Annotated in this window: 60 protein-coding genes and 1 tRNA gene (1 of these 61 only partly in view); 4 read left to right on the forward strand and 57 right to left on the reverse strand. The window is 69.0% G+C overall.

The window, feature by feature from the left end; all coding sequences use genetic code 11:
- From B1H55_RS07295 to rplN, 20 genes are all read right to left on the reverse strand, one after another.
- The coding region (locus tag B1H55_RS07295; protein ID WP_080461663.1) for an Ig-like domain-containing protein at positions 1 to 1072 on the reverse strand (1072 nt) is incomplete at its 3' end.
- A gap of 255 nt (positions 1073 to 1327) precedes the next feature.
- On the reverse strand, positions 1328 to 2071 hold the full coding sequence (gene rplQ, locus B1H55_RS07300; RefSeq protein WP_077240473.1) for a 50S ribosomal protein L17, sunset domain variant: 744 nt from the start codon (positions 2069 to 2071) through the stop codon (positions 1328 to 1330).
- 31 nt (positions 2072 to 2102) lie between these two features.
- Positions 2103 to 3101 (reverse strand): DNA-directed RNA polymerase subunit alpha, encoded by a 999-nt coding sequence (locus B1H55_RS07305; RefSeq protein ID WP_073451430.1) that lies wholly within the window; start codon positions 3099 to 3101, stop codon positions 2103 to 2105.
- 163 nt (positions 3102 to 3264) lie between these two features.
- Positions 3265 to 3666, reverse strand: coding sequence for a 30S ribosomal protein S11 (rpsK, locus tag B1H55_RS07310; RefSeq protein ID WP_017177296.1), 402 nt, complete (start codon positions 3664 to 3666; stop codon positions 3265 to 3267).
- 67 nt (positions 3667 to 3733) lie between these two features.
- A complete protein-coding gene (gene rpsM, locus B1H55_RS07315) occupies positions 3734 to 4108 on the reverse strand; it encodes a 30S ribosomal protein S13 (protein WP_073451431.1) in 375 nt (124 codons plus the stop codon).
- A gap of 175 nt (positions 4109 to 4283) precedes the next feature.
- Complete coding sequence (gene rpmJ, locus B1H55_RS07320; RefSeq protein WP_005987264.1) at positions 4284 to 4397, reverse strand: 50S ribosomal protein L36; 114 nt, start codon at positions 4395 to 4397, stop codon at positions 4284 to 4286.
- 33 nt (positions 4398 to 4430) lie between these two features.
- Positions 4431 to 4652, reverse strand: a complete 222-nt coding sequence (gene infA, locus B1H55_RS07325) for a translation initiation factor IF-1 (protein WP_017177298.1) — start codon at positions 4650 to 4652, stop codon at positions 4431 to 4433.
- 201 nt (positions 4653 to 4853) lie between these two features.
- The gene (gene map / locus B1H55_RS07330; RefSeq protein ID WP_077240474.1) at positions 4854 to 5759 is read right to left on the reverse strand and encodes a type I methionyl aminopeptidase; all 906 of its coding nucleotides are present in this window, start codon (positions 5757 to 5759) and stop codon (positions 4854 to 4856) included.
- 68 nt (positions 5760 to 5827) lie between these two features.
- Positions 5828 to 6412, reverse strand: a complete 585-nt coding sequence (locus B1H55_RS07335) for an adenylate kinase (protein WP_231952789.1) — start codon at positions 6410 to 6412, stop codon at positions 5828 to 5830.
- Positions 6409 to 7698 carry a preprotein translocase subunit SecY gene (secY, locus tag B1H55_RS07340; protein ID WP_073451434.1) on the reverse strand — a complete coding sequence of 430 codons (1290 nt, stop codon included), beginning with the start codon at positions 7696 to 7698 and terminating at the stop codon, positions 6409 to 6411. The genes B1H55_RS07335 and secY overlap by 4 nt, the downstream gene beginning before the upstream one ends.
- A 371-nt stretch (positions 7699 to 8069) precedes the next feature.
- Positions 8070 to 8597, reverse strand: coding sequence for a 50S ribosomal protein L15 (gene rplO, locus B1H55_RS07345; RefSeq protein ID WP_080461664.1), 528 nt, complete (start codon positions 8595 to 8597; stop codon positions 8070 to 8072).
- Position 8598: 1 nt separating this feature from the next.
- A complete protein-coding gene (gene rpmD, locus B1H55_RS07350) occupies positions 8599 to 8802 on the reverse strand; it encodes a 50S ribosomal protein L30 (RefSeq protein ID WP_017177303.1) in 204 nt (67 codons plus the stop codon).
- Positions 8802 to 9506: a 30S ribosomal protein S5 gene (rpsE, locus tag B1H55_RS07355; RefSeq protein WP_073451436.1), complete on the reverse strand. Its 705-nt coding sequence runs from the start codon at positions 9504 to 9506 to the stop codon at positions 8802 to 8804. The genes rpmD and rpsE overlap by 1 nt, the downstream gene beginning before the upstream one ends.
- A gap of 34 nt (positions 9507 to 9540) precedes the next feature.
- A complete protein-coding gene (gene rplR / locus B1H55_RS07360) occupies positions 9541 to 9915 on the reverse strand; it encodes a 50S ribosomal protein L18 (protein ID WP_073451591.1) in 375 nt (124 codons plus the stop codon).
- Positions 9916 to 9917: 2 nt separating this feature from the next.
- Complete coding sequence (gene rplF, locus B1H55_RS07365; protein ID WP_073451437.1) at positions 9918 to 10457, reverse strand: 50S ribosomal protein L6; 540 nt, start codon at positions 10455 to 10457, stop codon at positions 9918 to 9920.
- Positions 10458 to 10479: 22 nt separating this feature from the next.
- Positions 10480 to 10878: a 30S ribosomal protein S8 gene (gene rpsH / locus B1H55_RS07370; protein WP_017177307.1), complete on the reverse strand. Its 399-nt coding sequence runs from the start codon at positions 10876 to 10878 to the stop codon at positions 10480 to 10482.
- Positions 10879 to 10936: 58 nt separating this feature from the next.
- The gene (locus tag B1H55_RS07375) at positions 10937 to 11122 is read right to left on the reverse strand and encodes a type Z 30S ribosomal protein S14 (RefSeq protein WP_017177308.1); all 186 of its coding nucleotides are present in this window, start codon (positions 11120 to 11122) and stop codon (positions 10937 to 10939) included.
- Position 11123: 1 nt separating this feature from the next.
- Complete coding sequence (gene rplE / locus B1H55_RS07380) at positions 11124 to 11681, reverse strand: 50S ribosomal protein L5 (protein ID WP_073451438.1); 558 nt, start codon at positions 11679 to 11681, stop codon at positions 11124 to 11126.
- Positions 11681 to 12025: a 50S ribosomal protein L24 gene (gene rplX, locus B1H55_RS07385; protein ID WP_073451439.1), complete on the reverse strand. Its 345-nt coding sequence runs from the start codon at positions 12023 to 12025 to the stop codon at positions 11681 to 11683. The genes rplE and rplX overlap by 1 nt, the downstream gene beginning before the upstream one ends.
- Positions 12026 to 12027: 2 nt before the next feature.
- The gene (gene rplN / locus B1H55_RS07390; RefSeq protein ID WP_073451440.1) at positions 12028 to 12399 is read right to left on the reverse strand and encodes a 50S ribosomal protein L14; all 372 of its coding nucleotides are present in this window, start codon (positions 12397 to 12399) and stop codon (positions 12028 to 12030) included.
- Between the two features lie 361 nt (positions 12400 to 12760).
- On the opposite strand from rplN, the gene B1H55_RS07395 reads away from it, so the two are divergent.
- Entirely contained in the window at positions 12761 to 13864 is a 1104-nt protein-coding gene (locus B1H55_RS07395) for a hypothetical protein (RefSeq protein ID WP_077240476.1), read from the forward strand.
- A 178-nt stretch (positions 13865 to 14042) separates the two neighbouring features.
- Here the strand turns inward: B1H55_RS07395 and rpsQ are convergent, their stop codons facing one another.
- The 24 genes from rpsQ to rpoB all read right to left on the reverse strand — a co-directional run bounded on the left by rpsQ (position 14043) and on the right by rpoB (position 43018).
- A complete protein-coding gene (rpsQ, locus tag B1H55_RS07400) occupies positions 14043 to 14330 on the reverse strand; it encodes a 30S ribosomal protein S17 (RefSeq protein WP_017177313.1) in 288 nt (95 codons plus the stop codon).
- Complete coding sequence (rpmC, locus tag B1H55_RS07405; RefSeq protein ID WP_017177314.1) at positions 14327 to 14572, reverse strand: 50S ribosomal protein L29; 246 nt, start codon at positions 14570 to 14572, stop codon at positions 14327 to 14329. Before rpmC ends, rpsQ begins: the two co-directional genes overlap by 4 nt.
- Positions 14572 to 14991: a 50S ribosomal protein L16 gene (rplP, locus tag B1H55_RS07410; RefSeq protein ID WP_017177315.1), complete on the reverse strand. Its 420-nt coding sequence runs from the start codon at positions 14989 to 14991 to the stop codon at positions 14572 to 14574. Before rplP ends, rpmC begins: the two co-directional genes overlap by 1 nt.
- Before the next feature lie 3 nt (positions 14992 to 14994).
- Positions 14995 to 15807 (reverse strand): 30S ribosomal protein S3, encoded by an 813-nt coding sequence (gene rpsC / locus B1H55_RS07415; protein ID WP_017177316.1) that lies wholly within the window; start codon positions 15805 to 15807, stop codon positions 14995 to 14997.
- On the reverse strand, positions 15807 to 16184 hold the full coding sequence (rplV, locus tag B1H55_RS07420) for a 50S ribosomal protein L22 (protein ID WP_073451442.1): 378 nt from the start codon (positions 16182 to 16184) through the stop codon (positions 15807 to 15809). Before rplV ends, rpsC begins: the two co-directional genes overlap by 1 nt.
- Positions 16185 to 16214: 30 nt before the next feature.
- Positions 16215 to 16493 (reverse strand): 30S ribosomal protein S19, encoded by a 279-nt coding sequence (gene rpsS, locus B1H55_RS07425; protein WP_009748893.1) that lies wholly within the window; start codon positions 16491 to 16493, stop codon positions 16215 to 16217.
- 12 nt (positions 16494 to 16505) lie between these two features.
- Positions 16506 to 17342, reverse strand: coding sequence for a 50S ribosomal protein L2 (rplB, locus tag B1H55_RS07430; protein ID WP_073451443.1), 837 nt, complete (start codon positions 17340 to 17342; stop codon positions 16506 to 16508).
- Between the two features lie 27 nt (positions 17343 to 17369).
- Positions 17370 to 17675, reverse strand: a complete 306-nt coding sequence (gene rplW, locus B1H55_RS07435) for a 50S ribosomal protein L23 (protein WP_073451444.1) — start codon at positions 17673 to 17675, stop codon at positions 17370 to 17372.
- Entirely contained in the window at positions 17672 to 18322 is a 651-nt protein-coding gene (gene rplD / locus B1H55_RS07440) for a 50S ribosomal protein L4 (RefSeq protein ID WP_073451445.1), read from the reverse strand. The genes rplW and rplD overlap by 4 nt, the downstream gene beginning before the upstream one ends.
- A gap of 4 nt (positions 18323 to 18326) precedes the next feature.
- Entirely contained in the window at positions 18327 to 18995 is a 669-nt protein-coding gene (gene rplC / locus B1H55_RS07445) for a 50S ribosomal protein L3 (RefSeq protein ID WP_077240477.1), read from the reverse strand.
- Between the two features lie 11 nt (positions 18996 to 19006).
- Positions 19007 to 19315 (reverse strand): 30S ribosomal protein S10, encoded by a 309-nt coding sequence (gene rpsJ, locus B1H55_RS07450; protein ID WP_003786051.1) that lies wholly within the window; start codon positions 19313 to 19315, stop codon positions 19007 to 19009.
- 405 nt (positions 19316 to 19720) lie between these two features.
- Positions 19721 to 21268, reverse strand: a complete 1548-nt coding sequence (locus tag B1H55_RS07455) for a hypothetical protein (protein WP_073451447.1) — start codon at positions 21266 to 21268, stop codon at positions 19721 to 19723.
- A gap of 130 nt (positions 21269 to 21398) precedes the next feature.
- The gene (locus tag B1H55_RS07460; protein WP_073451448.1) at positions 21399 to 23090 is read right to left on the reverse strand and encodes an alpha/beta hydrolase; all 1692 of its coding nucleotides are present in this window, start codon (positions 23088 to 23090) and stop codon (positions 21399 to 21401) included.
- 199 nt (positions 23091 to 23289) lie between these two features.
- Positions 23290 to 24480, reverse strand: a complete 1191-nt coding sequence (tuf, locus tag B1H55_RS07465; protein ID WP_073451449.1) for an elongation factor Tu — start codon at positions 24478 to 24480, stop codon at positions 23290 to 23292.
- Positions 24481 to 24687: 207 nt separating this feature from the next.
- Positions 24688 to 26823 carry an elongation factor G gene (fusA, locus tag B1H55_RS07470; RefSeq protein ID WP_077240480.1) on the reverse strand — a complete coding sequence of 712 codons (2136 nt, stop codon included), beginning with the start codon at positions 26821 to 26823 and terminating at the stop codon, positions 24688 to 24690.
- 140 nt (positions 26824 to 26963) lie between these two features.
- Positions 26964 to 27434, reverse strand: coding sequence for a 30S ribosomal protein S7 (rpsG, locus tag B1H55_RS07475; RefSeq protein WP_006548368.1), 471 nt, complete (start codon positions 27432 to 27434; stop codon positions 26964 to 26966).
- The gene (gene rpsL / locus B1H55_RS07480; protein WP_017177329.1) at positions 27434 to 27808 is read right to left on the reverse strand and encodes a 30S ribosomal protein S12; all 375 of its coding nucleotides are present in this window, start codon (positions 27806 to 27808) and stop codon (positions 27434 to 27436) included. Before rpsL ends, rpsG begins: the two co-directional genes overlap by 1 nt.
- 499 nt (positions 27809 to 28307) lie before the next feature.
- Positions 28308 to 29207: a serine/threonine-protein kinase gene (locus B1H55_RS07485; protein ID WP_073451451.1), complete on the reverse strand. Its 900-nt coding sequence runs from the start codon at positions 29205 to 29207 to the stop codon at positions 28308 to 28310.
- 7 nt (positions 29208 to 29214) lie between these two features.
- Positions 29215 to 31065, reverse strand: coding sequence for an FHA domain-containing protein (locus tag B1H55_RS07490; RefSeq protein ID WP_073451452.1), 1851 nt, complete (start codon positions 31063 to 31065; stop codon positions 29215 to 29217).
- Positions 31062 to 31946 (reverse strand): PP2C family protein-serine/threonine phosphatase, encoded by an 885-nt coding sequence (locus tag B1H55_RS07495; RefSeq protein ID WP_073451453.1) that lies wholly within the window; start codon positions 31944 to 31946, stop codon positions 31062 to 31064. Before B1H55_RS07495 ends, B1H55_RS07490 begins: the two co-directional genes overlap by 4 nt.
- A 1-nt stretch (position 31947) precedes the next feature.
- Positions 31948 to 33885 carry an FHA domain-containing protein gene (locus B1H55_RS07500; RefSeq protein ID WP_158083327.1) on the reverse strand — a complete coding sequence of 646 codons (1938 nt, stop codon included), beginning with the start codon at positions 33883 to 33885 and terminating at the stop codon, positions 31948 to 31950.
- A 299-nt stretch (positions 33886 to 34184) separates the two neighbouring features.
- On the reverse strand, positions 34185 to 35150 hold the full coding sequence (locus tag B1H55_RS07505; RefSeq protein WP_073451455.1) for an AAA family ATPase: 966 nt from the start codon (positions 35148 to 35150) through the stop codon (positions 34185 to 34187).
- A 370-nt stretch (positions 35151 to 35520) separates the two neighbouring features.
- Complete coding sequence (locus B1H55_RS07510; protein ID WP_073451456.1) at positions 35521 to 39477, reverse strand: DNA-directed RNA polymerase subunit beta'; 3957 nt, start codon at positions 39475 to 39477, stop codon at positions 35521 to 35523.
- 19 nt (positions 39478 to 39496) lie between these two features.
- Positions 39497 to 43018: a DNA-directed RNA polymerase subunit beta gene (gene rpoB, locus B1H55_RS07515; RefSeq protein ID WP_073451457.1), complete on the reverse strand. Its 3522-nt coding sequence runs from the start codon at positions 43016 to 43018 to the stop codon at positions 39497 to 39499.
- A gap of 603 nt (positions 43019 to 43621) precedes the next feature.
- On the opposite strand from rpoB, the gene B1H55_RS07520 reads away from it, so the two are divergent.
- On the forward strand, positions 43622 to 44692 hold the full coding sequence (locus B1H55_RS07520) for a hypothetical protein (RefSeq protein WP_073451458.1): 1071 nt from the start codon (positions 43622 to 43624) through the stop codon (positions 44690 to 44692).
- Here the strand turns inward: B1H55_RS07520 and B1H55_RS07525 are convergent.
- Positions 44683 to 45051 (reverse strand): DUF192 domain-containing protein, encoded by a 369-nt coding sequence (locus B1H55_RS07525; protein ID WP_073451459.1) that lies wholly within the window; start codon positions 45049 to 45051, stop codon positions 44683 to 44685. The two genes, B1H55_RS07520 and B1H55_RS07525, sit on opposite strands and share 10 nt — an antisense overlap.
- A gap of 942 nt (positions 45052 to 45993) precedes the next feature.
- On the opposite strand from B1H55_RS07525, the gene B1H55_RS07530 reads away from it, so the two are divergent.
- Complete coding sequence (locus tag B1H55_RS07530; protein ID WP_476920307.1) at positions 45994 to 46320, forward strand: integrase core domain-containing protein; 327 nt, start codon at positions 45994 to 45996, stop codon at positions 46318 to 46320.
- On the opposite strand, the gene B1H55_RS12845 is transcribed toward B1H55_RS07530, so the two are convergent.
- The 12 genes from B1H55_RS12845 to B1H55_RS07575 all read right to left on the reverse strand — a co-directional run bounded on the left by B1H55_RS12845 (position 46315) and on the right by B1H55_RS07575 (position 54527).
- Positions 46315 to 47124 carry a prepilin peptidase gene (locus B1H55_RS12845; RefSeq protein ID WP_077240483.1) on the reverse strand — a complete coding sequence of 270 codons (810 nt, stop codon included), beginning with the start codon at positions 47122 to 47124 and terminating at the stop codon, positions 46315 to 46317. The two genes, B1H55_RS07530 and B1H55_RS12845, sit on opposite strands and share 6 nt — an antisense overlap.
- Before the next feature lie 227 nt (positions 47125 to 47351).
- Entirely contained in the window at positions 47352 to 47591 is a 240-nt protein-coding gene (locus B1H55_RS12850) for a DUF192 domain-containing protein (RefSeq protein ID WP_231952787.1), read from the reverse strand.
- Between the two features lie 80 nt (positions 47592 to 47671).
- Positions 47672 to 48082 (reverse strand): hypothetical protein, encoded by a 411-nt coding sequence (locus B1H55_RS12320; RefSeq protein WP_143163814.1) that lies wholly within the window; start codon positions 48080 to 48082, stop codon positions 47672 to 47674.
- Positions 48083 to 48837: 755 nt separating this feature from the next.
- Positions 48838 to 49362, reverse strand: a complete 525-nt coding sequence (locus tag B1H55_RS12325) for a hypothetical protein (protein ID WP_143221376.1) — start codon at positions 49360 to 49362, stop codon at positions 48838 to 48840.
- A gap of 289 nt (positions 49363 to 49651) precedes the next feature.
- A complete protein-coding gene (locus B1H55_RS12330) occupies positions 49652 to 50281 on the reverse strand; it encodes a hypothetical protein (protein WP_143163816.1) in 630 nt (209 codons plus the stop codon).
- A 293-nt stretch (positions 50282 to 50574) separates the two neighbouring features.
- Positions 50575 to 50967 (reverse strand): 50S ribosomal protein L7/L12, encoded by a 393-nt coding sequence (gene rplL / locus B1H55_RS07545; RefSeq protein WP_073451464.1) that lies wholly within the window; start codon positions 50965 to 50967, stop codon positions 50575 to 50577.
- Positions 50968 to 51036: 69 nt separating this feature from the next.
- Positions 51037 to 51558: a 50S ribosomal protein L10 gene (gene rplJ, locus B1H55_RS07550; protein ID WP_073451465.1), complete on the reverse strand. Its 522-nt coding sequence runs from the start codon at positions 51556 to 51558 to the stop codon at positions 51037 to 51039.
- Between the two features lie 350 nt (positions 51559 to 51908).
- The gene (gene rplA, locus B1H55_RS07555; protein ID WP_073451466.1) at positions 51909 to 52598 is read right to left on the reverse strand and encodes a 50S ribosomal protein L1; all 690 of its coding nucleotides are present in this window, start codon (positions 52596 to 52598) and stop codon (positions 51909 to 51911) included.
- Between the two features lie 77 nt (positions 52599 to 52675).
- Entirely contained in the window at positions 52676 to 53107 is a 432-nt protein-coding gene (rplK, locus tag B1H55_RS07560) for a 50S ribosomal protein L11 (protein ID WP_073451467.1), read from the reverse strand.
- Between the two features lie 234 nt (positions 53108 to 53341).
- Entirely contained in the window at positions 53342 to 54061 is a 720-nt protein-coding gene (gene nusG / locus B1H55_RS07565) for a transcription termination/antitermination protein NusG (protein ID WP_073451468.1), read from the reverse strand.
- Between the two features lie 61 nt (positions 54062 to 54122).
- Positions 54123 to 54353 (reverse strand): preprotein translocase subunit SecE, encoded by a 231-nt coding sequence (gene secE, locus B1H55_RS07570; RefSeq protein WP_073451469.1) that lies wholly within the window; start codon positions 54351 to 54353, stop codon positions 54123 to 54125.
- Between the two features lie 101 nt (positions 54354 to 54454).
- Positions 54455 to 54527 (reverse strand) — tRNA-Trp (locus B1H55_RS07575).
- 248 nt (positions 54528 to 54775) lie between these two features.
- On the opposite strand from B1H55_RS07575, the gene B1H55_RS07580 reads away from it, so the two are divergent.
- Positions 54776 to 55215: the beginning of a DUF4862 family protein gene (locus tag B1H55_RS07580; protein WP_080461666.1), read on the forward strand. 610 nt of this gene lie beyond the right edge of the window; 440 of the gene's 1050 nt are visible here — the first part of the coding sequence; the start codon lies at positions 54776 to 54778; its stop codon lies off the right edge, out of view.

The raw sequence follows: 55215 nt of genomic DNA on the forward strand, positions 1-55215 counted from the left end.
ACGGCGTGGCCGACGGCGTCACGGTCTCCGGGGCGGAGGGGGTCGCGGTCGGCGGGGTGTTGCTGTTGTTCGGCGTGGTCGCCGTGGGGGTCGGCGTCGGGGTGGCGTTCTTGCCGCCCGGCGCGTTACCGGAGCCGGCCTCGGTGGCGGTGATGCCGTTGCGAGAATAGGTCTGGTCGTTCACCGTGGCGGTGTTGGCCTGGGCGGCCTTCGTGGGCTCCGTCGTGGTGTAGAAGCGGACGCGGCACACCGAGTCGGCGGAGGGGGCGTCGAACTCGATCTGCTCCCGGGGCCAGCCGGGGGCGACCTTCACGTTGGCCACGCCCTGGCCCTCCTGCCAGGAGCCGGTGGTGCACAGGACGGAGTCGGCGACGTAGTTGGCGCCCGGGTCCTTGACGACCCAGTGGGTGTTCTTGGCGCCGCCGGTGTTCTGGGCGCGCACCTCCCACATGAAGACGTACTTGCCCTGCTCGTTGATGCCGTTGAACCAGCCGGACTTGAAGGGGTTGGCCTCGGGGTAGTTGGGCTTCACGCCGTCGCAGCCGGTGTCGCAGGTGCCGTCGCCGTCGGAGTCGCCGAACACGATGGGCGCGGTCGTCGGGCCCACCTGGACGGTGCTCTGCTTGAGGCCGATGCCCTTGTTGTTGATCTGGGCCTGCGCGGTGAGGGTGCCGTCGGTGAGCTTGTCCCACTTCTCGGCGCCGGAGGTCAGGGTGCAGGTCATGTCCTGCGAGCCGACGGTGAAGGTGCAGTTGCCGACGTCGGAGCCGTCCTGGTCGAGGAGGTTGAAGGCGAGCGAGCCGTACCACTCCATGCCCTCGCCGAGCTTGACGGTGAAGGAGTCCCCGGCCTTGGGGGCAGTGGCCTCCCACTTGGCCTGGAGGCTCACCTTGTCCCAGGCCTCGACGGCGACGCCGTTGACCGGGCGCTGACGTGCCTCGGAGGTGACCTTGACGTCGGTCACCTTGATGTTGTCGGAATCGGCGGCCTGAGCCTGTGTGCTCACGGCGGCGGGAACGAAGGCGCCTGCGGCGACGAGCGCGCCGGCGGCCAGAGCGGAAGACCGTCTCATGACTCTCCTCATGCGAATAAGGGACTGTGTTGGCTGATCTGGGCATACCGCGCCCGAGGCGCGGTCACACACCCAAACTAACGGATTCAGAGGCAGATGTCTCGCCTCCATCACGGATTAACTGGCAGATCACATCTCTGTCACAGGGTCCGGTGCTAGCGCAGGTCAGCGAGATTCCGCCAAATAACGGAGGGCTGGGAGCCTCGCGGCTCCCAGCCCTCCGTCAGGATGCGACGTGAATCACAGTACTGTGTGTCAGGCGTCGACCTTCTGCGCGGCGGCGCCACCGGCGGGGGCGAAGCCGGCGGCCTCGGCCTCCTCCACGGTGGCGAACCAGACCTCGGCGACCGTGGCGTCGTACCAGCGCGAGCCGGGGACGTGGTACTTCATCGAGTCCTCGTTGCCCTTGATGCGGTGCTCATCGTCGGGGGCGTCGGCGGAGCCCTCGTCGAGGCGGACGGCGCCGGCGAACGCGACCTTCTCAGTCTTCTCGGTCTTCGCGGCGGACCCGGCCTCGGCCTCCTTGGCGGGGGCCTCGGCGGCTTTGTCGCCCTTGGCCTCGGCGACGGCGTCCTGCGCGGCCTTCTTCGCGGCGGACTTGGCGGTCTTGACCGCGTCCTCGACGACGGCCTTCTTGGCCACCGGCTCGAGCACGAGGGAGATGACGGCCATGGGGGCGTTGTCGCCCTTGCGGGGGGCGGTCTTGATGATGCGGGTGTAGCCGCCGTCGCGGCCCTCCATCTTCGGGGCGATCTCCTCGAAGAGGCGGTACACGGCGTACTTGTCCGTGATCTTCTTCATCACGGTGCGGCGGGCGTGCAGGTCGCCGCGCTTGCCCTTGGTGATGAGCTTCTCGGCGTAGGGGCGCAGCCGACGGGCGCGGGCCTCCGTCGTCGTGATGGACTCGTGGATGAAGAGCTGCCGGGCGAGGTTGGCCAGCAGGTGGCGCTCGTGCTGGGCGGAGCCGCCCAGGCGGGGTCCCTTGGTGGGGCGAGGCATTGTTGTCTCCTAGTGTTTGACGAGGCGGTGCTCAGGCCTGCTCGTCGCTGAAGGTGGGGTTGGTGTAGTCGTCCTCGGCGAGGTAGTCCAGGGGGGAGCCCTTGAGGGACAGGCCCAGCTCGGCGAGCTTGTCCTTGATCTCGGAGATCGACTTGGCACCGAAGTTGCGGATGTCGAGCAGGTCCGCTTCACTGCGCGAGACGAGCTCGCCGACGGTGTGGATGCCCTCGCGCTTGAGGGCGTTGGAGGAGCGGGCCTGGAGGTCCAACTCGTCGATCATGAGGGCGAGATCCTGCTGAAGGGCCTGATCCATGGGCGAGGGGCCGACCTCGATGCCCTCGGCCTCGACGTTGAGCTCCCGGGCCAGGCCGAAGAGCTCGACGAGGGTCTTGCCCGCCGAGGCGAGCGCGTCGCGGGGCGTGATCGAGGCCTTCGTCTCGACGTCGACGATGAGGCGGTCGAAGTCGGTGCGCTGCTCGACGCGCGTGGCCTCCACGGCGTAGGAGACCTTCTTGACCGGCGAGTAGATGGAATCGACCGGGATCCGGGAGATCTCCGCGTTCGGGTCCTTGTTCTGGGTGGCCGAGACGTAGCCGCGACCGCGCTCCACGGTCAGCTCGATCTCCAGCTTGCCCTTCTCGTTGAGGGTCGCGATGACCAGCTCGGGATTGTGGATCTCGACGCCGGCGGGCGGGGTGATGTCACCGGCGGTGACGGCGCCCGGGCCGGACTTGCGCAGGTACATGACGACCGGCTCGTCGTTCTCACTGGAGAGGACGATCTCCTTGATGTTGAGGATGATCTGGGCGACATCCTCCTTGACCCCGGCGATCGTGCGGAACTCGTGGGGGACCCCGTCGATGCGCACACTGGTCACTGCGGCGCCCGGGATGGACGACAGCAGGGTGCGGCGCAGGGAGTTGCCCAGGGTGTAGCCGAATCCGGGCTCGAGGGGCTCGATGATGAACCGCGCCCGGCGGTTCTCCTCGACGACCTCCTCCGTGAGGGTGGGACGCTGTGCGATGAGCACTGTCGGTTTCCTTTCGTCGCGGCGCCCGCTATATGACGCCGTTCCCATGGGTCTCGCCGCGCGGCCTCGAAGCGCCCTGCGGCGGCGGCCCCGACCGGTGCGGGGCCCGTGGCGGCTCGACGGCGCCCATCACCGAGGCGGGGCGCCGTCGAACCGCCTGGAATCAGACGCGGCGGCGCTTCGGGGGGCGGCAGCCGTTGTGGGCCTGGGGGGTGACGTCCGTGATGGAGCCGACCTCGAGGCCGGCGGCCTGGAGGGAGCGGATCGCGGTCTCGCGGCCGGAGCCGGGGCCCTTGACGAAGACGTCGACCTTCTTCATGCCGTGCTCCTGGGCGCGGCGCGCGGCGGCCTCGGCGGCCAACTGGGCGGCGTAGGGGGTGGACTTGCGGGAGCCCTTGAAGCCGACCTGGCCGGAGGAGGCCCAGGCGATGACGGCGCCCGCCGGGTCCGTGAGGGACACGATGGTGTTGTTGAAGGTGGACTTGATGTAGGCGTTGCCGTGGGTGACGTTCTTCCGGTCCTTACGACGCGGCTTGCGCACGGCGGTGCGGGTCTTCGGAGGCATTCTTCCTTCTTCTTCTCAAGATCGGGTTGCGCGGCGGGCGTCGGCGCCCGGGCCGCGGGTCAACTGCTTACTTGGCCTTCTTCTTGCCGGCCACGGTGCGCTTGGGGCCCTTGCGGGTGCGCGCGTTGGTCTTGGTGCGCTGGCCGTGCACCGGGAGGTGACGACGGTGGCGCAGACCCTGGTAGCAGCCGATCTCGACCTTGCGACGGATGTCGGCCTGGACCTCGCGGCGAAGATCGCCCTCCACCTGGTAACTCGAGTCGATGTGGCTGCGCAGAGCCACGAGCTCGTCCTCGGTGAGGTCCTTGACGCGGGTGTCGGGGTTGACGCCCGTTGCCTTGAGGGTCTCGTCCGCGCGGGTGCGGCCGATCCCGAAGATGTAGGTGAGCGCCACCTCGACCCGCTTCTCGCGGGGGAGGTCGACGCCGGAAATGCGTGCCACGGTAGTGGTTCTCCTGTGTGCTCCCGGAGGTCGTCACCCACCTCCCCCGCCCCTCGTGGGCGGCCCCGGCCTCCAGGAACCGGGGGTTGCGCGGCGCCGGCCCGTGGGGCCCGGCGCCGATCGCTGGGGTGGGTGCTGATGGTGGCCACGGATCGTGTGGCCGGTGCGCGGGGCCTCAGCCCTGGCGCTGCTTGTGCCGCGGGTTCTCGCAGATGACCATGACACGGCCGTGGCGACGGATCACCTTGCAGTTGTCACAGATCTTCTTGACGCTCGGCTTGACCTTCATGATTGTCCTCCGCCGGCCCGAGGGGCCGACTTGTCACTTGTACCGATAGACGATGCGGCCGCGCTGGAGGTCGTAGGGACTCATCTCCACGACGACGCGGTCCTCGGGGAGGATGCGGATGTAGTGCTGCCGCATCTTGCCGGAGATGTGCGCGAGCACGACGTGCCCGTTGCTCAACTCCACCCGGAACATCGCGTTCGGAAGGGCCTCGACGACCGATCCCTCGACCTCGATGACGCCGTCCTTCTTAGCCATGCTCCTCCGTCGGTTCTCTCGCTCGAGTTCTCCGGCGACGACGCCGCCGGTCAGGCACGCGCGCTCCGGCCCGGCCGGAAGGGACGGGTCGACAGCGGTGGGCGCACCGAGGGCCAACGATACGGCACCTCGATACCGCGCCACCACGCGGGAAGGCGCTCCCGGTCGGTGTTTCCGGACACATCGGCGCCCCGGCGGCGCTCAGCCGCGCTCGGGCAGCGGCCGGGGCTCGATGCCGAAGGGGGCCAGGCCCTCCGCCCCGCCGTCGGGGGCCGTGAGCACCCAGACTCCCCCGGGGACGATCGCGACGGTGTGCTCCCACTGGGCGGCGCGTGAGCCGTCCTGGGTGACGACGGTCCAGCCGTCGTCGAGCTCGCGCACCTCGGGGCCGCCTGAGGTGAGCATCGGCTCGATGGCCAGCACCATGCCGGGGCGCAGGCGCGGCCCCTTGCGCTTGATCGAGTAGTTGAGGACGTCGGGGGCCTGATGCATGGCGGTGCCGATGCCGTGGCCCACGTACTCCTGGAGGATGCCGAGCCGGGCCTCGGGGATGCCCTGGTCGGCGGCCCCGGCCAGGGCCCGGTCCACCGTCGCCTCGACGGCGTCGCCGATGGCGTTGAGCCGCGCGGCGCGCCCGCTGGTCAGGCCGGCGGCGGCACGGGCGACGGCGGCGACAGCCTCCCACAGGGCCTGTCGCGTGGTGGTGTCCAGGAGGCGGTCGGACGCCGAGGCGTACTCCCCGCCGACCACGGTGGTGAAGGCGGCGTCGCCGTGCCACTGCTCGCCGTCGTCGATGATGTAGGCGCCGCAGTCGAAGGTGACGAGGTCCCCCTCCTCCAGGACGCGCGGCCCGGGGATGCCGTGGACGACCTCGTCATTGACGGAGACGCACACGGTGGCCGGGTAGTCGTAGTAGCCCAGGAAGTTCGAATGAGCCCCGACGGCCTCGATGGTGGCGGCGCACACGGCGTCGAGCTCGGCTGTCGCCACCCCCGGGCGGACCGCCTCTCGCAGGGCGGCGTGGATATCGGCGACGACGAGGCCGGCCCGTCGCATGAGCCGGACCTGGTCCGGGGTCTTGATCTCGATCTGCTCGCGCGCCAGCACCGCGCGCCCCCTCTCTCAACGGCAGTGGCGCGGGACCGGCCGGTCCCGCGCCACTGAGGACTGCTCGGTCAGGCCTTGACGCCCGCGGAGGCGAGCGCCGTCATGATGCGCTCGGTGACCTCGTCGACGTCGCCGATGCCATCGACGCGCACGAGGAGGCCCTTGGCCTCGTAGAGGGCGGCCAGCGGCTCGGTCTGCTCGGCGTAGACCTCGAGGCGGCGCCTGATGACAGGCTCGGTGTCGTCGGCGCGGTTCTGCTCGGTGGCGCGCTTGAGGAGCCGCTCGACGACGACCTCGGCGTCGGCGGTGATCTCCAGGACGATGTCGAGGGCGAGTCCCTTGGCGGCGAGCATGGAGTCGAGCTCGTGGACCTGGGCCTCGGTGCGCGGGTAGCCATCGAGGAGGAAGCCGGAGGCGGCGTCGTCGGCGGCGATGCGGTCGGCGACCATGGCGTTGGTGACGGAGTCCGGGACGTACTCGCCCTTGTCCATGTACTCCTTGGCCCTGAGGCCGAGCTCGGTGGCGCCGGCCACGTTGGCGCGGAAGATGTCACCGGTGGAGATGGCGGGGATGGACAGGCGCTCGCTGATGCGGGCCGCCTGGGTGCCCTTGCCGGCCCCGGGAGGGCCGAGAAGGACCATGCGTGCGCTCATGAGAGGAACCCTTCGTAGTGTCGCTGCTGGAGCTGGGAGTTGATCTCCTTGACGGTCTGGAGGCCGACTCCCACCATGATGAGGATAGTCGTGCCGCCGAAGGGCAGGGACTCCGCCAGCCCCAGCTCGATGACCGCGAGGGTCGGTACCAGTGCGAGGACCACGAGGTAGATCGAGCCGACGACGGTCACCCGGTTGATGACGTAGGAGAGGTACTTGACCGTGGGCTCGCCCGCGCGAATGCCGGGGATGAAGCCGCCGTACTTCTTCATGTTGTCCGCGATCTCCTCGGCGTTGAAGGTGATCGCCGTGTAGAAGAAGGTGAAGAAGAGGATGAGCAGGCCGTAGGCGGCGAGGTAGATCGTGTCCGTCTGACGCAGGTTCTGGCCCACCCAGGCCGCCCAGGAGCTTTTCGGGGAGAACTGGGAGACGAGCTGGGGCATGGCCAGGATCGAGGAGGCGAAGATGACGGGGATGACGTTCGCCGTGTTGATCTTGATGGGGATGTAGGTGGTGGACCCGCCGTACTGGCGCCTCCCGATCATCCTCTTGGCGTACTGCACCGGGATGCGCCGGGTGCCCTGCTCCACGAAGACGACGGCGATCGTGGCCACGAGGATGACGGCGATGACGATGGCGAACTTCGAGACGCCGCCGCTGCCGGTGAGGATCGAGCCGAGGTTCTGCGGGAAGCGCGCGACGATCGAGGTGAAGATGAGCAGCGACATGCCGTTGCCGATGCCGCGGTCCGTGATGAGCTCGCCGAGCCACATGATCAGGCCGGTGCCGGCGGTCATGGTGACGATCATGAGGGCGAGGTTGACCGGGCTGTCATCCGGGATGACGGGGACGGTGCAGGTGGGGAAGAGCTGGCCGTTGGCGGCCGTGGCCACGATGGTGGCGGACTGCAGGACGCCCAGGCCGATCGTCAGGTAGCGGGTGTACTCGGTGAGCTTGGCGGTGCCGGACTGCCCCTCCTTGTGGAGCTCCTCGAAGCGGGGGATGACCACGCGCAGGAGCTGGATGATGATGGAGGCCGTGATGTAGGGCATGATCCCCAGCGCGAAGACGCTCAGCTGCAGCAGGGCGCCGCCGGAGAAGATGTTGATAAGGCTCAGGAGACTGGCGTCCTCAGCCTGGCCGACGCAGGTCTGGACGTTCTGCAGGCTCACGCCCGGCGTCGGCAGGACCGAGCCCAGGCGGAACAGGGCCATGATGCCGAGGGTGAAGAGGAGCTTCCTCCTCAGGTCGGGCGTCTTGAATGCCTGGACGAAGGCGCTGAGCACGCGGTCTCCTGTGGACTCGGGGAATCGGCGTCGAATGGCCCGGATGCGGGCGCGACGGCGGACGCGCAGGCGCGCGCCGGGCTCACACTACCCCGGAGCAGGGCTCCCCTTCGAGGCCGTGACCCTTTCGGAAGGCAAGGCGTACATCACGCCGCAGCCCCTCCATCGCCCTCGCCCCCGCCCCGCCCTTCCCGCCGAGACCGGTCGAAAACGTCACCGAGACCGGTTCGGGCATGCCAGTCGCTCCTCCTCACCCGCGTGCCGCGCCCAACGGAGGATCCGACCGCAGGCCCGACGGCACCGCGAGGCCCCGGTGGGGGCGGACCGGAATCCTCCCCCACCGGGGCCTCGTCTTGCTCGCTTGGAGCGGATCAGCTCACTGCCCAGTCCTCGGAGAGCCCGATCGTGCCGCCGGCGGCCTCGATCTTCTCCTTGGCGGAGGCCGACCAGGCATCCGCCTTGACCGTCAGCTTGACGGAGATGTCCCCGCCGCCGAGCACCTTGACCAGGTGACCGTGGCGCACGGCGCCGGCGGCCACGAGGTCGGCCACGGTGACCGTCCCGCCGGAGGGGAACAGCTCGGCGATGCGGCCGACGTTGACCGGCTGGAACTCCACGCGGTTCGGGTTGCGGAACCCGCGGAGCTTGGGCAGGCGCATGTGCAGCGGCATCTGACCGCCCTCGAAGCCGGGGCGCACCTGGTAGCGGGCCTTCGTGCCCTTGGTGCCGCGACCGGACGTCTTGCCCTTGGAGCCCTCACCACGACCCACGCGGGTCTTGGCCTTCTTGGCGCCCGGGGCGGGGCGGAGGTGGTGCAGCTTGACGACGCGCACCTTCTCCGTCCCGGACTCGGCGGTGTTCTCTGCGGCCTTCTCAGAGGCCTTCTTGGTGTCTGCCATCTCAGACCTCCTCAACGGTCACGAGGTGGTGCACCGTTGCGATCATGCCGCGAACGGTGGGGGTGTCCTCGCGAACAGTGGACTGGCGGATCTTGCGCAGGCCGAGGGACTTGAGGGTCTCGCGCTGGCGGTGGGTACCACCGATGCCGGAGCGGACCTGGGTCACCTTGAGCTGCTTCGTGCTCGCGGTCTTGGTGTCAGCCATCACGCCTCCACTCCTTCAGCGGCCTTCTCGGCCTCCTTCTTCTCCGCCTCGGCGCGCTTGTCGGCCTCGCCCTCGGCACGCGCCCGCAGCATGGACTGCGGGGCAATGTCCTCCAGGGGCAGGCCGCGCCGGGCGGCAACCGTCTCGGGCTGCTCGAGCCTCTTGAGCGCGTCGACCGTCGCGTGGACGATGTTGATCGCGTTCGAGGAGCCGAGCGACTTCGACAGGATGTCGTGGATGCCGGCGCAGTCCAGCACGGCGCGCACCGGACCGCCGGCGATGACGCCGGTACCGGGGGAGGCCGGGCGCAGGAGGACGACTCCGGCGGAGTCCTCGCCCTGGACGAGGTGAGGAATGGTGCGGCGGATCATCGGGACGCGGAAGAAGTTCTTCTTCGCGAACTCCACGGCCTTGGCGATCGCGGCGGGCACCTCCTTCGCCTTGCCGTAGCCGACGCCGACCGTGCCCTCGCCGTCGCCGACGACGACCAGCGCCGTGAAGGTGAAGCGGCGGCCGCCCTTGACGACCTTGGACACGCGGTTGATGGTGACGACGCGCTCGATGTACTTGTCGTCGTTGCCGCGGCCCGAGTTGCGGTCGCGGCGGTCGTTGCGGTCACGACGGCCGCGGCTCTCGCCCCGGTTCTCGTCGTTGCGGGCCGAGCCGTCGGACGACGCGGACCTGTCTCGCTGCGGTGCAGCCATCAGATTCTCCTTTGCTTTCTCGTCGTCTCAGTGCTCAGAGCACCAGGCCGCCCTCGCGGGCGCCGTCAGCGACGGCCGCGACGCGGCCGTGGTACTTGTTTCCACCGCGGTCGAAGACGACCGCCTCGATGCCCAGGGCCTTGGCGCGCTCGGCAACGAGCTCGCCGACCTTGTGGGCCGCGCCGACCTTGTGGCCCTCGACGCCCTTGCAGGCCGCCTCGAGAGTCGAGGCGGAGCACAGCGTGTGCCCGATGGTGTCGTCGACGACCTGGGCGACCATGTGGCGATTGGAGCGTGTGACGACCAGGCGCGGGCGCTCGGGCGTGCCGTTGACGTGCTTGCGCACGCGCTGGTGGCGGATCTTGCGGGCAATAGCCTTGGACTTGCCCCTCTTGATCGAGTAAGCCATGGTCACTTACCAGCCTTTCCGACCTTGCGGCGCACGTTCTCGCCGGCGTAACGCACGCCCTTGCCCTTGTAGGGCTCCGGCGGGCGGATCTTGCGGATGTTCGCGGCGACCTCGCCGACCTGCTCCTTGGAGATGCCGGAGACGGCGATCTTCAGGTTGCCGTCCACCGTGAAGGTGATGCCCTCGGGGGGCTCGACGACGACGGTGTGCGAGAAGCCGAGGAAGAGCTCGATGGCCGAGCCCTTGGCAGCGACGCGGTAACCGGTCCCGACGATCTCGAGGTTCTTGACATAGCCCTCGGTGACACCGATGACCATGTTGTTGATGAGCGTGCGGGACAGGCCGTGGAGCGAGCGCGAGCGGCGCTCGTCGTCGGGACGGGTCACGAGGATCGTGCCGTCATCCTGCTTGGTCACGCTCAGGGGCTCGGAGATGATACGGCTCAGGGTGCCCTTGGGGCCCTTGACCGTCACCTCGTTGCCGTTGATGGTGACGTCCACTCCGGCGGGAACCGGAACGGGGAGTCGTCCAATACGAGACATGGTGTTCCTCCGTTCCTTTCTCTCACCAGACGTAGGCGAGGACTTCCCCGCCGACGCCCTTGTTCTCAGCCTGACGGTCGGTCAGGAGGCCGGAGGAGGTGGACAGGATGGCCACCCCCAGGCCGCCGAGGACCTTGGGCAGGTTCGTGGACTTCGCGTAGACGCGCAGGCCGGGCTTGGAGATCCGCTTGAGGCCCTGGATGGCGCGCTGGCGGTTGGCTCCGTACTTGAGGCTCAGCGTGAGCGTCTTGCCGACCTCGGCGTCCGTGACCTCGTAGTCGGCGATGTAGCCCTCGGTCTTGAGCATCGCGGCGATGTTGACCTTGAGCTTGCTCGACGGCATCGAGACGGTGTCGTGGTAGGCGCTGTTTGCATTGCGCAGACGGGTCAGCATGTCTGCGATCGGGTCTGTCATAGTCATGAGTGGGCCTTGGCCCTTCCTCGTCGCGGTTTCCTCAGCGGACCTGCGACGTAAGTTCTTACCAGCTGGACTTGCTCACGCCGGGGAGCTCGCCACCGAGGGCCATCTCCCGCAGGCAGATACGGCACAGGCCGAACTTGCGGTACACGGAGTGCGGGCGGCCGCAGCGCTGGCAGCGCGTGTAGGCACGAACACCGAACTTCGGCTTCCGGTTCGCCTTCTGGATGAGAGCGGTCTTCGCCATGTCACTTCTCCTTGAAGGGGAAGCCGAGCCGCGCGAGCAGCGAGCGGGCCTCCTCATCGGTCTTGGCCGTGGTCACGATGGTGATGTCCATGCCACGGACGCGGTCGATCGAGTCCTGGTCGATCTCGTGGAACACGGCCTGCTCCGTGAGACCGAAGGTGTAGTTGCCGTTGCCGTCGAACTGCTTGGGGCTCATTCCGCGGAAGTCGCGGATCCGGGGCAGCGAGATCGAGATGAGGCGGTCGAGGAACTCCCACATGCGGTCGCCGCGCAGCGTCGAGTGCGCGCCGATCGGCTGGCCCTCGCGCAGCTTGAACTGCGCGATGGACTTGCGGGCCTTCGTGATCTGGGGCTTCTGACCGGTGATGGCCGCCAGGTCGCGAACGGCGCCCTCGATCATCTTGGAGTCGTGTGCCGCCTCGCCCACGCCCATGTTGACGACGATCTTGGAGATGCGGCCGATCTCCATCACGTTGGAGTGCTTGAACTCCTCGCGGAGGGCGGGAAGCACCTCCTCGGCGTACTTGGTCTTGAGACGGGGGGTGATCTTGTCGCTCATCAGAGGTCCTTCCCGCTCACCTTGGCGTAGCGCACGCGAACGGTGCGCTTGCGGCCGTTGGGCCGCACGCCCTCCTCGACGCGGAAGCCGACGCGAGTGCGCTTCTTGGTCTGGGGGTCCACGGGCATCACGTTCGAGATGTGGATCGGGGCCTCGACCGTCTCGATGCCCCCGGTGCGGGCGCCCTGGGCGGACTGCCCGACCTTGACGTGCTTGGTGACGCGCTGGACGCCCTCGACGACGACGCGATCGGTGGCCTTGATGACCTCCAGGACACGGCCGGTCTTGCCCTTGTCCTTGCCCGCGATGACGATGACCTGGTCGCCCTTCTTGATGCGTGCCATATTCAGATCACCTCCATGGCGAGAGAGACGATGCGCATGAACTTCTTCTCGCGAAGCTCACGGCCGACGGGGCCGAAGATGCGCGTGCCGCGCGGCTCCCCATCATTGTTCTTGAGGATGACGGCCGCGTTCTCGTCGAAGCGGATGTACGAGCCGTCCGGGCGACGGCGCTCCTTGCGGGTGCGGACGACGACCGCCTTGACGACGTCGCCCTTCTTGACGCTGCCACCCGGGACGGCGTCCTTGACAGTGGCGACGATCGTGTCGCCGATGCCCGCATAGCGCCGGCCCGAGCCGCCGAGCACACGGATGCACAGGATCTCCTTGGCACCGGTGTTGTCGGCGACCTTCAGTCGCGACTCCTGCTGGATCATAGGGTGTTCTCCTTCGTCGAGCCGGTTCTCGGGTCCCCCCGAGCCTTGCCGAACGTTCTTGGTGTTCTTGCGCGCTGCTCCCCCGACCCGGGGGCAGGAGGAGTCCACGAAGCGAGGGTCCCATCAGACACAGGCGCAGGAGCGCGGGGTCTCTGAAGGGCGCGCCGAGGGCGCACGCAACTGTCATAGCCTAGTGCAGCGCTGAAGGCCCCCGATACCAGAGCCCCCTCCTCGCCCCTGTGCCCTTCCTCACCACCCCTCCCTCGCCGAGACCGGTCGAAAACGCCATCGAGACCGGTTGGTTTTCCACAGATTGCTCAACCCGGTTCCATTAGCGCCCCGCGGCCGCGACGCTTGAGGGATGTACACCACCGACTCCGGCGACCGCAGTCCGCACCCCCGCTCCGGCACGCAGGCACCGGCCGCCCCCAGGCGGGACCTCGAGACCGGTGCGATCCGACCGATACGCCGCGGGACCACGATGCGCGTGGACCCGGACGAGCCCTATTGGCGAGCGGCCTCCCGCGCGAGGGAGATGATCATCGAGGCCTGCGACGCCGAGGGACTCGACGGCGTCATCTGCCAGGAGGCGGCCGCGCGCCTCCACGGGGCCAGGGTGATGTCCGAGGCTCAGACGATCCATCTCGTCACCTCCTGGAAGCCCGGCGGCCTCCGGCGCTGCTCGAGCCGGCGCCACCCCGGCAGGGTCCCCTCCCGGGACGCCTCCCCCGCTGAGCGCCGCCGTCTCCTGGACGCCAGGCCGATCGTGCGCCACCACATGCCCCTGGAGGACGGCGACGTCGTCGATCACGCCGGGCTTCGCGTCACCAGCCTGGAGCGCACGATCCTCGACTGCGCGCGCTTCCTCCAGCCCGACCGCGCGCTCGCCGTCGTCGACTCCCTCTTCGCCGTGGCGGCGGGGGCCGGCGCTCATCCCTGGGACGAGCGACGCCGGATCGAGGCCGAGACCGCCGAACTGCGCCGTCGACTCCTGGCCCGCCTGGAGCAATGGGCGGGTCAACGCGGATGTCGCCGCGCTCGGGCGGTTCTACTGTCGGCGACGGCGATGAGCCAGTCCGTCTGGGAGTCCGAGGCGCGGCGGCTCTCCCTGGCCTCCGGCATCGCTCCCCCGCAGGTGCAGCTCGCGGTGCGCGGGGGCGACGGCCGCACGTACTTCGCGGATCTCGGCTGGATCCTCGTCCGTCTTCTCCTGGAGATCGACGGCGAGGTCAAGCTCGTGAGCGACCCCGAGGGCGAGCCGGGCCGCAGGGCGGCTCGGGAGGAGGCGATCCGCGAGGCCGGATTCGATGTGCTGAGAATGGGCCCGGAGGAACTGCGGGACAGGCGCACCGCGGTGCGCCGCATCTGGGACGCGCTGCCGCCGTCGGCGCGGGACGCGTCTCCGATCACGGCGCTGCTGACCACTCGTGAGCGTGAAGCCGGAGGTCTGCGCCCGGGGTTCTAGGAGCGGCGAGCGCGCCGGGCCGGTCTCGATCGCCACTTCGACCGGTTTCGGTGACGTTTTCGACCGGTCTCGGCGAGAGGGGCGGGCGGGAGGGAGGAGGGAGGAGGGTACGACGACGCCGCGGCGGCCCGCATGGGGGCGGGCGCCGCGGCGTCGCGATGCTGTGATCAGCGGAAGGTCACTTGGCCTTCTCGATGATCTCCACGAGGCGCCAGTGCTTGGTGGCGCTCAGGGGACGGGTCTCCATGATCGAGACGAGGTCGCCGACGGCGGCCGTGTTGTTCTCGTCGTGGGCCTTGACCTTCTTGGACCGACGGATGACCTTGCCGTACAGGGAGTGCTTGTAGCGCTCCTCGACGAGGACGACGATGGTCTTGTCCATCTTGTCGGAGACGACGTAGCCGCGGCGGACCTTGCGCTGGTTGCGCTCGGGGGCGGCCTCAGTACTGGTGGTCTGCTCGCTCACTTGGACTCCTGGCTGCTCGGAGCGGTACGGATGCCGAGCTCACGCTCGCGCACGATGGTGTAGATGCGGGCGATGTCGCGGCGCACGGCCTTGAGGCGGCCGTGGTCCTCGAGCTGGCCGGTCGCCGAGGCGAACCGGAGGTTGAACAGCTCGGCCTTCGCCTTGGTGAGCTCCTCGGCGAGGCGCTCGTTGTCCATGCCGTCGAGGTCGGCGGGGGTCAGCCCCTGGGATCCGATAGCCATCAGACGTCACCACCCTCACGAGTCACGAAACGGGTCTTCATCGGGAGCTTGTGCATCGCGCGGCGCATGGCCTCACGGGCGAGCTCCTCGGGGACGCCTCCGAGCTCGAACATGATGCGGCCGGGCTTCACATTGGCGATCCACCACTCCGGGGCGCCCTTACCGGAGCCCATGCGGGTCTCGGCGGGCTTCTTGGTCAGCGGGCGGTCCGGGAAGATGTTGATCCACACCTTGCCGCCACGCTTGATGTGACGGGTCATGGCGATACGGGCCGCCTCGATCTGGCGATTGGTGATGTAGGCGGGCTCGAGGGCCTGAATGCCGAAATCACCGAAGGCGAGCTGGTTGCCGCCCTTGGACATGCCCGAGCGGTGCGGGCGGTGCTGCTTGCGGAACTTGGTCCGGCGGGGGATGAGCACGGCTCAGGCCTCCGTTCCCTGCGTGGCGGCAGCGTTCTCGGTGGCCGGCGCCTGCTCGACCTGCTGCTCGCCGCCCTGACGCGCGCCGCGCTCGCCGCGTCGCGCACCACGGCGGTCACCGGAGCGACCCCCGCGGCCGCGCGGGGCGGACTCGGCCTGCTGGCGGGCGAACTCACGCTCGGTGAGGTCGCCCTTGTAGATCCACACCTTGACGCCGAGACGGCCGAAGGTGGTCTTGGCCTCGTAGAAGCCGTAGTCGATGTTCGCGCGCAGGGTGTGCAGCGGCACGCGGCCCTCGCGGTAGAACTCCGAGCGGCTCATCTCCGCGCCGCCGAGGCGGCCGGAGCACTGGACGCGGATGCCCTTGGCGCCGGCGCGGATGGCGGACTGCATGCCCTTGCGCATCGCGCGGCGGAAGGACACGCGGGAGGCGAGCTGCTCGGCGATGCCCTGGGCGACGAGCTGGGCGTCCAGATCGGGGCTCTTGACCTCGAGGATGTTGAGCTGGACCTGCTTGCCGGTGAGCTTCTCCAGCGAGCCGCGCAGGCGCTCGGCCTCGGCGCCGCGGCGCCCGATGACGATGCCCGGGCGGGCGGTGTGCAGGTCGACGCGGACGCGGTCGCGCGTGCGCTCGATGTCGACCTTGGAGATGCCGGCCCGCTCCATGCCATCGGCCATGAGGCGGCGGATCTTGACGTCCTCCTCGACGAAGTCGCGGTAGCGCTGACCGGGCTTCGTGGAGTCCGCGAACCAGCGCGAGCGGTGGTCCGTGGTGATGCCCAGGCGGAACCCGGTCGGGTTGACCTTCTGCCCCATTACCGGGCTCCTTCCTTGCGTGCGGTGTCGGCGCGGTCGCCGACGTAGACGGTGATGTGACTGGTGCGCTTGAGGATCCGGCTCGCGCGGCCCTGGGCCCGCGGGCGGAACCGCTTGAGGGTCGGGCCCTCATCGGCGAACACCTCGGTGATGAACAGATCGTTCTCGTCGAACCGCTCGCCGGCGGCCTCGGCCTTGAACCGGGCGTTGGCGATCGCGGACTCGATGACCTTGCGCACCGGCACGGCAGCGGCCTGCGGGGCGAAACGGAGCACGTTGACAGCCTCGACGGCGCGCTTGCCGCGGACGACGTCCACGACGCGGCGAGCCTTCATCGGCGTGCAGCGCACGTACTTGGCCTGCGCCTTAGCTTCCATAGTTCTCTTTGCCTCTCAACTCTCCGCGCGTCAGCGGCGCGACTTGCGGTCGTCCTTGACGTGCCCGCGGAAGGTGCGGGTCGGGGCGAACTCGCCGAGCTTGTGGCCCACCATGGACTCGGTGATGAAGACCGGGACGTGCTTGCGACCGTCATGGACGGCGAAAGTGTGTCCGAGGAAGTCCGGCGTGATGACCGAACGACGGGACCAGGTCTTGATGACGTTCTTGGTGCCCTTCTCGTTCTGGGCGTCCACCTTCTTCTGGAGGTGGTCGTCGACGAAGGGACCCTTCTTCAGACTGCGCGGCATATCAGGCTCCTATCAGCGCTTCTTGCCGGTCCGACGACGACGCACGATGAGGCGGTCGCTGGACTTGTTGGGACGACGGGTACGGCCCTCGGGCTTGCCCCACGGGGACACGGGGTGACGGCCACCGGAGGTGCGGCCCTCACCACCACCGTGGGGGTGGTCCACCGGGTTCATGACGACACCGCGGACGGTCGGGCGCACGCCCTTCCAGCGCATGCGGCCGGCCTTGCCCCAGTTGATGTTGGACTGCTCGGCATTGCCGACCTCGCCGACCGTGGCGCGGCAGGCGACCTCGACCATGCGGATCTCGCCGGAGGGCATGCGCAGCGTGGCGTACTTGCCCTCCTTGGCGACGAGCTGGACCGAGGCGCCGGCGGAGCGGGCGATCTTCGCGCCGCCACCGGGGCGCAGCTCGACGGCGTGCACGACGGTACCGGTGGGGATGTTGCGCAGCTGCAGGTTGTTGCCGGGCTTGATGTCCGCGTTGGGACCGGCCTCGACGACGTCGCCCTGACCGAGCTTGTTCGGGGCGATGATGTAGCGCTTCTCGCCGTCGGCGTAGTGCAGGAGGGCGATGCGCGCGGTGCGGTTGGGGTCGTACTCGATGTGAGCGACCTTGGCGGGCACGCCGTCCTTGTCGTGGCGACGGAAGTCGATCACGCGGTAGGCGCGCTTGTGACCGCCGCCCTTGTGGCGGGTGGTGACGCGGCCGTTGTTGTTGCGACCACCGGTCTTGTGGAGCGGGCGAACGAGGGACTTCTCGGGCTCGCTGCGCGTGATCTCGACGAAGTCGGCCACGGAGGAGCCGCGGCGACCCGGCGTCGTCGGCTTGTACTTACGGATTCCCATGTCGATCCTTTACCTTCCGTGTCCGTGTCAGTTCGCCACGTCGCCGAAGATGTCGATGCTGCCCTCGCGCAGCGTGACGATCGCGCGCTTGGTGTCCTTGGACTTGCCGAGCCCGGTGCGGGTGCGGCGGGTCTTGCCCTTGCGGTTGGCCGTGTTCACCGAGTCGACCTTGACCTTGAAGATGGACTCGATGGCCATCTTGATCTCGGTCTTGTTGGAGCCGGGCGCCACGAGGAACGTGTACTGGCCGCGGTCCATGCAGGTGTAGGACTTCTCGGAGACGACCGGCGCGATGATGATGTCGCGGGGGTTCTTGGACTTCTCGAGGCTCACTTGGACTCCTCCTCGCCCTTGCCGAGGAACGAGTCCAGGGCAGCGGAAGTGAAGACGACGTCGTCGTTGACCAGGACGTCGTAGGTGTTGAGCTGGTCGGCCCACAGGACATGCGCCTCGGGGGCGTTGCGCAGGCTCAGGCGGCTCAGGTCGTCCTCGCGGGTGACGACGACGAGGGCCTTGCGGTCCGTCATGTTGCGCAGCGCGCCGAGGGCCGACTTGGTGGAGGGCTTCTCAGTGGTGACGAACTCGGTGATGACGTGGACGCGGCCGTTGCGGGCGCGGTCCGACAGGGCCGAGCGCAGGGCGGCGGCCTTCATCTTCTTGGGCGTGCGCTGGCTGTAGTCGCGCGGCTGCGGGCCGTGGACGGTGCCGCCGCCGGCGAACTGGGGGGCGCGGGTGGAGCCCTGGCGGGCGCGGCCGGTGCCCTTCTGGCGGTAGGGCTTCTTGCCGCCGCCGCGGACCATGCCGCGGGTCTTGGTGGCATGGGTGCCCTGGCGGGCCGCGGCCAGCTGGGCCACGACGACCTGGTGCATGAGCGGGATGTTGAGGTCGACGTCGAAGATCTCGGCGGGGAGCTCGGCGGTGCCCTTCTTGGCGCCCTTGGAGTCGACGATCGCGACGGTGAGGGTCTGGTTCTCAGCCATGGTCTCAGGCTCCCTTCACGGCCGTGCGGACGACGACGACCTGTCCCTTGGGGCCCGGGACGGCGCCGCCCACGAGAAGGTAGCCCTTCTCGACGTCGACGCCGCGGACCTTGAGGTTCTGGACGGTGGTGGTGGCGTGGCCCATGCGGCCGGCCATGCGCAGGCCCTTGAAGATGCGGCCGGGCGTGGCGCAGGCGCCGACGGAGCCGGGCTTGCGGTGGTTGCGGTGCGCGCCGTGGGAGGCGGAGACGCCCTTGAAGCCGTGGCGCTTCATGACGCCCGCGAAGCCCTTGCCCTTGGAGGTGCCGGTGACGTCGACCAGCTGGTCGACCTCGAAGATGTCCGCGCCGAGCTCCTGGCCCGGGGTGAACTCCGAGGCGATGGAGGTGCGCAGTTCGGCCACGTGACGGCGGGGGGCGACCCCGGCCTTGGCGAAGTGGCCGGCGAGGGGCTTGGTGACCTTGCGCTCGTCGATCTCGCCGAAGGCGAGCTGGACGGCCTCGTACCCGTCGGTCTCGACGGTGCGGACCTGGGTCACGACGTTGGTGTCGACGCGCACGACCGTGACGGGGCGGAGGACTCCGTTCTCGTCCCAGATCTGCGTCATGCCGAGCTTGGTGCCGAGGAGCGCCTTGGCAGGCGCGGCGGCTGCCGGCTTGTTAAGCGTAGTCATGGCGATGGTCCTCAGAGCTTGATCTCGATGTTGACGTCCGCGGGCAGGTCGAGCCGCATGAGCGAGTCGACGGCCTTGGGCGTCGGGTCGACGATGTCGATCAGCCGCTTGTGCGTGCGCATCTCGAAGTGCTCACGGCTGTCCTTGTACTTGTGGGGCGACCGGATGACGCAGAACACGTTCTTCTCGGTCGGCAGCGGCACCGGGCCCACGACCGTCGCGCCTGCGCGGGTCACGACGTCGACGATCTTGCGCGCCGAGCTGTCGATGACCTCGTGGTCGTAGGACTTGAGCCGGATGCGGATCTTCTGTCCCGCCATGGCGCCTAACCTCTCTTGCTTTCGGCGACCGGTCCACGCGCTCGGGCGTGTCGCTTCCACGACCTGCTCGTTCACACCCGCTGTTGAGGTAAGGGACCGGTCTGGACACACGGAACCCGGTGGGTACCGGCTCCGTCAGACTGGTTCCCGGGTCGACCCCGGGAGGTGGCCGGCACGCGCTGGCGCACCGGCCCGGTAACGATATCAGCGCACCGCCCCGTGCTGGAAGCCGAGCAGGCGACCACGGGCTGTGAGACCGCCCACCAGGTCCACGCGCCCGGGCGTGTCGCGGCTCGACCCGGGCCCTGCCCGCGGCCCGTCCTGCCGGCCGCGCCGCCACGACCGCGCGGGCCCCGGCGGCGCTCCTCGTCAGGAGCGCCGCCGGGGCCCGCGGGGATGGCGGGACTAGCGGACGACGAAGACCTCCCGTCCGCTCTCCTCGCTCCTCTCCGCCGTCACGGTCCCGCTGATCGTGTCGCCGGTGATGGTCAGCACGCCGTTGTCGTAGCGGTGGGTGACGCCGACCAGGGGGATGGTCACCACCTCGCGGTCGTTGTCGGTGAAGGACGGGGCGCCCAGCACCTGCAGGTCCTGCCCCTCGCCGCTGAGCACGAGGATGGTCGTGGTGAGCACGACCTTGTCGCCGTGGACGTACGACCCGCCGTAGCCGATCTCGCTGTACCTCAGGCAGCGCAGGTAGGCGACCGAGGTGTCGGCCTCCGCCTCGTCGATCGTGGTGACGTCCGGACCCACCTGAGCCTCGTACTCGCCCACCAGGTCCTCCAGCTGGCTGCTGACGTCCGGGTCCGCCTCGTCGGCGACCGCGGTGACGCCCTCCAGGAGGAGCTCGACCGGGGTCGAGCCACCGGCGTAGAACCCGTCCTTCCACCCGGGCACGACGGAGTCGAGCAGCACACCGGTGATGAATCCCTGCGCGTAGGACTCGGAGTCGACCGAGACGTCGAGGACCTCGCCCTCGTGCAGCGGCGCCTGCCGTGCCCGCAGCTCCTCCTCGGACTGGTCGGCACCGATCGCCAGGGCCATGTACTCGACGTACCGGGCGATGCCCTCGGCGATGTCGTAGGTGTGGATGTCCGCGGCCTCCTGGGCGTACTCGCTCGTCCAGGAGTCGAACCAGTAGCGGGCGCGCCCCAGGTGCTCCGAGCGCGTGTCGGCGTCCATGACCGCCTGACGCAGGCGGTGGAGCATCATGCGTCGTAGGAGCCGCGGTCGGGCCTCGAAGGGGTAGGGGGTGTCCCTGCTGGACGACGCGGTGAAGTCGATCTCGTCCTGGTAGTAGAAGTGAACGAGCTCGTGGGTCATGAGGGCGAAGGCGTAGGTGGCCGGGTCCCGAAGGTCGGCGGTCGTCTGGGACGCCCCGGTGGCGCTGACCTGCGGCGCCGACCCCGCGGGAGCGGCGCCCTGCCGCCCCTCCTCCTGCTCACCCGCCCTCACGCCGCCGACGGACGCGGCCTGGCCGAGGTTGAGGGTGATGGACGGGTTGTCCTCGAAGGTGATCTCGCCGTAGGAGGTGGGCGGCTCGATGTCCGCGTACTCGTCGGCCGTGAGCTCACGGTGGCCCTCGGTGGAGATCACCCAGGCGCGTGCCGCCCGGTGCTCCTCGTCGACCTTCATGGCCACGATCCGGTGGCGCGTGTAGTCGGCCCCCGGCCATACGGTCCCCATGAGCGGCCACGCGCGCGCGACCCAGGCGGCCACTCCCTCGACCATCGTCTCGTACTGCTCATCGGTCAGCTCCGGTGGCCCCGCCAGGAACCCGTCCAACGGGTTGCCGTCCCCCGTGCCGGGCGACGGGGTCGGCGGGGCCTGTCCGTCGGCGCCGGCGTCCCCGTTCGCGCCGCAGGCGCTCAGGGGTAGCAGGAGGGCCGTCGCCGCGGCTGCGAGGGCGGTGCGCCGCGTGAGCTGCGCGGACAAGAGATCAGTGCGTGTCATGGTCTTCTCCTTCATCGTGCGGTGTGTCATGGAGTGCGTGGGTGCGTGCGAGCCGGCTCGCACGACGACGACGGGCCGACGCGGCGTCGTGATGGCTCCGACGTCCCGGCGGCCGGTCTCGCCGGGGCCGTCAGGCCCCGACCTGCTCGACCTCCTCCGTGCAGGTCAGGTCGCTGTCCGGCAGCTCGCCGCGCAGCAGGTAGCGGTCGACTGCGTTGTCCACGCACTCGCCCTTGCGCCCGTAGGCGCCGTGCCCGTGGCCCTCGACGGTGACGAGGCGGGCCGAGTCGAGCTGGGAGGCGAGAGCCTGCGCCCACTGGTAGGGGGTCGCCGGGTCGTCGGTGATGCCGATGACGAGGATCGGAGCGGCCCCCGTGGCCCTGATCTGGCCGGGCTCGTGGTCGCCGTGGTGCCCCCACCCCTGGCAGAACGCGTCGGGGAAGGTCAGTCCGGTGCCCAGGGTGGGAGCGACCTCCTTTATCCGCTCGGCCTGGGCCTCCCACTGGGCGCTGTCCCCGCGCACCGGGTAGTCGAGGCAGTCGACGGCGCTGATGGCGTTCTCGTTGGCGGCCTGAGCCGCCTCCTGCTCCGCCCGCTCCTGGGGATCCGTCGTCTGGTCGAGCAGGTCGGGGTCGGCCAGGACCGCCAGGCCCGTGCCGTCGTTGTCCCTGATGGCCTGCCGCAGGGCTCCGGTCAGCAGGTCCCAGGCGCTATTGTCGTACATGAGGTCGATGAGCGCCCTGGTCAGCGTGGCGCCGTCCACCGACTGACCGATCGTCACCGGCAGGGGGCTGGCGCTCGCCTTGTCGATGAGCTCCTTGATCTGCGCCACTCCGGCCTCGGTGTCCCCGGTGAGCGGGCAGTCCTCCCCGGACTGGCAGTGCTCGACGTAGGTGTGCAGGCTCTTCTCGATGGCCTCGGCCTGCTCGACGACGTTCTCGGCGTTCTCACGAGAGGGGTCCTGGGCGCTGTCGAGCACCATCCGACCGACGTGGGAGGGGAACATCTCGGCGTAGCGCGCTCCCAGGTAGGTCCCGTAGGAGACGCCGAGGTAGTGCAGACGGTTGTCTCCGGACAGGGCCCGCAGGACGTCCATGTCGCGCGCCACCGAGGCGGTGTCCATATGGTCGATGATGCCCGGCACCGGGGAGTTCTGCTCGCACTTCGAGGCGAGCTCGGCCGCCGTCTGCTCGGTGGACTCGGCCGTCTCCTCACCGGCGGTCTCACCGGGCTCCTCGGTCTGCGCGGCGTCCGCCGGATCCTGGGCTGCACCGGCCCCGGAGGCCTCGAGCTCGGCGGCGACGGTGTCGCTGATCTCTTGCGGGCTCAGGCAGGTCAGGGGCGTGGACTGGCCGACGCCTCGCGGATCGAATCCGATGATGTCGTACGCTGACCGGAGGGCGTCGGAGAAGACGCCCTCCTGCGACACGTAGTCCACACCGCTCCCGCCGGGACCGCCGGGATTGGTCAGGAGGGTGCCGATGGGGCCGCCGGAGGTCGAGGGCAGCTTCTTGACGGCCAGGTCGATGGTCTGCCCGGAGGGGTCGTCGTAGTCCAGGGGCACCGTGACCGTGGCGCACTCGAAGGAGGCGTTGTCCTCGCACGGGGACCAGTCGACCTTCTGCGAGTAGTAGCTCTCCAGTCCTGCGGGGACCGGAGGGGCGCTCGGTGCGTCCACGGGGACGGCGGAGGACGGGACCGAGGGGGTGGTCCCCGCCGATGAGGACGAGGGACTGGTCCCGGCGGTGCAGGACGACAGGAGCAGGCACGCCGTGGCGGTGACGATGCTGAGGGTGCGCGTAGCGCGGTTCATGACTGGCATGCGAGAAGCGTATGTCCGACGTCTGCACCACCTATCGGAAGGACGTATGATCTTTCGTCGCCGCGAAGTCGTCCCTCAGGAGGACGCGCCTCCGCCTCAAGACTCACCGACGCCGCGAACGACTGTCCCCCGGACCCGTGTGCGGGTCCGGGGGACAGTCGTTCGCGGTGCGGTCCGTGCTACCGGCGTCGCAGCGTCGTCACTTGAGGATCTTGGTGACGCGGCCGGAGCCGACGGTGCGGCCACCCTCACGGATGGCGAAGCCGAGGCCCTCCTCCATGGCGATGGGCTGGATGAGCTCGACGCTCATCTCGGTGGTGTCGCCGGGCATGACCATCTCGGTGCCCTCGGGCAGCGTGATGACGCCGGTGACGTCCGTGGTCCGGAAGTAGAACTGCGGACGGTAGTTCGAGTAGAAGGGGTTGTGGCGACCGCCCTCGTCCTTGGTCAGGATGTAGACGTGGCCCTCGAACTGGGTGTGCGGGGTGATGGAGCCGGGCTTGCAGACGACCTGACCGCGCTCGACGTCCTCGCGCTTGGTGCCGCGCAGGAGCAGACCGCAGTTCTCGCCGGCCCAGGCCTCGTCCATCTGCTTGTGGAACATCTCGATACCGGTGACCGTGGTCTTCTGGGCCTCGCGGATACCGAGGATCTCGACCTCGGAGTTGATCGGCAGCTTGCCGCGCTCGACACGGCCGGTGACGACGGTGCCGCGACCGGTGATGGTGAAGACGTCCTCGATGGGCATGAGGAACGGCTTGTCCATGTCACGCTCGGGAGTCGGGATGAAGGTGTCGACCTCGTCCATGAGCTCCTTGATCTTGGCGGCCCACTCGGCGTCGCCCTCGAGGGCCTTGAGCGCGGAGACGCGGACCACGGGGGCGTTGTCGCCGTCGTAGTCCTGGGAGGACAGCAGCTCGCGGACCTCCATCTCGACCAGGTCGAGGAGCTCCTCGTCCTCAACCATGTCGGCCTTGTTGAGGGCGACGAGGAGGGCGGGGACGCCGACCTGGCGGGCGAGCAGGACGTGCTCGCGGGTCTGGGCCATCGGGCCGTCGGTGGCGGCGACCACGAGGATCGCGCCATCCATCTGGGCGGCGCCGGTGATCATGTTCTTGATGTAGTCGGCGTGGCCGGGGGCGTCGACGTGCGCGTAGTGGCGCTTGTCGGTCTCGTACTCGACGTGCGCGATGTTGATCGTGATACCGCGCTGGCGCTCCTCGGGAGCCTTGTCGATCTCGTCGAAGGGGGTGAAGGGGTTGAGCTCCGGGTACTCGTCGTGCAGAACCTTGGAGATCGCGGCGGTCAGCGTCGTCTTGCCGTGGTCGACGTGACCGATCGTTCCGATGTTGACGTGCGGCTTGGTCCGCTCGAACTTGGCCTTGGCCACTGGTGTCCTCCTGGGACTCGGGTAGTGCTCTTCGTCGGGATTCGACTAGCACATGCTAGCCGGTCCCCCTGCCAGAGCCACTACAGGATGGTTGTTGGAAATCTTACTGGAATGCGGGCTCGGGGCCGAACGGCCCGAGCAGTCCCGGGGACCGGGCCGGATCAGTCCGGTCCCCGGGCTCATGGGCCCCGCGCGGGGCCGGCGGGCTCAGACGCCCTTCGCCTTGGCGACGATCTCCTCCTGCACGTTGCGCGGGACCTCGGCGTAGGAGTCGAAGGTCATGGAGTAGACCGCCCGGCCCTGGGTCTTGGACCGCAGGTCACCAACGTAGCCGAACATCTCGCTCAGCGGCACGTTGGCGCGCACCACCTTCACGCCGACGGCGTCCTCCATGGACTGGATCATGCCTCGGCGGGAGTTGAGGTCGCCGATGACGTCGCCCATGTACTCCTCGGGGGTGCGGACCTCGACGGCCATGATGGGCTCGAGGATGACCGGGCTGGCCTTCTTCGCGCCCTCCTTGAACGCCATGGAGCCGGCGATCTTGAAGGCCATCTCGGAGGAGTCGACCTCGTGGTAGGCGCCGTCGATGAGGGTGGCCTTGATGTCCACCATCGGGTAGCCGGCGAGGACGCCGGTGAGCATGGCGTCCTGGACGCCGGCGTCGACGCTGGGGATGTACTCGCGGGGAACGCGACCACCGGTGACCGCGTTCACGAACTCGTAGTGGACCTTCTCCTCGCCCTCGGCGGCCTCGACGACCTCCAGGGGCTCGAAGGACATCTGCACCTTGGCGAACTGGCCGGAGCCACCCGTCTGCTTCTTGTGGGTGTACTCGACCTTGTCCACCTTCTTGCGGATAGTCTCGCGGTAGGCGACCATCGGGTTGCCGACGTTCGCCTCGACCTTGAACTCGCGGCGCATGCGGTCCACGAAGACGTCCAGGTGCAGCTCGCCCATGCCGCCGATGACGGTCTGGCCGGTCTCCTCGTCCAGGCGGACGGTGAAGGTCGGGTCCTCCTCGGACAGCTTCTGGATGGCCACGCCCAGCTTCTCCTGGTCGCCCTTGGTCTTGGGCTCGATGGCCACGTGGATGACCGGGTCCGGGAAGGTCATGGACTCCAGGATGATCGGGGCGCTCTGCGAGGAGAGGGTGTCACCGGTGGTGACGTCCTTGAGGCCGATGAACGCGTAGATGTGGCCCGCGGAGGCCACCTCCACCGGGTTCTCCTTGTTGGAGTGCATCTGGAAGAGCTTGCCGATGCGCTCCTTCTTGCCCTTGGTGGCGTTGAGCACCTGCTCGCCCTGCGCGACCTTGCCGGAGTAGACGCGGACGTACACGAGCTTGCCGTAGAAGGGGTGAGTGGCGACCTTGAAGGCCAGAGCGGAGAAGTCGGCCTTGGCGTCGGCCGGCCGGGTGTCGGCCTCGTCCTCGTTGCCGGGCTTGTGGCCCTCGACCGCCGGGACGTCCAGCGGGGAGGGGAGGTAGTCCAGCACGGCGTCGAGAACCGGCTGGATGCCCTTGTTCTTGAAGGCCGAACCGGCCAGGACCGGGAAGGCCTTGCCGGCGATGGTCAGCTTGCGGATGCCGGACTTGAGCTCGGCGACGCTGAGCTCCTCGCCCTCCAGGTACTTCTCCATGAGGGCGTCGTCGGCCTCGGCGACCGTCTCGATGAGCTCGGCGCGCAGCTCCTCGGCCTTGGACACGAGATCGGCGGGGATCTCCTCGTACTCGACGACGGAGCCGCGGGTGTCCTTGCCATCGGCGTCCTTCTCGGGGAAGCGGATGGCCCGCATCTCCAGGACGTCCACGAGGCCGGAGAACTCGCTCTCGGCGCCGATCGGGAAGTTGATGACGATCGGGGTGGCGTGGAGGCGGTCCCGGATGGTCTGGACGGAGAAGTCGAAGTTCGCGCCCAGCTTGTCCATCTTGTTGATGTAGCACACGCGAGGGACGTTGTACTTGTCCGCCTGGCGCCACACCGTCTCGGACTGGGGCTCCACGCCCTCCTTGCCGTCGAAGACCGCGACGGCGCCGTCGAGCACGCGCAGGGAGCGCTCGACCTCGACCGTGAAGTCCACGTGGCCGGGGGTGTCGATGATGTTGATCTGGTTCTTCTTCCAGAAGCAGGTGGTGGCGGCGGAGGTGATGGTGATGCCGCGCTCCTGCTCCTGCTCCATCCAGTCCATCGTCGAGGCGCCGTCGTGAGTCTCGCCGATCTTGTAGTTGATACCCGTGTAGAAGAGGATGCGCTCCGTCACGGTCGTCTTGCCGGCATCGATATGGGCCATGATGCCGATGTTGCGGACCTTGGTGAGGTCGGTCAGCACGTCGAGTGCCACGTGTGGTGTCCTTCGTTCGAGAGATCTGTGGATTCGCGTCGGCCGGGGCGGGCCCGGGGCCCACGAGCGGGCTCCTGCCGGGCCGGACCCGCGAGCGGCGGGCGGGCGCCGTCGGGCACCGCCCCGGCCGACGATGGGCTTTACCAGCGGTAGTGCGCGAAGGCCTTGTTGGACTCGGCCATGCGGTGCATGTCCTCGCGGCGCTTGACCGCGGCGCCGAGGCCGTTGGAGGCGTCGAGGATCTCGTTCATGAGGCGCTCGGTCATGGTGTTCTCGCGGCGCTGCCGGGAGAAGTCGACCAGCCAGCGCAGGGCCAGCGTGGTGGCGCGGTTGGGGCGCACCTCGACCGGGACCTGGTAGGTCGCGCCGCCGACGCGGCGGGAGCGGACCTCGAGAGCGGGGCGGATGTTGTCCAGCGCGCGCTTGAGCACGGAGACGGGGTCCTGGTCGGTCTTGGCGCGGACGCCCTCCAGGGCGCCGTAGACGATGCGCTCCGCCGTCGACTTCTTGCCGTCGAGCAGGACGCGGTTGACGAGCTGGGTGACGACCGGGGAGCCGTAGACGGGGTCGACGACGAGCGGGCGCTTCGGGGCGGGGCCCTTACGAGGCATTACTTCTTCTCCTTCTTGGCGCCGTACTTGGAGCGTGCCTGCTGACGGTTCTTGACACCCTGGGTGTCGAGAGCGCCGCGCACGATGTGGTAGCGGACACCGGGAAGGTCCTTCACACGACCACCGCGGACGAGCACGATCGAGTGCTCCTGGAGGTTGTGCCCCTCGCCGGGGATGTAGGCCGTGACCTCGATGCCGGAGGACAGGCGCACACGGGCGACCTTCCGGAGGGCGGAGTTCGGCTTCTTGGGGGTCGTGGTGTACACGCGGGTGCACACGCCACGACGCTGTGGGCTGGCCTTCAGCGCGGGCGTCTTGGACGCGGAGCGCTTGGTCGAGCGGCCCTTGCGGACCAGCTGCTGAATCGTAGGCACTACGGATTCTCCATCTTGAGTGCATGCTGACAGTGCTGCTGCCCTCACCGGCCCCGCTCCCCCGGTCCGCGACGACGCGCACCGCCAACTGGCGAGGCCGGCCCGCCCGGGGCACGGCCCTCGGACGCCCGGAGCCCTCCGGCCGCAGTGGCACGAGGAGGACCCGTCGGTTCCCGCCGCAGCAGACCCGCGTGGCGAGGGGAGGTCGCGATTCGCGCCGCGCCCCCGCTGGGAACGGAATGGAGATCGGAGCCCGCATGCGGGCACCGGTGGCGAGACTACCCTCGCGGCGCCGCCAGGGGCCAGGCCGGCGGCCGCGCTCCGGCCATGATCCTCGCCACGCCTCCCCGCGCCTCCCCTGCGCCGTCGCCGCCTGCTCTCCCCAGAATCCGCCCGATCGAGACCGGTCGATATCGCGATCGAAACCGGTCGGTTCCCCACAGGCTCTCCCCGCCCCGCGAGAGAGGAGCAGGGCCTGTGGACGGCGAACCGGTCTCGATCACCACTTCGACCGGTCTCGGTGGCGTTTTCGACCGGTCTCGGCGGTGAGGGGGCGGAGGTCTCCGGCTAGGGCCGACATGCTGGGGTGGCGCTCGGCGGGGTCGAGGGACAGGGCGCGGGAGAGGACCGCCTCGAGGCTCTCGGGCACGTCATCGCGGCCGATCGGCGGGCGGGGATCATGTATCACGCGGTTGAGCACGGTGAGCTGATCCCCTCCCGTTGGCGGCCCACCGGGGGCCTCATGCGGCGAGCGGCCCGCCAGGAGGGTGTAGAGGGTGGCGCCGAGCGCGTAGACGTCGACCGCCGCCCCCAGGGGCCCCTCGCTGAGCTGCTGCTCGGGCGGTGCCCACAGCGGGGAGGAGCCGCCCACCTCCGCTCCCCCGCCCGGCGCGCCCAACGGTGCGGCGATGCCGGGGTCGATGAGCACCGCCGCCCCCGAGGCGTCGAGGAGGATGTTCGCGGGCTTGATGTCGCGGTGGGCGAATCCCGCGCCGTGGATCGCCCCGGCGGCCCCGGCCACGCGCATCCCGATCTCCAGGGCGCGCCCCACCGGCAGCGGCCCGCCCGCGAGGAGATCGACGACGCTCGGCGGTGGGCAGTGCGCCAGGGCGAGCCAGTCCCTCCCATCGGCCGCGACGCCCGAGCCGAGAACCGCGGGCAGGCCCGGACGGCCGGACAGAGCGGCCAGGATCTCGATCTCACGCCGGAACGCGAGGGCCTGGCGCGCAGGCGCCTCCGGGCGCAGGGCCTTCACGGCCACGAGGGCGTCACGCCCATGCCCCCCGTCCCAGCGGCACAGGATGACATCGGCGAAGCCCCCGCGACCCAGGGGTCGCAGGGGCTCCATGCCGGGGATGCGCGGCGCGTCGACGGGGGCGCGCCCGCGCGCCGCGCCCATGACCGTCTCAGGCCTCGACGAGGACCGAGACGCCGTCGCCCAAGTCGATGACGTCACCCGTGCGCAGCAGTGCCCTCTGGTGCTGGGTGAGGCGGCGCGGGGGCTCGGAGGGGCGCATGAGGATCGTGCCGTTCGTGGAGCCCAGGTCCTCGACGCTCAGATCCCAGTCGTCCAGCCTGACCGCGCAATGCGACTTGGAGATCGCCTTGGAGGGGCTGATGACCGCCATGAGGCGCGGCTGCGGCTCACCCTCGGGGGTGTCCGACTTGGGCACGCGCCCGATGATGATGTCGCCGTCGATGGGCAGAGTGGTGCCGTCGGAGGAGTGCAGCGTGCCGAGCACGGGCCGGTTGACATGCCCGGTGCGGCTGGTCAGCGCCCCGCCGCACACTCGGCAGTGGGGGGCATGGATCGGGTTCGGGTGTCCCTCGGCGCAGAAGGCCGCGAGGACCTTCACCGCGTTCTCCGGGGCGGACCCGTCCTCGTCGGACGAGGAGTCCGCAACGGCGCCGACCGCCTGGGACGAGCGCTCGGCGGTGGGCCCCTCCTCGCCCGACGGCGTCGCCGCGGGCATGCCGGTCAGGGTCTGCCCGTCATGCGACCAGGCCTCAGCGGCCCTCTCGCCGACTCCCGACTCCGCCGCATCCGCCGCGCCACCCGAGCGGGCGGGCATCGGCAGGACCTGTGCGGGCTCGGCGGTGGCGGCGATCTCGGCCTCCGCGTAGGCCTCGAGCCTCTTCGCGGCGCGGGTGAGCTCGGACAGGTCGTTGACGGCGGGGACGTCGTCGGCTCCGATGGGCTCGACGGCGACGATCGGCTCGTCGCCGTCGGGCTGCACCTGAGCGGCATCGTCGCCCGTCCCGCTGTCGATGCCCGGGCGGCGCTCGGCCTGCCAACGGCTGATGACGGCGTCCTCGGGCGCACCCGTGGCGGAGAGCACCGGCGACTTCGCGGAGGGCGCCTCCAGCAGGGAGGGCTGTTGATCCGCGCCGAGCGGACCGGCGGCCCTCTCGTCCACGGCGCCCACGGGGGCGTCGGAGGCGGCGCCGGCGACGCCGTCCCTCACCGGGATGGGGCCGGTGGTCGCGGTCTTCTGGGGGATCCCCACGATCGCGTCGATCTCGGCGAGGTCGGCCTGCGAGGGCTCGCCGGCGACGGCGGAGGCGATCGGGGGCTGGGCGGCGGCCCGGCGCCCGGAGCGGCTGCGACCCTGGGGGCCCTCAGCACCGGCGGAGGCGGTAACGGCGGACTCGGCGGCAGCGGAGTCGGCGGAGGAGTCAGAGGAGTGAGTGGTACCAGCGGAACCCGCTGGTCCAGCCTCCTCGTCGTCGGAGGACGGTGTCTCCGAGCTGGATGACTTGCGGGAGCTCTCGGCCAGCGAGCCCAGGGCCACGGAGGAGGCCGCGACGACGCCGGAGGCGACCGGCAGCGGGGCGGTGGCGGTGTTGACGGAGTCGGTGAGCTCCAGCCCGATGCCGCGCACCCCGTGGAGGCGGACCTCCTCCCAGGCGAGGACCTCGGGGGCGGTGATCGTGCGCATGCCCTCGTCGGTGTCGACGATGAGCTTGAGGCTGCCGCGCACGGCCGCGGTCAGCTCACCGTCCTCCACCACGGCGACGACGAACTCGGGCAGGTCGAAGACGCTCCCGCCGTGGGTGTCCATGAGCCCGTGAAGGAGATCGATGAGGGGCGCGCCGTCGAGCATCGAGGCCCAGAGCCGGGGGACGTCCTCGATGGAGGCCTGACCGCCGGGGGCGGAGGCGACGGCCGCGAGACCTCGATCGCAGATGGCGGTGCGGGTCAGTCCAGGGATATGGAGGGCGGCGGCATGGCCAGGGATGCTCTGCGCGTGCCTCATGAGGGATTCTCCTTGTTGCTGTGCTGCTCTCGCGTTCGGGGCAGCGTGTCGTGCTTCGTCGACGGGATCGTCGTACGGTCCACGTCCGGCGCGGTGCCCGGCACAGCGGACGGAGCGTGGGTAACATCGATGACAATAACTGTCGCATTGTCCCTGCCACCAGCCCCCAGGGCAGTGGCGATCAGCGCATCCGCCGTCTCCTGGGGCCCCTGGCCTCGGTGAATGACCTCTGCAAGGGAATCGTCGTCAATCTCACCACTGACGCCATCGGTGCACACGATGAGGCGGTCCCCGGTCCGCGCGGGGATGAGGAAGTGGTCGGCGAGGGCCACGGGGCCGATGCCCGCCCCCAGCGCGCGAGTGATGACGTGGCGGCGCGGGGAGGCCTGCGCCTCGCCCGCGGTGAGCCGGCCCGAGGACATGAGCTCCTGGATCTCCGAGTGGTCCACCGTGATCTGCTCGACGCCGTCGGGCGTCATGCGATAGGTCCGCGAGTCACCGATATTGAGCACCCGCAGGCAGGGGCGCCCATCGATGCTCGTGACGACGACGCCGCTCAGGGTGCAGCCCGGAAGACCCATGAGGGGGTCCCGGTCGGCGCCCAGGGCGTCGACGTCCCGCGCGGCGCGGCCCAGGCACTCCACGAGGGCGTCGCCGGTGATCTCCGGGGCGCCGATATGCGGGGCGAAGGCCGCCAGGGCGGTCCTGGAGGCGACGTCCCCGGCCTCGTGGCCGCCCATTCCGTCGGCGACGAGGAAGACGGGCGGGGCGGCGAGGTAGGCGTCCTCGTTGTGGCTGCGGGTCAGGCCGATATCGGAGGCGGCGCCATGGTCCAGGACGATCGCGCCGGCGCCCGCCCCGGAGCCGCCTGCTCGCGTCATCTCAGGCTTCCACTCGTGCCGTGCGCTCGCCCAGGCGGATCGTGGAGCCGACGGGCACGGGGACCATCATGCCGGGCAGGACCTGGGTGGCCGCGCCGTTGGGCTCGACGACGACCGTCCCGTTGGTGGACTGGAGGTCCTGGATGATGAGGCGACCGCCGTCGTAGGTGATGACGGCGTGCGTCTTGGAGATGGAGAAGGCCGGGTCGTCCACGGGCACGGGCTGGGCCTGGGCCCAGGCGCCCGCGGCCACGGGGGCGCGGCCGATGAGGGAGGTCCCGCTGAGCTGCACCACCTGGCCGGTGTCGAGGGCGAGGCGGAGCGACGGCGCGCCGATCCCGGCCTGCTGCGCTGAGGAGCGGTCGAAGACGACGGTGGCCGCGGCGCCGGCGGCCTGGGCCTCGTAGGCGCCGGCGCTCGGAGCCTGGGGCATCGGGGCGCCGGCCTGAGGAGCCTGGAACGGCGCCGCCCCGGCGGGCTCGGCCCCCTGCGCGGGCAGACCCGGCTGCGCCTGCGGGAACGGCGACTGGTAGAGGTCAGTCGGCTGCTGCGGGTGGCCGGGCTGCTGGTAGGGCTGCGCGGGCTCCGCCGCCCCCGTCCAGTAGGGCTGCTGAGGGGGTTGCACGGCCTGAGGGGGCTGCTGGCCGGTCTGATAGGCCTGCGCGAGCTGGTCCGCGTGGGCGTATCCCGGCTGGGCCTGCTCGGCCGGGCCCGGCTGGTAGGGCTGCTGGTACGACTGCGCGGAGGGCTGGACCCCCTGCTGGTGGCCGGGCTGCTGGTACGGCTGTCCCGCTTCAGGGGCGGAGGGCGCCTGGTCCCAGCCGCCGGGCCAAGCGCCCGAGGCCGGGATGCCCTCGGGACCGGTCCGAGGCGCCTGCGGCTGAGCGGAGTGCAGCGCGGAGAGCCAGCCGGTCCCGGTGGGCGCCGACGCCTGCGGCTCGGGCGATGACCACTGCCCCGACGCCCCAGCGCCGGAGGGGGCGGCCGGTGCGGAGGGCGCCTGCGGGGCCCAGGCGGCCTGGGGCGGTTCCGGGACGGCGTGGGCCCCCCGGGGGGAGTCGGCGGAGGTGCCCTCGGCCTGGCCCGGTCCGCCCTCGAAGGCGGCGCGGGCCGATTCCTGATCGATGTACGCGGTCTGCGCCTGGAGGGGGGCGAGCATCTCGGCGGCGTCCGGGGCCGGTGCGAAGGACGGGCCCGCCTCAGCGGCGGGGGCTGCGTGGGAGAGCTGGGGGTCCTGCCCCGGCTGCCCGGCCTGCTGCCAGGGGGCCTGGGGTGCCGGGATCCCGGGGCCGGGGGCCTCACCGCGCGGGGCCTCCTCGGGACGGAGCTGCCAGTCGCCGGTCGAGGACTCGGCGCCAGTGGCGCCGCTCACCGGAGCGCCGCCCATCATGGCCGGGGGCGATCCGGCCTCGTTGTAGGCGGGCGCCACCGCGATGGGCTCCTTGCCCCAGGGCAGGGAGGCATTCTTGGCGTCGGTGGCGTAGATGTCAGTGACCCGGTCGAACCAGAAGCGGTTGTACTCGTCGCGGGTGAAGCCGTAGACGATGATGAGCCCCACCCCGGTGCCGCAGATGAGGCCTTGGATGATCTTCTTGATCGGGCCCTGCCAGCCGGGGTAGTCGGGGTAGGACCAGCGGACCCAGGTCACGCCGGCGATGCGCATGCCGGGCGTGGCGCCCTTCCTCATCAGCGCGATGAGCCAGTACTTGATGAGCGCCCACAGGAGGAGGAGCCCGCCGACCAGGCCCCCGATCACTCCGCCGGTCGCGTCGGCGGCCATGATGCCGGCCCCGACGGCCGCGCCCACGACGAGGCCGAGCAGTCCCACGAGGATGTTGTCGAGCAGCAGGGCGATGAATCTCGCTGACAGGCGCGCCGGCGGCGCGCTTGCGAGATGCGGCGGGAGCAGCCTGGTACCGCTGGTGCTGGAGAGGGTCATAGTCACGTCCATCCTGATCGGCGCCGCCCGGCCAGTGGCTCGGAGCGCAGATTGCAGAGCCTTCCGCGCCTTGACAGGCCCGGAATCGGATGCGGCGCACCGCCGTCGTCCTGGATGGATGACGGGAGTCTTCACCGATCCGTGATCCGAGCGTAGCGAGGACTGACCGCTCGCGCTCCCCCCACGAAGGGATGAGCCCGTCCGCAGACGTGGGATATCTCGCCCTCCGGGCGGCTCCTGAACCATGAGGAGGGCGGAGGCGGCCCCTCAGAGCGTCACGGTGCGACAGCGCCGCGTCGTCACATACGGGCGGTGGGAGCCGGGACTTTCTCCACGGCGGCCGTGATGACCTGCGTGGCCGTGGCCCCGGCGAACTCGGCGTCGGGATCCATGACGAGGCGGTGCGCCCACACGACCTCCGCGAGGGCCTTGACGTCGTCGGGCAGGACGTAGGCCCGTCCCTGGGAGGCGGCCCACACGCGGATCGCGCGCGTCATGGCGATCGCGCCGCGAGTGGACACGCCGAGCCGGGTGGAGGGGTTCTCCCGCGTGGCCTCGATGAGCGCGCCGATGTAGTCCAGGACGGCGGACTCCACGTGGTTCTCCGAGGCCAGGTCGGACATGGAGGCGACGGCGGAGGAGGAGATGACCGCGGAGATCGCCTGGGAGCGGTCGGGCCGGGCCGAGCCCGCGAGCACCTGGGTGAGGGCGGAGCGGTCCGGGTACCCCACGGAGGTCTTCATGAGGAAGCGGTCGAGCTGGGCCTCCGGGAGCCGGTAGGTGCCCGCCTGCTCCACGGGGTTCTGCGTGGCGATGACCATGAAGGGGCGGCCCGCGTCGTGGCGGACGCCGTCGACCGTCACATGCGACTCCTCCATGACCTCCAGGAGGGCGGACTGCGTCTTGGGCGAGGCGCGGTTGATCTCATCGGCCAGGACGATCGAGGAGAAGACGGGGCCGGGGTGGAAGTCCCAGGAGCCGGTCTTCTGGTCGTAGACGGTCACGCCCGTGATGTCGCTGGGCAGGAGGTCGGGGGTGAACTGGATGCGCGAGTGCGTGCCCTGGACGGTGGCCGCGATGGCGCGGGCCAAGGCCGTCTTGCCGGTTCCCGGGGCGTCCTCCAGGAGGAGGTGCCCCTCGGAGAGCATCGTGGTCAGGGCGAGGCGGATGACATCCTCCTTGCCCAGGAGGGCCTGGCCGACGTTGTCGACCATCTTGCCGAAGGTGTCGGCGAACCAGGTCGCGTTCTCCTGGGTGATGGGCATGGCTGGTTTCCTGTTCGGGTCACGTACGAGAGGAGGCTAGGGACGGGAGGGCTCCATTGGAGCTCGGGCCCACTCCCGAGGCGCCCCGCGCGCCAGGCCCGCCTGTTCAGGGATGTGCGGACCGGCCTGTCACGGGATGCCTCCGTTCGCCACGGATTCTCGCACACTCGTGGGCGCCGACCGGGGCAGGCGCCGCCTCGCCAGGCCTCGAATTGGACTCAATGATGAATGCGCAGGTGAGGCGCCGCAATCACTGATGGCCGCGGGCCGGCCCCATTGAGGGTCCGGCCCACGGCCATCGTCACGCTCCGGGGCGGGGCGCGGCCCCCGGCTCAGCGAGCCCGGTGCCGTGCGCCCCGCCCCGTGCCGATCAGAACTCCACGTCCTGACTGTTGAAGCCCGTGCGGAAGTCGTCGGAGAAGTCCGCGCGGAAGTCGCCGCCGAAGGAGAAGTCGTCCAGCGCGACGCTCTCCCCGACGCCGAACATGTCCTCGGAGAAGCCGGTGCGGGAGAAGACCTCCGCCTTCGTCTCCTCGGTGGGCTCCACCTCGATGTCCGAGTAGCGGGTCAGGCCCGTGCCGGCGGGGATGAGCTTGCCCAGGATGACGTTCTCCTTCAGGCCCACCAGCGGATCCGACTTGCCGTTCATGGCGGCCTCGGTGAGCACGCGGGTGGTCTCCTGGAAGGAGGCGGCGCTCAGCCAGGAGTCGGTGGCCAGGGAGGCCTTCGTGATGCCCATGAGCTCGGTGCGCCCGGAGGCGGTCTTGCCGCCCTCGGCCACCACGCGGCGGTTCTCCGAGCGGTAGGTCATGACGTCGACCAGGTCGCCCTGCAGCAGCGTGGTGTCACCCGGGTCGAGCACGGTCACGCGGCGCAGCATCTGGCGCACGATGACCTCGATGTGCTTGGAGTGGATGTCCACGCCCTGGGAGCGGTAGACCTCCTGGACCTCGTCCACGAGGTGGCGCTGGGTGTCGCCGACGCTGCGCAGGCGCAGGATCTTCTTGGGGTCCACCGGGCCCTCGGTGAGGGCCTGACCGGGCTCGAGGTGCTGACCGTCGGCCACCAGGAGGCGGCGGCGCGAGGAGACGGGGACCACGAGGTCCTCCTCGCCGTCGTCGCGCTTGATGACCAGGCGCTTGCCGTCGGCGTCCTGCTCGATGGCCAGCGTGCCGGCGGCCTCGGCCACGACGGCCTCGCCCTTGGGCGTGCGCGCCTCGAAGAGCTCCTGCACGCGGGGAAGGCCCTGTGTGATGTCCGCGGCGCCGGCCGCGCCACCGGTGTGGAAGGTGCGCATCGTCAGCTGCGTGCCGGGCTCGCCGATGGACTGGGCGGCGATGATGCCCACGGCCTCGCCGATGTCCACGCGCTTGCCGGTGGCCAGGGAGCGGCCGTAGCAGGCCGCGCAGGTGCCGACGGCGGAGTCGCAGGTCAGCACGGAGCGGACCGTGATCTCCTCGATCCCGGCGTCGATCGCGGCGTTGGCCTCGGCGGTGCCGATGTCGGCGCCGGCGGGGATGATGACGTTGCCCTCGGCATCGACGACGTCGCGGGCGGCGGTGGTGCCGATGACCGTGGTGTCGAGGATCTCCGAGACGTCCTTGAAGCGCTCGCCGTCGGCGTCCTTCCAGGTGAAGAGGCGCTTGGTGAGGCCCTTGCGGGTGCCGCAGTCGTCCTCGCGCACGATGACGTCCTGGGAGACGTCGACGAGCCGACGGGTGAGGTAGCCGGAGTCGGCGGTCCGCAGGGCGGTGTCCGCCAGGCCCTTGCGGGCGCCGTGCGTGGCGATGAAGTACTCCAGGACGCTCAGGCCCTCACGGTAGTTCGACTTGATGGGGCGGTCGATGAGGCGCTGCTTCGGGTCCGCCACCAGGCCGCGCATTCCGGCGAGCTGGCGGATCTGGTCCCAGTTGCCCCGCGCCCCGGAGACCACCATCTGGTAGACGGTGTTGCGGTGCGGGAAGTTCTCGCGCATGGCCTCGGCGACCTCGGCGGTGGCCTTGGTCCAGATGTCGATGAGCGAGGAGTAGCGGTCCTCCTCGGTCAGCGCGCCGAGGTCGAACTGCTCCTCGATCTGGGCGGCCTCGGCCTCGTGGCGGGCGAGGATCTCCGCCTTGGACTCCGGGGAGACGACGTCGGCGAAGGCGACCGTGATGCCGGACCAGGTGGACCAGTAGAAGCCGTTCGACTTGAGCATGTCGAGGGAGGCGGCCACGTCCACGCGCGGGAAGGACTCGGCGAGGGTGTTGACGATGTTGCCCAGGGCCTTCTTGTCCACCGTGTAGTTGACGTAGGGGAAGGCCTCGGGCAGCGCCGTGTTGAACAGGGCCCGCCCCAGGGAGGTGCGCAGGGTGATCGGGTCGCCCTCGCTCCAACCCTCGGGGGCCTGCCAGCCCTCGGGGGCGACGATCCCCTCGGTGAAGCGGATGTCGCAGGTGGCGTTGACGTCGAGCTTGCCGAAGTCGTGCGCCATGACCGCCTCCGCGAAGGAGGAGAAGGCCGGGACGATCTCCTCGCCGTCCGCGTCCCTGGCGACCTCGACGGCCGGGTCCGGCTCCTGCGTGAGGTAGTAGGTGCCGATGATCATGTCCTGGCTGGGCATGGTCACCGGGCGCCCGTCGGAGGGCTTGAGGATGTTGTTCGACGAGAGCATGAGAATGCGGGCCTCGGCGGAGGCCTCAGCGCCCAGCGGCAGGTGGACCGCCATCTGGTCGCCGTCGAAGTCCGCGTTGAAGGCACCGCACACGAGCGGGTGCAGCTGGATGGCCTTGCCCTCGATGAGCTGGGGCTCGAAGGCCTGGATGCCCAGGCGGTGGAGGGTGGGGGCGCGGTTGAGCAGCACGGGGTGCTCGCGGATGACCTCGGCCAGCACATCCCAGACCTTGGGGTTGGCGCGCTCCACCATCCGCTTGGCGGCCTTGACGTTCTGGGCCTCCTTGAGCTCGACGAGCCGCTTCATGACGAAGGGCTTGAACAGCTCCAGGGCCATCTGGCTGGGCAGGCCGCACTGGTGCAGCTTGAGCTGGGGGCCGACGACGATCACGGAGCGGCCGGAGTAGTCCACGCGCTTGCCCAGGAGGTTCTGGCGGAAGCGGCCCTGCTTGCCCTTGAGCATGTCGGACAGGGACTTCAGCGGGCGGTTGCCGACGCCTGAGACGGGACGGCCGCGGCGGCCGTTGTCGAAGAGGGCGTCGACGGCGTCCTGGAGCATGCGCTTCTCGTTGTTGACGATGATCGTCGGGGCGCCCAGGTCGATGAGCCGCTTGAGGCGGTTGTTGCGGTTGATGACGCGGCGGTAGAGGTCGTTGAGGTCGGAGGTGGCGAAGCGGCCGCCGTCGAGCTGCACCATGGGGCGCAGGTCCGGCGGGATGACCGGGATGTTGTCCAGGACCATCGACTCCGGCTTGGTGCCGGTCATGCGGAAGGCGTTGATGACCTTGAGGCGCTTGATGGCGCGGGTCTTGCGCTGTCCGGCACCGGAGGCCACGACCTCGGTCAGGGCCTGCGCCTCGGCCTCCAGGTCGAAGCCGCGCAGGCGGTCCTGGATCGCCTGGGCTCCCATGGCGCCCTTGAAGTAGATGCCGTAGTCCGCCTGCATGTCGCGGTAGAGGACCTCGTCGCCCTCGAGGTCGCCGACCTTGAGGCCCACGAAGCGGTCCCAGACCTTGTCCATGTGCTCCAGGGTGCGCTGGTTCTTGCGGCGCATGGCGCCCATCTCGCGCTCGGCGGTCTTGCGGAGCTTGTCGCGCTGGGAGGCCTCGGCGCCCTCCGCCTCGGCGGCGGCCAGGTCCTCCTCCAGGCGGCGCTGGCGGGCCTCGATGTCGGCCTCACCGGCCTGCTCGACGTGCTTCTTCTTCACCTCGAACTCGGAGCGCAGCGAGGGCAGGTCGTCGTGGCGCCCCTCCTCATCGACCTCGGTGACCATGTAGGCCGCGAAGTAGATGACCTTCTCCAGGTCCTTGGGGGCGAGGTTGAGCAGGTACCCCAGGCGCGAGGGCACGCCCTTGAAGTACCAGATGTGGGTGACGGGGGCGGCCAGCTTGATGTGGGCCATCCGCTCGCGGCGCACCTTGGAGCGGGTGACCTCCACGCCGCAGCGCTCGCAGATGATGCCCTTGTAGCGCACGCGCTTGTACTTGCCGCAGGCGCACTCCCAGTCGCGGGTGGGGCCGAAGATCTGCTCGCCGAAAAGGCCGTCCTTCTCCGGCTTGAGCGTGCGGTAGTTGATGGTCTCGGGCTTCTTGACCTCACCGTGCGACCAGGACTTGATGTCCTCCGCGGTGGCCAGTCCGAGCTGGATGCGATCGAAGACGTTGGCGTCGAGCACAGTTCCTACTTCCGATGGGTCAGATCTCGTCGATGGTGGAGGCCATGGCCCCGCCCGGGCGGCGGCCCAGGTCGAAGCCGAGCTCCTCGGAGGCGCGGCGGCCGTCGTCGTCGGTGTCGTCCAGGCCGATGACGTTGCCCTCGGCGTCCAGTGCCTCGACGTTCAGGCACAGGGACTGCATCTCCTTCATGAGCACCTTGAAGGACTCGGGGATGCCGGGCTCGGGGATGTCCTCGCCCTTGACGATGGCCTCGTAGACCTTGACCCGACCCGCGACGTCGTCGGACTTGACGGTGAGCAGCTCCTGGAGGGCGTGGGCGGCGCCGTACGCCTCCATGGCCCACACCTCCATCTCGCCGAAGCGCTGGCCGCCGAACTGGGCCTTACCGCCCAGCGGCTGCTGCGTGATCATCGAGTACGGCCCCGTGGAGCGGGCGTGGATCTTGTCATCCACGAGGTGGTGGAGCTTGAGGATGTACATGTATCCGACCGAGACCGGGTACGGGAAGGGCTCGCCGGAGCGGCCGTCGAAGAGCCGGGCCTTGCCGTTGGGGGCCACGAGCTGCTTGCCGTCGGCGCCCGGGATCGTGGAGTCCAGCAGTCCCATGAGCTCGTCGTCGCGCACGCCGTCGAAGACCGGGGTGGCCACAGGAGTGCGCGGCTCGGCGGTCACGCCGTTGTCCGGCAGGCGCAGGGCCCACTCCTCACCCGCCTCGCGGGCCGCCGTGGCGTCCCATCCGCGAGAGGCCACCCAGCCCAGGTGGAGCTCGAGGACCTGGCCGATGTTCATGCGGCTGGGCACGCCCAGGGGGTTGAGGATGACGTCCACGGGGGTGCCGTCGGCGAGGAAGGGCATGTCCTCCACGGGGAGGATCTTGGAGATGACGCCCTTGTTGCCGTGGCGGCCGGAGAGCTTGTCGCCCACGGTGATCTTGCGGCGCTGGGCGATGTAGACGCGCACCATGCGGTTGACGCCGGCGGGCAGCTCGGCGTCCTCGCTGGCGGCGTCGAACTCGCGCACGCCGGTGACGATGCCGTACTCGCCGTGGGGGACGCGCAGGGAGGTGTCGCGCACCTCGCGGGCCTTCTCGCCGAAGATGGCGCGCAGGAGGCGCTCCTCGCTGGTCAGCTCGGTCTCCCCCTTGGGGGTCACCTTGCCGACGAGGATGTCACCGCTGCGGACCTCGGCGCCGATGCGGATGATGCCGCGCTCATCGAGGTTGGCCAGGGTCTCCTCGGAGACGTTGGGGATGTCCCGGGTGATCTCCTCGGCGCCCAGCTTGGTGTCGCGGGCATCGACCTCGTGCTCCTCGATGTGGATGGAGGTCAGGATGTCCTCGGAGACGACCCGCTGGGACAGGATGATGGCGTCCTCGAAGTTGAGGCCCTCCCAGGTCATGAAGGCCACGAGGAGGTTCTGGCCCAGGGCGAGGTCGCCCTCGGCGGTGGCGGGGCCGTCGGCCAGGACGGTGCCCTCCTCCACGCGCTCGCCCTCGGAGGCCACAACGCGCTGGTTGTAGCAGTTGCCCTGGTTGGAGCGCAGGAACTTGGCGACCTTGTAGACCGTCTCGGAGCCGTCGTCGTTGGCCACGCGCACGAAGTCGGCGCAGACCTCGGTGACGACGCCGGCCTTGGAGGCGACGAGGACGTCCCCGGCGTCGACGGCGGTGCGGCGCTCCATGCCCGTGCCCACGAGGGGGGCGTCGGGGCGGATGAGCGGCACGGCCTGGCGCTGCATGTTGGCGCCCATGAGGGCCCGGTTGGCGTCGTCGTGCTCCAGGAAGGGGATGAGCGAGGTGCCCACGGAGACCATCTGACGCGCGGAGATGTCCATGAGGTCCACCTGGTCCGCGGGGACCAGGGCGGGCTCGCCGCCGGTGACGCGGCACAGGACGTGGTCCTCGGCGAAGCGGCCCTCCGCCGTGAGCTCCACGTTGGCCTGGGCGATGACGTGGCGGTCCTCGTCGTCGGCGGTCAGGTAGTGGGTCTCGTCTGTGACCAGGCCGTTCTTGACCACGCGGTACGGGGTCTCGATGAAGCCGAAGGGGTTGATGCGCGCGAAGGTAGCCAGGGAGCCGATGAGACCGATGTTCGGGCCCTCGGGGGACTCGATGGGGCACATGCGCCCGTAGTGGGAGGTGTGGACGTCGCGGACCTCCATGGAGGCGCGCTCGCGGGACAGGCCGCCGGGGCCGAGGGCGGACAGGCGGCGCTTGTGCGTCATACCCGCCAGCGGGTTGTTCTGGTCCATGAACTGGGACAGCTGGGAGGTGCCGAAGAACTCCTTGATCGCGGCCGTGACGGGCCGGATGTTGATGAGGGTGTTCGGCGTGATGGCCTCGACGTCCTGGGTGGTCATGCGCTCGCGCACCTGGCGCTCCATGCGGCTCATGCCGGTGCGCACCTGCGCCTGGATGAGCTCGCCGACGGCACGGATGCGGCGGTTGCCGAGGTGGTCGATGTCGTCGTACTCCACCGGCATGTCCACGATCTCCCCGCCGCGCAGGCCCTCGATCGTCTCGGCGCCGGCGTGCAGGGCGAGCAGGTACTTGATCGCGGCGGTGATGTCCTCGATGCGCAGCACCGAGTCGGTCAGGTCCGCGTCCAGGCCCAGCTTCTTGTTGATCTTGTAGCGGCCGACCTTGGCCAGGTCGTAGCGCTTGGGGTTGAAGTAGAAGTTCTCGATGAGGGTGCGGCCGGCCTCGACGCTCGGCGGCTCGCCCGGGCGGATCTTCTTGTAGATGTCCAGCAGTGCCTCGTCCTGGTTGGTGATCTTGCGATCCTCGTCCAGGGCGATGGTCAGGGCCGGGTAGTCGGCGAACTCCTTGCGGATCTCCGCCTCATCCATGCCCAGGGCGAGGAGGAAGACGGTGATGTCCTGCTTGCGCTTGCGGTCGATGCGCACCGCCACGCGGTCCGACTTGTCGATCTCGAACTCGAGCCAGGCGCCGCGCGAGGGGATGAACTTGACGTTGTAGACGTACTTGTCCGTGGTCTTCTCAGTGGTGCGCTCGAAGTAGACCCCCGGGGAGCGCACGAGCTGGGAGACGACGACGCGCTCGGAGCCGTTGACGATGAAGGTGCCCTTGTCCGTCATGAGGGGGAAATCGCCCATGAAGACGGTCTGGGACTTGATCTCGCCGGTGGAGAAGTTCTCGAAGTCGGCCACCACGTACAGGGGGGCGGAGTAGGTGAGGTCCTTCTCCTGGCACTCCTCGGCCGTGTACTTGGGCTCCTCGAAGCGGTGGTCGTGGAACGACAGCGCCATGGTCTCGCCGAAGTCCTCGATCGGGGAGATCTCGTCGAAGATCTCCTCCAGGCCCGAGGTCTCGGGCAGCGAGCCGGGGTGGGCGGCGTTGGCGGCGTCGACGCGGGCGCGCCACTTCTCGTTGCCGACGAGCCAGTCGAAGGACTCGGTCTGCAGGGCGAGGAGGTTGGGAGCCTGCATCGGCTCGGGGATCTTCGCGAAGTTGATGCGCCGTGACGCGGTGCGCGCGGCGATGTCAGCGGCGGTGGGTGCAGAGGTGCGCGAGGCAGCCAAGTGGGGATCCTTCCCTCAGTCCGGGGATCACTCTCGCGTCCGACGGCGTGGCTGACACCGGTTTTCCCCAGGATGACGCGGATCGTGGCAAGACTCGTGGCAGGGCCCGACCGCGCCGTCCGAGAGGGCCATCGAGGACAGCACGCATACTGGACGCAAAGCGCTAGCGTACACGGCGGGATTTGCACCTTCCACATCGGGACAAGACTCGATCTTGCGATTCCCGCCACAGTCACGCATACTGCCCCGCCGCGAGGGCGGCTTCTCCGCGCGCTGGCGGGGATCGGGGTGGGTGGCGCCGGTGGGCCGCACCGCTCGGCCGTCTTGAGCAGCGCCTGACCGTTGTGAGCACCGTCAGACCGTCGAGAGCAGCGCTCCCCGCGTTGCTTTCAACGGCCCAGTGCTGCTCAAGACGGCCCAGGGATGCTCTCGACGACGTGGTCGCTGCGAGAGGAGGACTCTCACGGCAGGCAGGGCTCGCCCTGGCGGCCCGCCTTCCCGCCCCGCTGCGGCCCGGGAACCACAAGCGGCGCCACACAACGCCACGCACAGCTCTTCACAGCGCCCCACCCGGCTCCGCTCGCAACCGGTCATTCTGATCCCATGCCCAGTGCCTTCGGCCTCGAGGTCGCCCTCCCCACGGTCATCCCCAGTACCCGCCATGAGGCGCCTCTGCCGGGGTCGGTGCCGCTCTCCAGGGGCCAGCACCTTCTGGCACGCGCTCTGCCCACCGTCTGGGAGCAGATGCGGGAGGTGAGCCTGGCGCGGGTTCTCGCGGTCGTGCGCAACTCGCCCGCGCAGACCGTTCTCACTCATGAGTCGGCCGCTCTCCTGCATGGCGCATGGATGGTGGCACGGGAGCCGGATGTTCACGCGACCTGCTCGGCGTCGGGCAGCAACCGTCCCCTCATGCTTCCCCGGGTGACCTACGTGGACGGGCGGGTGCGCCCGGGCAGCGCCCGCGGCGGGAGGCCCGGCCGCCAGGCGCGCGTGCGGCGCCACCGGATGAGGGTCGAATCGGGGCAGGTGGTCGTCGCCCATGGGCTGCGGGTCACCTCGATCCCCCGGACGATCGCCGACTGCCTCCTGGATCTCGACGGGCTCGCGGCCTTCGTCGTCGGCGACTCGCTCATGCGGGTGGCGGTGCGCCCGGATCGCTTCGCCCCCGAGCGGGATCCAGCGGGGTTGCGGGCGCTGCGCACCGAGGTGCGCGCCATCCTGGAGAGGTGCGGGCGACGCCGGCGAAAACGGCGGGCTCTGCGCATGTTGGAGTTGCTCAGCCCCTTCGCGGAGTCGCCAGGCGAGAGCCGGCTGCGCTACTTGCTCCTCAGGGAGGGCGTGCCGGTGCCCGTGGTGCAGGCGGCATTCGTGGTGGAGGGGCGGACGTACTTCACGGACTTCGGGTGGCCGGCACTGCGCCTGGGTGAGGAGTACGACGGCGAGGGCAAGTACGCCGCTCCCGGCGCCATCTCCGGGGAGCGACAGCGCGAGCGCGACGCGGCCGACGCCGGCCGGGTCCTGGTGCGGGCGGCCTCGGCGCAGTTGTGCGATCCCCGAGCCCTGCTCGCCGATCTGCTGCGCGCCCTCCCCGACGACGCCGCCTTCCCCCTCGCCCCGCCCTTGGCTGGGGTGAGCCGCGTCGCGCCCGATCCCCGGCGTTCGCCTCAGCGCTGATGTCGGCGCCCGGCGCCCGGTACAGCGTCCGGGAGCAGGCTGTTGTCGGTGGGTATCTCTGTGGTTGTGATGACCGAGCCCCGCTGGATGCCGAGCGCCTTGGCCTGCCCTTCCTCCATCTCGACGACGGAGGTGGCGGAGACTCGGGGCGCGCCCATGCACCCGGGTCGGTGGGTGGTCATGGCGACGACACGCCCTGTTCTGGAGAGGTAGAGGACGTCGAGCGCGTACTTCATCCCGAAGCAGTGGATCCAGTTGCAGCGGGGGATCCAGAGGGCTCCGGCGATGCCGTCGGTGCCGAGAAGACCCTTGTTGCGCTCAGCCCGAGTGCGAGCCGTCCACACGCGGACCGAGGTCACATGCCCAGAGGATCATGCCCACGCCCAAGAAGTAGTACCCCGAGGAGCGTGGGGCGGTGAGGGATTCGGCTGTGCCTGGTTCGCCCTTGCCGACCCCGACCTCGCGAAGGGCTGCTTCAAGCGCGTCGGCGACGAGCCCGGCGGGGCGCCGAGACGCTGCACGGCTGGGCTCTTGCCGGGCGCTAGGTCGACGCCCGTCAGCGATCCGGGACCACCACCGACGACACCCGAAGGATCAGGGTGCTGGAGGCCGCCAGCCGCGAGCTGAGGAGGGCCAACGAGATCGGGCGCAAGGCGAGCGCGCATGTCCGCCCAGGCGGGTGCCCGGCCTGCCGGTAGCAGACCTCGTGGGATTCACCCGTGGACAACAAGGGGCTCGGGGCCCGCGCCGGTTCTGCCGGGTCCTGACGGAGCCCGGGCCGCCAGGACCGCCTCATCCGTCGACTTGGCCGCGCCGCCCGCTGTCGCCCTCCCAGCGCGAGGGAGCTTGTGGGACGCGCGCCTCGATGAGCGTATCGCGGCGCCGCAAGCGTCCAATGCCCCGGGCGGCGCATGAGGACCCTCAGCCTGACGGGCGTCGGGTCCGGGCAGGTCGATGCGCGCCACCAGGCCCGCCCGATGCGCCCAGACCCCCATGGACCTACTGCGCCGCGACTCCCGCCGCTTCCGCCCCGAATGGGCGGTGGGTCGTGGACGTACGCCCACGCTCGGCGCCTGGTCCGGGCTCGTGGTGCGCCGCGTTCGTCACGGGGCCCGGTGCTCCAGGGCGGTGGTCGGCTGGGCGGGGTCCACCGTGACGGGGGCACCAAATTTCGCGCTCGAAGCCCCGGACCAGGCCGCCTGGGCCAGGGGCAGCCGAGGGGCGCAGTCTCAAAGGGCCCATCCAGCACTCGGACCATGGGGCGCAGTACCTGTCGATCCGCTACAGCCAGCGGCCCACCGATGAGGCGACCCGGAGCCTCCACCGGGCAAGTGGCCTCCTCCCACAGGCAACGTCACCGCCGAAGCCCTCAAGCAAGCCCCTGCAAAGGCGAGCTCATCTGGATGCACGCCTGGAAGGGACGCGACGAGGTCGAAGCGGCGACCGCCGACTGGGTGTCCTGGTACAACACCACCCGCCCGCACCGCTACAACCCCGACTACATGGCCCCGGCCGCCGCTGAGGCCCTCTACTACGACACCCACCGCGACGACCAGAAGGCCGCCGCGCGACAACAACCCCCTCCACAAAACCCGGGAGAATCCATCTCGGAGATTTCGGCGTCATAGCACCGCTAGCGGCCATGCCATGAAGGAGCCCAGGATCAGGTAGGGACCGTAGGCCATGGGGTCCTTACGGCCTGCCCGCCGGAGGGTGAGGAGCGCGAGCGCCCCGATGCCCCCGGCCATGATCCCGATCCAGAGGCCGAGCACGGGCATCATGGCTCCGTACCATCCGAGCCAGAGTCCTATGACGGCGCACAGCTTGACATCGCCGAGTCCGAGGCCGGTGCGCATCAGGGCGGCAAGGAGACTGATGGCCCCCGCGCCCAGGGCGCAGAGCACGGCTCGCAGGGCGTTATGGGCTAGCGCGGGCGTCATCGCGATAGCGCCGCCGCCGCACAGCATGAGCCATCCTGAGGCGCAGCCGAGGAGCCGGTTGGGGAGGATGTGAGCGACGGCGTCGGCACTGGCGGCAACGCCTAGGAGGGCGAGGACTGGGAGGGTTGTCGCAGCCGGGACCTGGGCGCCGGTCCGATTCCCCCACCATGCCGCGCCGCCACAGGTGACCAGTGCGAGCACGGCCTGCGGCAACGGCCCTAGGAGCCAGAGGTGACGCAGAGTGGGACGCCACTCGGCTCGAGTGTCGGCATCCTCTGCTCCTAGGCCAGCGGTTCTCTCGTGAGCCGACGATGGCTCAGCTAGCTCAGGGGAAGCACTGGGGCGCGGCTCCCCAGACGGCTCGCTTCCCCCGGGCGCCTCGGGGCGCGCGAGTTTGTGGACGTAGTTCCGTGCCCATCGCGCCACAGGACCTGCGGCCAGTCCCACGATGGCAGCGGCCTCAGCTGCGAGAAGCCAGTTCATGCCGTGCATTATGCCCGCATGCCCCCTTCACGGCAGGGGCGGGCGATGGGTTCTTGCGCGTTCGACGCCCCGTCTGGGGGCCAACCGCTCCCGGTCGGCATCTGTGTGATGGTGAGGACCGAGCCCCGCTGGATGCCGAGGGCGTGCGCCTGCCCCTCCTCCATCTCGACGACGGCGGTGGCGGAGACTTGGGGCGCGCCCATGCGCCCTGATCGGTGGGTAGTCATGGTGACGACCTATCCCGCCCTGGATAGATAGACCGCATCGAGCGCGTACCTCATACCGAAGCAGTGGATCCAGTTGCAGCGGGGGATCCAGAGGGCTCCGGCGATGCCGTCGGTGCCGAGAAGACCCTTGTTGCGCTCAGCCCGAGTGCGAGCCGTCCACACGCGGACCGAGGTCACGCGCCCATCCACGATGAGAAGCGGTAGAACGGATGGATCATCGGAGGACCACACAGGGGATGTCGACGTCATACACCCGACTCTAGGCGAGCAACGATAGGGTGCACGAGGGGCGAGCGCCCTAGGCGCGCCCCTTCTCCACACCCTTGTCGTCACGCATGCATGCGTGGCTCAACAAGGAAGGCGCCAACTCCGGCACCAATGAGAATAGCGACGGCGTCATGGAGCATCGCTTGGTTGGTCCCACCCGTGGTCAATAACTGGAACAGCAGCACGAGCAAGGCTGTGATTAGTCCGTAGGCAATGCAGTAGATGACTCCGAACAAGCGGTTCGAGTAACCCTCCTGCCGACGAAGCCAGATAAGCCCAACTAGAAAGACCAGAGCCTGCCGCAGCCCTTCAATTCCAAAGAACAATAGAGGAAAGCCCGCATTAGGATCAGCGAGCCCGAACACGTCAATAGCCCCAGGAATCGCGACAATGAGAAGATTATATAAGAGCACGGACACAAAACTTCCCGCCGACACCGCAAGAAGATTCCAAGCATGAAGCCTACGCACCATGGATCAATTTTTCGCGGCAATAGCGCTAAAAACTATGTCCCATAAAGGTGTCCCCTGCGCTAGTTTTCCTGGCTCAGCGATCGCGATAATCCGCCAGAACCCTGCGCTTCCGTCAGACACATAAAAACACACTTGATCCACTGTCTTTGGTGTCGCACCCGCGGATCCACCATCCGAATGAGTCCAACTTATGATAAACGCCTCTACCTCTTCATCACCTATCGGCCAAGTCTCAGCGGTCCTCGCGACATACGTGTTCTCACGCGTCGGACTCATGAGAAGAGTTTCTTGAGCAAACCCCTCCGCATTCAGACTACGCCCTGCATCGTCCGCGTAGGTAACGAGGATCCGCGGGATCTCGGTTCCCGCACCATCTGGCCAAATTGTCGTCTCCAGCGCACCATAAGCATCGGTCCACTCTTGAGACGCAGCCCCCTCAGGTACCGTCAAGGTCAGACCGTACATCTGCAGCGGCTTGCCCTTTGGAGACGTGGGCCTGACCCCTCTCGAAGGCAGATCCGGTACTGCAGGAACCTCGCTGGCCGGCCTCCATTCCACCGGAGTCGGCTCAACGGAAGCCCCTGCCTGACTCGCGGAAGATCGAGACATAGCACCGTCATCCGCGCTACCTGAATCACAGCCCGCCAGCACGACGACACCTCCTACCAGAGCGAGTCCCCCTATACCCCTACGCGAGAGTACCGCTTCTCCCTTTATACATGATGAGGCCATGAGCGTCAACTCCTCTTTCAAGTCTAGCATTTGTCCCACGTCACCCACCGTGTTCCATCCCGGTACTCGCCTCCACTGTAGTTCACAGACTTGCTCTCATCCGTATACCCAATTCCGAAATTGAAGCCATCCCCCTTTGCAGAAACGTCGAGGGCTAGATTCGCATTGTCGTCGGCAACAATATTTCTCTTCGTTGCTGTACCATTGGCTTTAGCTTCTTCAACGAACTCCTCATAAGGGTTATGGCCACCCAAAGTCTGCACCACCCCGTACACTGGAATCCCTGCAGCGAGCATGAGATTATATCCCTTTTCAGCTGAAGCAGGATTAGTCATATCCACCTGAGTTTCAACCACTTGCCCGCCTTCCTTGCCGATTCCCGGATCGTCACCGATCAGCGGGTTGAGAATCTCACCCTTGACCTCACCATTAACAATAGACGTCATCGTCGTAGTCAGCGGCTTTCCGTTAAAATCGACCTTAACGGCGATCATCGACTCCATCATACCATTGGCTTGACCATGAATATCGGTTGCGACAGGATTCACTTGAATGGTTCCATCAGCAGTTAGGGAGACATTGGCCTTATAATAGTAAGTGGCACTGCCATCTGCATCAAAGGTCGCCCCCAGGGCTCCGGATAGGTCTGCCTGAGCCCCAGCCGAGGCTGGGCCGGCGTTTAGCACTACCACTCAGGCTGCCACGCACACCGCCCTCAACGGTATGCGATTTCGGCTTGGGAAGCTTGTATGTCCGAGCACCATGAGAGTCGGTAACATAATCGTAGATCCCTTTAATTGGATCCACAACAGGGGTAGTGTCATTGGTGATCTGATTTTAGAAATAGTCCACCATTCGCCCCATCTCTTCCTTAGAGCCGACTTCATAGGTGGTGGAATATTCTACAGCAGCACCAACTTCGGCAGCGACATTTTTACCTACACTGCCACCCACTTTCGAACCTTTCCTATCGCTTGACCCACCATTCTTACCGCCTCCTTTACTTTTATCATCAAAGCTATGATCGCGACTTTGATCATCCCACGTGCCACTAGCGCTAATTCCCGGCGAGGTGAACTCATAACTCACATCACCTTTATATGTCCTTGTAATCCTATAGGTTCCATCGCTCATTTTCTCGACCTTTAATCTTTCACCACCCTCAAGGGTGACGAAGAAGGTCCCGCTGACGCTCTTCTCTCGTGAATTCTCTGAAACAACGCACGGCTCTTTTGGCTTCCTATCGTCTGCTTTGTTATCACTCGCGCCACAAGATAGAGGAGAGCCTCCTCCAAGCTGGGAGATAGCGCTCTGGATCTTGCAGACGATAGTCTTTCCGATGTCTGTACCAGCTGTTCCCAGACCAGCCGCGATAATGGCAGCGATGAGCACCGCGACTACAATCGCCATCCCAGAGTGCTCGACCAGGGTCTGACCACGCTCATTTCTGCATCTCTTCTGGGACATGAGGTTGGACCTCCACGCTAAATAGTCGAGGATTAGAACGACTTTCAGTACAGCAGAACGGCTGTCAGAGGACTAGGGGCGCCCGCCCCATCCCGCGCCCCTTCGCGCATCATTGCAGCCCTCCAGACGCTCACCCTCGACATCCTCGGAACCCCGCTCGCCCCTCACGCCTCCTGCTATCAGCAGACACACCTGGGCCCCGGCCACCTCGCGGGTGGTCGGGGCCCAGGATGATCAAGCGGGTCCCCCGCCGGCTCAGGCCGCGTGGGCGCGAGCCGGCGTCGGGGACGGGCTCACTTGAGGGTGACGGTGGCGCCGGCGCCCTCGAGCTGCTCCTTGGCCTTCTCGGCGGCCTCCTTGTTGGCGCCCTCGAGGACGGGCTTCGGAGCGCCGTCGACGAGGTCCTTGGCCTCCTTCAGACCGAGGGAGGTCAGGGCGCGCACCTCCTTGATGACCTGGATCTTCTTGTCGCCGGCGGCCTCGAGGATGACGTCGAACTCGGTCTTCTCCTCGGCGGCCTCGCCACCGGCGGCGGCAGCGCCGGGAGCGGCGGCCACGGCCACGGCGGCCGGGGCGGCGGCGGTGACGTCGAAGGTCTCCTCGAAGGCCTTGACGAACTCGGACAGCTCGATGAGGGTGAGCTCCTTGAAGGCCTCGATGAGCTCGTCGGTGGTCAGCTTCGCCATGATGGGCGTTCCTTCCTGGTTAAGTGGTTCCTGCGCGGGCAGGATGGGGGATGACGCGCGCGGCCCGGATCAGGCCGCGGCCTCCTGCTTGTCGCGCAGGGCGTCGACGGTGCGCACGGTCTTGGAGGCCGGTGCGGCGAAGAGGTACGCGGCCTTGGACAGGGACGCCTTCATAGCGCCCGCAGCCTTGGCGAGCAGAACCTCGCGGGATTCGAGAGATGCGAGCTTGTCGACGCCGTCGGCGGACAGCACGGAGCCGTCCATGACACCGCCCTTGATGACGAGCTCCTTGTTGTCCTTGGCGAAGTCACGCAGGGCCTTCGCGGCCTCCACCGGCTCACCGGTGACGAAGGTCAGGGCCGTGGGGCCCTTGAGGTCCTCCGCGAATGCCTCGAAGCCGACCTGGCGGGCGGCGATCGCGGCAAGCGTGTTCTTCACCACGGTGTACTCGGCGTTGCCGGCGAGCGAGCGGCGCAGCGTCTTCAGCTGGGCGACGCTCATCCCGCGGTACTCAGTCAGCAGCACGGCGCCGGAGGCGCGGAACTTGTCCGCGATCTCGGCAACAGCCGCTTCCTTGTCAGGCCGTGCCATGGGCCCTCCTTCCGTGGTCTGCCGCAGCGCCCCTCACGGAAGAAGCCCCGCGCCGGTGGGCACGGGGCTCGCGGCCCAGCGATGCTGGAGCGATCTCGTCTCACCTGCGCCGGCTCCGCCCATGGCGGACTTGGTCCCGCTCGCGCGGGAGACCTGCGGTCTTTGGCAAGGCACACTCTGCCCGTTGACCGCGCTCCCACGCAAGCCAGGAGGGGGCCGACGCGCGGTGCGATCGCTCACTCCCCGGCTCCTGCCCCGGCTCGCCCGCCAACATCCCGAAGCGCAAATGACGACGGCGCCGCGCGCCCCGGTGCGGGGCGGGCGGCGCCGTCGGGCGCGATCGCGGGCGCTCAGACCTTGGTGACATCCATCGGGATGCCGGGGCCCATCGTCGTGGCCATGGTGGCCTTGAGGATGTAGCGGCCCTTCGACGTCGACGGCTTGAGGCGCAGGACCTCCTCGAGGGCGGCCTTGAAGTTGTCCTCGAGCTGGGCCTCGGTGAACGAGGACTTGCCGATGATGAAGTTGAGGTTCGCGGCGCGGTCCACGCGGAACTCGATGCGGCCGCCCTTGATGTCGGTGACGGCCTTGGTCACGTCCATCGTCACGGTGCCGGTCTTGGGGTTGGGCATGAGGCCGCGGGGGCCCAGCACGCGGCCCAGGCGGCCGACCTTGCCCATGAGGTCCGGGGTGGCGACGGCGGCGTCGAAGTCCGTCCAGCCCTTGGCGACCTTCTCGATGAGCTCGTCGCCGCCGACCTCGTCCGCGCCCGCGGCGAGGGCCTGCTCGGCCCGATCGCCGACGGCGAAGACGATGACGCGGGCGGTCTTACCAGTACCGTGCGGCAGGGACACGGTGCCACGCACCATCTGGTCGGCCTTGCGGGGGTCCACGCCCAGGCGGAGGACGACGTCCACGGTGGAGTCGAACTTCGTCACGGACGTGGCCTTGGCCAGCTTCACGGCCTCGGCCGGGGTGTAGAGGATCCCGGACTGGATCTTCTCAGCGGCGGCGCGGTAGGCCTTGCTGCGCTTAGTCATCTGCTTCTCCTTGGCAGTCGTGGTGAACGGGCCGCGCATGGCCCTTCCACGGGGTCTTGATCGGGGGTGCCGGGGCCTCAGGCCTCGACGGTGATGCCCATCGAACGGGCGGTGCCGGCGATGATCTTGGAGGCGGCCTCGACGTCGTTGGCGTTGAGGTCGGCCATCTTGGCCTCGGCGATCTCGCGCACCTGGGCGGCGGTCATCGAGCCGACCTTCGCGGAGTGCGGCGTCGAGGATCCCTTGGCCACGCCGGCGGCCTTCTTGATGAGCTCGGCGGCCGGAGGGGTCTTGAGGACGAAGGTGAAGGAGCGGTCCTCGTAGACGGTGATCTCAACGGGGATGACGTTGCCGCGCTGGGACTCCGTGGCGGCGTTGTACGCCTTGCAGAACTCCATGATGTTGACGCCGTGCTGGCCGAGCGCGGGGCCGATCGGCGGCGCGGGGTTCGCGGCGCCGGCCTGGATCTGGAGCTTGATGAGCCCAGAGACCTTCTTCTTGGGTGCCATGTGTATGGGTCTTTCTTGTCCGGATGCCGCGCGCCTGCCGCGCGGCGGTGCGCAGGAGCGCACGAGGGCCCATCCTAGCCCCCGCACGGCACCCCGATAATGCCCGGTGCCCGGTATCACAAGCGCTCGCGCTGTGATACCGGGCACCGGGAGCGCCTGCCGCACTCGTGCGGCACCGGTTCGCCGCGCCATCCGCTCCCGGCGGCGCCGTGCGCGCCGGGCCGACGGCCGGCCTCAGATCTTGGACACCTGGGTGAAGGAGAGCTCGGCCGGGGTGTCGCGGCCGAACAGGGAGATGAGCACCTGGAGCTTCTGGGTGTCCGGGTGGATCTCGGAGATCGTGGCCGGCAGGGACTCGAAGGGGCCGTCGGTGACGATGACCGACTCGCCCACGGAGAAGTCGACCTCGTAGACCTGCCCCCCGGCGGCGACCTGCGTGGCCCCGCCCTCCTCGCGGCTCTCCTTGGAGCCGGCGGCCTGCTTGGCGGCGACCTCTTCAGGGGTGGGGCCGAGCTGGGAGACGGCCTCCTCGAAGGTCAGCGGCACCGGGTTGTAGCGGTCCCCCACGAAGCCGGTGACGGCCGGGGTGTCCTTGATGGTGCGCCAGACGTGATCGGAGGTCTCCGGGTCGTCCAGGTCCATGCGCACGAACACGTAGCCGGGGATGCGGACCCGGGACACCTCCTTCTTCTTGTTGGACGCCTTGATCTCGATGACCGTCTCCATGGGGACGACGGCGTCGAAGACGTAGTCCTCGATCTCGAAGTTCTCGGCACGGGCCTTGATGTCCGCGGCCACGCGGCGCTCGTAGCCGGAGTAGGTGTGCAGCACGTACCACTCGCCGGGCAGGGAGGACATCTCCTTGCGGAAGTCCTCCAGCGGGTCGACGGCGGGGGCGTCGTCGACGGCGCCGGTCTCCTCGACAGCGGTTTCCTCGAGCGTCTCTTCGGACACGGTGTACCTGCTTTCCACTGGCTTCTTCAGGCTGACGGGTGGGCGCTGGGCGCGGCGGGACTCAGCCGAGGCCCCACAGGACCAGGCGGTCGAAGATGGTGTCGAGGATGCCGGTGAAGGCCATGATCGCGACGATGAACACCACCACGACGACGAAGTAGGTCCACAGCTCGTTCTTCGTGGGCCAGATGACCTTGCGCATCTCATCGATGACCTGGCGGATGAACCGCATGACGCGCTTGATGGGGTTGCCACTGCGCGTGGATGCGTCCTTGGCGGCGCTCTCGCTCATTCTCATGATCCTCGGGGTGCTCGACGGTCCGATTCCTTGCCATCCCTGACGGGACGAGAAGACGAACCGACGGGATCTCCCGACAGATCCGCCGTTCTCAGCAGGGCAGGCGGGACTCGAACCCACAACCGCCGGTTTTGGAGACCGGTGCGCTACCAATTGCGCCACTGCCCTTCAGCGGTGACCCATCCTGCCACAGGTTCCCTCGGGAGTGGAAACAGCGGCGGGGTGGGCTGCACCACTGCCGGCGCTCCAAAACCTGGAACAACGGCAGACAGCCTGGAGGAATCCGGTAAAATAGCGGCCGTCGTCTGATATCCGACGAGAGGTGGCCCGGCGATTCGGGAGCGCGCTCCGCGCGAGCCCCGCGCACCGCGCCCGAGCAGCCCCGGCACCACTCGACCTCGCAAGAGGAGGCCGCCATGACCACTGCCCGGAACCCCGCCACAGCCCTCCCGACGCCAGGGACCCCCGGCCCGATCGGCGCCGGTGCCGACGATGCCGGCGGCGCCGCCCGCCCCGCGCCCGACGCGATCCTCGGCGCCTACGCCTCACTGCCCGAGTCCCAGGAGGGCCAGGAGGAGTACTACCGGCTCCTGGCGCGGATCCCGGGCGTCCGCGGGCTCGAGATCCCCTTCAGGGACGACCTCGGCGGGGCGGCGGGCCTGCCCTGGCTGGCCTCCCAGCTCGCGCCCCACTGGGACCGCAACATCGTCACCGCGATCCCCGGAACCATGATGCGCGTGTGGGCCACCGGCTCCTTCGGCCTGGCCTCCACCGATCGCCAGGGCCGCGCCGACGCCCTCGCCTTCACCCGCTCGGTGCGCGACGGCGTCGAGGCCCTGCGGGAGACGGCCGGACA

Source organism: Actinomyces denticolens (genome assembly GCF_002072185.1).
Taxonomy (GTDB): domain Bacteria; phylum Actinomycetota; class Actinomycetes; order Actinomycetales; family Actinomycetaceae; genus Actinomyces; species Actinomyces denticolens.

What these genes read in the sequence shown, in the direction of transcription:
- rplQ (WP_077240473.1), bottom strand. Translation starts at nt 2,071, where the DNA reads ATGCCTCGCCCCACCAAGGGACCCCGCCTGGGCGGCTCCGCCCAGCAC.
- rpsK (WP_017177296.1), bottom strand. Translation starts at nt 3,666, where the DNA reads ATGCCTCCGAAGACCCGCACCGCCGTGCGCAAGCCGCGTCGTAAGGAC.
- rpmJ (WP_005987264.1), bottom strand. Translation starts at nt 4,397, where the DNA reads ATGAAGGTCAAGCCGAGCGTCAAGAAGATCTGTGACAACTGCAAGGTG.
- infA (WP_017177298.1), bottom strand. Translation starts at nt 4,652, where the DNA reads ATGGCTAAGAAGGACGGCGTCATCGAGGTCGAGGGATCGGTCGTCGAG.
- B1H55_RS07335 (WP_231952789.1), bottom strand. Translation starts at nt 6,412, where the DNA reads ATGAGCGCACGCATGGTCCTTCTCGGCCCTCCCGGGGCCGGCAAGGGC.
- rplO (WP_080461664.1), bottom strand. Translation starts at nt 8,597, where the DNA reads ATGGCAGACACCAAGAAGGCCTCTGAGAAGGCCGCAGAGAACACCGCC.
- rpmD (WP_017177303.1), bottom strand. Translation starts at nt 8,802, where the DNA reads ATGGCTGACACCAAGACCGCGAGCACGAAGCAGCTCAAGGTGACCCAG.
- rpsE (WP_073451436.1), bottom strand. Translation starts at nt 9,506, where the DNA reads ATGGCTGCACCGCAGCGAGACAGGTCCGCGTCGTCCGACGGCTCGGCC.
- rplR (WP_073451591.1), bottom strand. Translation starts at nt 9,915, where the DNA reads ATGGCTTACTCGATCAAGAGGGGCAAGTCCAAGGCTATTGCCCGCAAG.
- rplF (WP_073451437.1), bottom strand. Translation starts at nt 10,457, where the DNA reads ATGTCTCGTATTGGACGACTCCCCGTTCCGGTTCCCGCCGGAGTGGAC.
- rpsH (WP_017177307.1), bottom strand. Translation starts at nt 10,878, where the DNA reads ATGACTATGACAGACCCGATCGCAGACATGCTGACCCGTCTGCGCAAT.
- B1H55_RS07375 (WP_017177308.1), bottom strand. Translation starts at nt 11,122, where the DNA reads ATGGCGAAGACCGCTCTCATCCAGAAGGCGAACCGGAAGCCGAAGTTC.
- rplE (WP_073451438.1), bottom strand. Translation starts at nt 11,681, where the DNA reads ATGAGCGACAAGATCACCCCCCGTCTCAAGACCAAGTACGCCGAGGAG.
- rplX (WP_073451439.1), bottom strand. Translation starts at nt 12,025, where the DNA reads ATGGCACGCATCAAGAAGGGCGACCAGGTCATCGTCATCGCGGGCAAG.
- rplN (WP_073451440.1), bottom strand. Translation starts at nt 12,399, where the DNA reads ATGATCCAGCAGGAGTCGCGACTGAAGGTCGCCGACAACACCGGTGCC.
- B1H55_RS07395 (WP_077240476.1), top strand. Translation starts at nt 12,761, where the DNA reads ATGTACACCACCGACTCCGGCGACCGCAGTCCGCACCCCCGCTCCGGC.
- rpmC (WP_017177314.1), bottom strand. Translation starts at nt 14,572, where the DNA reads ATGGCTATCGGATCCCAGGGGCTGACCCCCGCCGACCTCGACGGCATG.
- rpsC (WP_017177316.1), bottom strand. Translation starts at nt 15,807, where the DNA reads ATGGGGCAGAAGGTCAACCCGACCGGGTTCCGCCTGGGCATCACCACG.
- rplV (WP_073451442.1), bottom strand. Translation starts at nt 16,184, where the DNA reads ATGGAAGCTAAGGCGCAGGCCAAGTACGTGCGCTGCACGCCGATGAAG.
- rpsS (WP_009748893.1), bottom strand. Translation starts at nt 16,493, where the DNA reads ATGCCGCGCAGTCTGAAGAAGGGTCCCTTCGTCGACGACCACCTCCAG.
- rplB (WP_073451443.1), bottom strand. Translation starts at nt 17,342, where the DNA reads ATGGGAATCCGTAAGTACAAGCCGACGACGCCGGGTCGCCGCGGCTCC.
- rplD (WP_073451445.1), bottom strand. Translation starts at nt 18,322, where the DNA reads ATGGCTGAGAACCAGACCCTCACCGTCGCGATCGTCGACTCCAAGGGC.
- rplC (WP_077240477.1), bottom strand. Translation starts at nt 18,995, where the DNA reads ATGACTACGCTTAACAAGCCGGCAGCCGCCGCGCCTGCCAAGGCGCTC.
- rpsJ (WP_003786051.1), bottom strand. Translation starts at nt 19,315, where the DNA reads ATGGCGGGACAGAAGATCCGCATCCGGCTCAAGTCCTACGACCACGAG.
- B1H55_RS07455 (WP_073451447.1), bottom strand. Translation starts at nt 21,268, where the DNA reads ATGACACGCACTGATCTCTTGTCCGCGCAGCTCACGCGGCGCACCGCC.
- B1H55_RS07460 (WP_073451448.1), bottom strand. Translation starts at nt 23,090, where the DNA reads ATGCCAGTCATGAACCGCGCTACGCGCACCCTCAGCATCGTCACCGCC.
- rpsG (WP_006548368.1), bottom strand. Translation starts at nt 27,434, where the DNA reads ATGCCTCGTAAGGGCCCCGCCCCGAAGCGCCCGCTCGTCGTCGACCCC.
- B1H55_RS07485 (WP_073451451.1), bottom strand. Translation starts at nt 29,207, where the DNA reads ATGGGCGCGGCGCGCGGGCGCGCCCCCGTCGACGCGCCGCGCATCCCC.
- B1H55_RS07490 (WP_073451452.1), bottom strand. Translation starts at nt 31,065, where the DNA reads ATGAGGCACGCGCAGAGCATCCCTGGCCATGCCGCCGCCCTCCATATC.
- B1H55_RS07495 (WP_073451453.1), bottom strand. Translation starts at nt 31,946, where the DNA reads ATGACGCGAGCAGGCGGCTCCGGGGCGGGCGCCGGCGCGATCGTCCTG.
- B1H55_RS07500 (WP_158083327.1), bottom strand. Translation starts at nt 33,885, where the DNA reads ATGACCCTCTCCAGCACCAGCGGTACCAGGCTGCTCCCGCCGCATCTC.
- B1H55_RS07505 (WP_073451455.1), bottom strand. Translation starts at nt 35,150, where the DNA reads ATGCCCATCACCCAGGAGAACGCGACCTGGTTCGCCGACACCTTCGGC.
- B1H55_RS07520 (WP_073451458.1), top strand. Translation starts at nt 43,622, where the DNA reads ATGCCCAGTGCCTTCGGCCTCGAGGTCGCCCTCCCCACGGTCATCCCC.
- B1H55_RS07530 (WP_476920307.1), top strand. Translation starts at nt 45,994, where the DNA reads ATGAGGCGACCCGGAGCCTCCACCGGGCAAGTGGCCTCCTCCCACAGG.
- B1H55_RS12845 (WP_077240483.1), bottom strand. Translation starts at nt 47,124, where the DNA reads ATGCACGGCATGAACTGGCTTCTCGCAGCTGAGGCCGCTGCCATCGTG.
- B1H55_RS12850 (WP_231952787.1), bottom strand. Translation starts at nt 47,591, where the DNA reads ATGACGTCGACATCCCCTGTGTGGTCCTCCGATGATCCATCCGTTCTA.
- B1H55_RS12320 (WP_143163814.1), bottom strand. Translation starts at nt 48,082, where the DNA reads ATGGTGCGTAGGCTTCATGCTTGGAATCTTCTTGCGGTGTCGGCGGGA.
- B1H55_RS12330 (WP_143163816.1), bottom strand. Translation starts at nt 50,281, where the DNA reads ATGTCCCAGAAGAGATGCAGAAATGAGCGTGGTCAGACCCTGGTCGAG.
- rplL (WP_073451464.1), bottom strand. Translation starts at nt 50,967, where the DNA reads ATGGCGAAGCTGACCACCGACGAGCTCATCGAGGCCTTCAAGGAGCTC.
- rplJ (WP_073451465.1), bottom strand. Translation starts at nt 51,558, where the DNA reads ATGGCACGGCCTGACAAGGAAGCGGCTGTTGCCGAGATCGCGGACAAG.
- rplA (WP_073451466.1), bottom strand. Translation starts at nt 52,598, where the DNA reads ATGACTAAGCGCAGCAAGGCCTACCGCGCCGCCGCTGAGAAGATCCAG.
- rplK (WP_073451467.1), bottom strand. Translation starts at nt 53,107, where the DNA reads ATGGCACCCAAGAAGAAGGTCTCTGGGCTCATCAAGCTCCAGATCCAG.
- secE (WP_073451469.1), bottom strand. Translation starts at nt 54,353, where the DNA reads ATGAGCGAGAGCGCCGCCAAGGACGCATCCACGCGCAGTGGCAACCCC.